The 56,701-nt window shown below is 72.9% G+C and carries 52 protein-coding genes (2 of these 52 running past the window's edge); 17 read left to right on the forward strand and 35 right to left on the reverse strand.

Going from position 1 to position 56,701, the window contains the following annotated elements:
- A protein-coding gene (gene ctlX / locus IRX98_RS16410; RefSeq protein WP_224278596.1) for a citrulline utilization hydrolase CtlX crosses the window boundary here: on the forward strand, positions 1-615 show its 3' portion. The gene continues 417 nt to the left of window position 1, outside the view; only the last 615 of its 1,032 coding nucleotides appear in the window; its start codon lies beyond the left edge, outside the window; its stop codon occupies positions 613-615.
- Between the two features lie 27 nt (positions 616-642).
- On the opposite strand, the gene IRX98_RS16415 is transcribed toward ctlX, so the two are convergent.
- The 5 genes from IRX98_RS16415 to IRX98_RS16435 form a co-directional block, all read right to left on the reverse strand.
- Positions 643-1,425, reverse strand: a complete 783-nt coding sequence (locus IRX98_RS16415; RefSeq protein WP_224278598.1) for a ceramidase domain-containing protein — start codon at positions 1,423-1,425, stop codon at positions 643-645.
- A gap of 19 nt (positions 1,426-1,444) precedes the next feature.
- Entirely contained in the window at positions 1,445-3,454 is a 2,010-nt protein-coding gene (locus IRX98_RS16420) for a PhoX family protein (protein ID WP_224278600.1), read from the reverse strand.
- 141 nt (positions 3,455-3,595) lie between these two features.
- The gene (locus IRX98_RS16425; RefSeq protein WP_224278602.1) at positions 3,596-4,882 is read right to left on the reverse strand and encodes an endonuclease/exonuclease/phosphatase family protein; all 1,287 of its coding nucleotides are present in this window, start codon (positions 4,880-4,882) and stop codon (positions 3,596-3,598) included.
- Between the two features lie 101 nt (positions 4,883-4,983).
- Positions 4,984-5,319 (reverse strand): hypothetical protein, encoded by a 336-nt coding sequence (locus tag IRX98_RS16430; RefSeq protein ID WP_224278604.1) that lies wholly within the window; start codon positions 5,317-5,319, stop codon positions 4,984-4,986.
- A gap of 166 nt (positions 5,320-5,485) precedes the next feature.
- A complete protein-coding gene (locus IRX98_RS16435) occupies positions 5,486-5,938 on the reverse strand; it encodes an adenylyltransferase/cytidyltransferase family protein (protein ID WP_224278607.1) in 453 nt (150 codons plus the stop codon).
- A gap of 205 nt (positions 5,939-6,143) precedes the next feature.
- On the opposite strand from IRX98_RS16435, the gene IRX98_RS16440 reads away from it, so the two are divergent.
- Positions 6,144-7,604 (forward strand): HNH endonuclease signature motif containing protein, encoded by a 1,461-nt coding sequence (locus IRX98_RS16440; RefSeq protein ID WP_224278609.1) that lies wholly within the window; start codon positions 6,144-6,146, stop codon positions 7,602-7,604.
- Positions 7,605-7,682: 78 nt separating this feature from the next.
- Here IRX98_RS16440 and IRX98_RS16445 read toward each other — a convergent pair whose 3' ends face one another.
- On the reverse strand, positions 7,683-8,060 hold the full coding sequence (locus tag IRX98_RS16445; RefSeq protein ID WP_224278611.1) for a nuclear transport factor 2 family protein: 378 nt from the start codon (positions 8,058-8,060) through the stop codon (positions 7,683-7,685).
- A gap of 12 nt (positions 8,061-8,072) precedes the next feature.
- A complete protein-coding gene (locus IRX98_RS16450) occupies positions 8,073-8,384 on the reverse strand; it encodes a hypothetical protein (protein ID WP_224278613.1) in 312 nt (103 codons plus the stop codon).
- Between the two features lie 179 nt (positions 8,385-8,563).
- Between IRX98_RS16450 and IRX98_RS16455 the strand changes: the two genes are divergently transcribed.
- The 3 genes from IRX98_RS16455 to IRX98_RS16465 all read left to right on the forward strand — a co-directional run bounded on the left by IRX98_RS16455 (position 8,564) and on the right by IRX98_RS16465 (position 10,626).
- Positions 8,564-9,178, forward strand: a complete 615-nt coding sequence (locus IRX98_RS16455; RefSeq protein WP_224278615.1) for a DUF6198 family protein — start codon at positions 8,564-8,566, stop codon at positions 9,176-9,178.
- 10 nt (positions 9,179-9,188) lie between these two features.
- Positions 9,189-9,848 (forward strand): GOLPH3/VPS74 family protein, encoded by a 660-nt coding sequence (locus IRX98_RS16460; RefSeq protein WP_224278617.1) that lies wholly within the window; start codon positions 9,189-9,191, stop codon positions 9,846-9,848.
- A 103-nt stretch (positions 9,849-9,951) separates the two neighbouring features.
- Positions 9,952-10,626 carry a GOLPH3/VPS74 family protein gene (locus tag IRX98_RS16465; RefSeq protein WP_224278619.1) on the forward strand — a complete coding sequence of 225 codons (675 nt, stop codon included), beginning with the start codon at positions 9,952-9,954 and terminating at the stop codon, positions 10,624-10,626.
- Between the two features lie 18 nt (positions 10,627-10,644).
- Here the strand turns inward: IRX98_RS16465 and IRX98_RS16470 are convergent, their stop codons facing one another.
- From IRX98_RS16470 to IRX98_RS16490, 5 genes are read right to left on the reverse strand one after another with little or no spacing between them, the layout of a single operon-like run.
- Complete coding sequence (locus IRX98_RS16470) at positions 10,645-11,646, reverse strand: 5'-3' exonuclease (protein ID WP_224278621.1); 1,002 nt, start codon at positions 11,644-11,646, stop codon at positions 10,645-10,647.
- Positions 11,647-11,687: 41 nt separating this feature from the next.
- Entirely contained in the window at positions 11,688-12,377 is a 690-nt protein-coding gene (locus IRX98_RS16475; RefSeq protein ID WP_224278623.1) for a glycosyltransferase family 2 protein, read from the reverse strand.
- Positions 12,374-13,687: a bifunctional PIG-L family deacetylase/class I SAM-dependent methyltransferase gene (locus IRX98_RS16480; protein ID WP_224278625.1), complete on the reverse strand. Its 1,314-nt coding sequence runs from the start codon at positions 13,685-13,687 to the stop codon at positions 12,374-12,376. Before IRX98_RS16480 ends, IRX98_RS16475 begins: the two co-directional genes overlap by 4 nt.
- Positions 13,684-14,718 (reverse strand): acyl-CoA dehydrogenase family protein, encoded by a 1,035-nt coding sequence (locus IRX98_RS16485; RefSeq protein WP_224278627.1) that lies wholly within the window; start codon positions 14,716-14,718, stop codon positions 13,684-13,686. Before IRX98_RS16485 ends, IRX98_RS16480 begins: the two co-directional genes overlap by 4 nt.
- Positions 14,711-16,786 (reverse strand): catalase, encoded by a 2,076-nt coding sequence (locus tag IRX98_RS16490; RefSeq protein ID WP_308045248.1) that lies wholly within the window; start codon positions 16,784-16,786, stop codon positions 14,711-14,713. Before IRX98_RS16490 ends, IRX98_RS16485 begins: the two co-directional genes overlap by 8 nt.
- Positions 16,787-16,923: 137 nt before the next feature.
- Here IRX98_RS16490 and IRX98_RS16495 point away from each other — a divergent pair, with 137 nt between their 5' ends.
- Entirely contained in the window at positions 16,924-17,247 is a 324-nt protein-coding gene (locus IRX98_RS16495) for a putative quinol monooxygenase (protein ID WP_224278629.1), read from the forward strand.
- An 18-nt stretch (positions 17,248-17,265) separates the two neighbouring features.
- On the opposite strand, the gene IRX98_RS16500 is transcribed toward IRX98_RS16495, so the two are convergent.
- Positions 17,266-17,760 carry an SRPBCC family protein gene (locus IRX98_RS16500; protein ID WP_224278630.1) on the reverse strand — a complete coding sequence of 165 codons (495 nt, stop codon included), beginning with the start codon at positions 17,758-17,760 and terminating at the stop codon, positions 17,266-17,268.
- 88 nt (positions 17,761-17,848) lie between these two features.
- On the opposite strand from IRX98_RS16500, the gene IRX98_RS16505 reads away from it, so the two are divergent.
- The gene (locus IRX98_RS16505) at positions 17,849-18,703 is read left to right on the forward strand and encodes a universal stress protein (RefSeq protein ID WP_224278631.1); all 855 of its coding nucleotides are present in this window, start codon (positions 17,849-17,851) and stop codon (positions 18,701-18,703) included.
- 30 nt (positions 18,704-18,733) lie between these two features.
- On the opposite strand, the gene IRX98_RS16510 is transcribed toward IRX98_RS16505, so the two are convergent.
- On the reverse strand, positions 18,734-19,717 hold the full coding sequence (locus IRX98_RS16510; protein WP_224278632.1) for a zinc-binding dehydrogenase: 984 nt from the start codon (positions 19,715-19,717) through the stop codon (positions 18,734-18,736).
- Positions 19,718-19,849: 132 nt separating this feature from the next.
- Between IRX98_RS16510 and IRX98_RS16515 the strand changes: the two genes are divergently transcribed.
- From IRX98_RS16515 to IRX98_RS16530, 4 genes are all read left to right on the forward strand, one after another.
- A complete protein-coding gene (locus IRX98_RS16515; RefSeq protein ID WP_224278633.1) occupies positions 19,850-20,218 on the forward strand; it encodes a DUF2256 and DUF3253 domain-containing protein in 369 nt (122 codons plus the stop codon).
- Positions 20,219-20,433: 215 nt separating this feature from the next.
- The gene (locus IRX98_RS16520; RefSeq protein WP_224278634.1) at positions 20,434-21,948 is read left to right on the forward strand and encodes a DUF3375 domain-containing protein; all 1,515 of its coding nucleotides are present in this window, start codon (positions 20,434-20,436) and stop codon (positions 21,946-21,948) included.
- Complete coding sequence (locus IRX98_RS16525; protein ID WP_224278635.1) at positions 21,945-22,670, forward strand: DUF4194 domain-containing protein; 726 nt, start codon at positions 21,945-21,947, stop codon at positions 22,668-22,670. The genes IRX98_RS16520 and IRX98_RS16525 overlap by 4 nt, the downstream gene beginning before the upstream one ends.
- A complete protein-coding gene (locus IRX98_RS16530) occupies positions 22,667-26,161 on the forward strand; it encodes an ATP-binding protein (RefSeq protein WP_224278637.1) in 3,495 nt (1,164 codons plus the stop codon). Before IRX98_RS16525 ends, IRX98_RS16530 begins: the two co-directional genes overlap by 4 nt.
- 18 nt (positions 26,162-26,179) lie before the next feature.
- Here IRX98_RS16530 and IRX98_RS16535 read toward each other — a convergent pair whose 3' ends face one another.
- Complete coding sequence (locus tag IRX98_RS16535) at positions 26,180-26,470, reverse strand: hypothetical protein (protein ID WP_224278639.1); 291 nt, start codon at positions 26,468-26,470, stop codon at positions 26,180-26,182.
- Between the two features lie 95 nt (positions 26,471-26,565).
- Between IRX98_RS16535 and IRX98_RS16540 the strand changes: the two genes are divergently transcribed.
- Positions 26,566-28,527, forward strand: coding sequence for a sensor histidine kinase (locus tag IRX98_RS16540; RefSeq protein WP_224278642.1), 1,962 nt, complete (start codon positions 26,566-26,568; stop codon positions 28,525-28,527).
- A gap of 29 nt (positions 28,528-28,556) precedes the next feature.
- Positions 28,557-30,167 carry an amidohydrolase gene (locus IRX98_RS16545; protein ID WP_224278644.1) on the forward strand — a complete coding sequence of 537 codons (1,611 nt, stop codon included), beginning with the start codon at positions 28,557-28,559 and terminating at the stop codon, positions 30,165-30,167.
- A gap of 12 nt (positions 30,168-30,179) precedes the next feature.
- On the opposite strand, the gene IRX98_RS16550 is transcribed toward IRX98_RS16545, so the two are convergent.
- Positions 30,180-30,914: an ANTAR domain-containing protein gene (locus IRX98_RS16550; RefSeq protein WP_224278646.1), complete on the reverse strand. Its 735-nt coding sequence runs from the start codon at positions 30,912-30,914 to the stop codon at positions 30,180-30,182.
- 112 nt (positions 30,915-31,026) lie between these two features.
- Between IRX98_RS16550 and IRX98_RS16555 the strand changes: the two genes are divergently transcribed.
- On the forward strand, positions 31,027-31,962 hold the full coding sequence (locus IRX98_RS16555) for a universal stress protein (protein ID WP_224278648.1): 936 nt from the start codon (positions 31,027-31,029) through the stop codon (positions 31,960-31,962).
- 24 nt (positions 31,963-31,986) lie between these two features.
- On the opposite strand, the gene IRX98_RS16560 is transcribed toward IRX98_RS16555, so the two are convergent.
- From IRX98_RS16560 to imuA', 8 genes are all read right to left on the reverse strand, one after another.
- Positions 31,987-33,090: a zinc-binding dehydrogenase gene (locus IRX98_RS16560; protein ID WP_224278649.1), complete on the reverse strand. Its 1,104-nt coding sequence runs from the start codon at positions 33,088-33,090 to the stop codon at positions 31,987-31,989.
- Between the two features lies 1 nt (position 33,091).
- On the reverse strand, positions 33,092-34,657 hold the full coding sequence (locus IRX98_RS16565) for a peptide chain release factor 3 (RefSeq protein WP_224278650.1): 1,566 nt from the start codon (positions 34,655-34,657) through the stop codon (positions 33,092-33,094).
- Positions 34,658-34,707: 50 nt separating this feature from the next.
- Positions 34,708-36,171 (reverse strand): protein adenylyltransferase SelO, encoded by a 1,464-nt coding sequence (locus IRX98_RS16570; RefSeq protein WP_224278651.1) that lies wholly within the window; start codon positions 36,169-36,171, stop codon positions 34,708-34,710.
- Positions 36,168-37,454, reverse strand: a complete 1,287-nt coding sequence (locus IRX98_RS23580) for an MFS transporter (protein WP_224278652.1) — start codon at positions 37,452-37,454, stop codon at positions 36,168-36,170. The genes IRX98_RS16570 and IRX98_RS23580 overlap by 4 nt, the downstream gene beginning before the upstream one ends.
- A 201-nt stretch (positions 37,455-37,655) precedes the next feature.
- Positions 37,656-39,299, reverse strand: a complete 1,644-nt coding sequence (locus IRX98_RS16580) for an ABC-F family ATP-binding cassette domain-containing protein (protein ID WP_224278653.1) — start codon at positions 39,297-39,299, stop codon at positions 37,656-37,658.
- Positions 39,300-39,475: 176 nt separating this feature from the next.
- On the reverse strand, positions 39,476-42,871 hold the full coding sequence (locus IRX98_RS16585; protein WP_224278654.1) for an error-prone DNA polymerase: 3,396 nt from the start codon (positions 42,869-42,871) through the stop codon (positions 39,476-39,478).
- Positions 42,872-42,892: 21 nt separating this feature from the next.
- The gene (locus IRX98_RS16590; protein ID WP_224278690.1) at positions 42,893-44,464 is read right to left on the reverse strand and encodes a Y-family DNA polymerase; all 1,572 of its coding nucleotides are present in this window, start codon (positions 44,462-44,464) and stop codon (positions 42,893-42,895) included.
- A gap of 16 nt (positions 44,465-44,480) precedes the next feature.
- Positions 44,481-45,146, reverse strand: a complete 666-nt coding sequence (imuA', locus tag IRX98_RS16595; protein ID WP_224278655.1) for a DnaE2-dependent mutagenesis accessory factor ImuA' — start codon at positions 45,144-45,146, stop codon at positions 44,481-44,483.
- Between the two features lie 109 nt (positions 45,147-45,255).
- Between imuA' and IRX98_RS16600 the strand changes: the two genes are divergently transcribed.
- Positions 45,256-46,725 (forward strand): phospholipase D-like domain-containing protein, encoded by a 1,470-nt coding sequence (locus IRX98_RS16600; protein WP_224278657.1) that lies wholly within the window; start codon positions 45,256-45,258, stop codon positions 46,723-46,725.
- Between the two features lie 23 nt (positions 46,726-46,748).
- Here IRX98_RS16600 and IRX98_RS16605 read toward each other — a convergent pair whose 3' ends face one another.
- The 6 genes from IRX98_RS16605 to IRX98_RS16630 form a co-directional block, all read right to left on the reverse strand.
- Positions 46,749-47,468 carry a SigB/SigF/SigG family RNA polymerase sigma factor gene (locus IRX98_RS16605; protein ID WP_224278658.1) on the reverse strand — a complete coding sequence of 240 codons (720 nt, stop codon included), beginning with the start codon at positions 47,466-47,468 and terminating at the stop codon, positions 46,749-46,751.
- Between the two features lie 300 nt (positions 47,469-47,768).
- Positions 47,769-47,915, reverse strand: a complete 147-nt coding sequence (locus tag IRX98_RS16610) for a hypothetical protein (protein ID WP_224278659.1) — start codon at positions 47,913-47,915, stop codon at positions 47,769-47,771.
- 97 nt (positions 47,916-48,012) lie between these two features.
- Positions 48,013-48,294 carry a Fe-S cluster assembly protein HesB gene (locus IRX98_RS16615; RefSeq protein WP_224278660.1) on the reverse strand — a complete coding sequence of 94 codons (282 nt, stop codon included), beginning with the start codon at positions 48,292-48,294 and terminating at the stop codon, positions 48,013-48,015.
- Between the two features lie 159 nt (positions 48,295-48,453).
- Positions 48,454-49,125 (reverse strand): GerMN domain-containing protein, encoded by a 672-nt coding sequence (locus tag IRX98_RS16620; RefSeq protein ID WP_224278661.1) that lies wholly within the window; start codon positions 49,123-49,125, stop codon positions 48,454-48,456.
- A complete protein-coding gene (locus IRX98_RS16625) occupies positions 49,122-50,495 on the reverse strand; it encodes a HAMP domain-containing sensor histidine kinase (RefSeq protein WP_224278662.1) in 1,374 nt (457 codons plus the stop codon). Before IRX98_RS16625 ends, IRX98_RS16620 begins: the two co-directional genes overlap by 4 nt.
- An 8-nt stretch (positions 50,496-50,503) precedes the next feature.
- The gene (locus IRX98_RS16630; protein ID WP_224278663.1) at positions 50,504-51,244 is read right to left on the reverse strand and encodes a response regulator transcription factor; all 741 of its coding nucleotides are present in this window, start codon (positions 51,242-51,244) and stop codon (positions 50,504-50,506) included.
- A gap of 146 nt (positions 51,245-51,390) precedes the next feature.
- Here IRX98_RS16630 and IRX98_RS16635 point away from each other — a divergent pair, with 146 nt between their 5' ends.
- Both IRX98_RS16635 and IRX98_RS16640 read left to right on the forward strand, forming a co-directional pair.
- On the forward strand, positions 51,391-51,801 hold the full coding sequence (locus IRX98_RS16635; RefSeq protein WP_224278664.1) for a PRC-barrel domain-containing protein: 411 nt from the start codon (positions 51,391-51,393) through the stop codon (positions 51,799-51,801).
- A 140-nt stretch (positions 51,802-51,941) separates the two neighbouring features.
- On the forward strand, positions 51,942-52,655 hold the full coding sequence (locus IRX98_RS16640; RefSeq protein ID WP_224278666.1) for a haloacid dehalogenase type II: 714 nt from the start codon (positions 51,942-51,944) through the stop codon (positions 52,653-52,655).
- Between the two features lie 27 nt (positions 52,656-52,682).
- On the opposite strand, the gene wrbA is transcribed toward IRX98_RS16640, so the two are convergent.
- From wrbA to IRX98_RS16665, 5 genes are all read right to left on the reverse strand, one after another.
- Positions 52,683-53,273: an NAD(P)H:quinone oxidoreductase gene (gene wrbA, locus IRX98_RS16645; RefSeq protein ID WP_224278668.1), complete on the reverse strand. Its 591-nt coding sequence runs from the start codon at positions 53,271-53,273 to the stop codon at positions 52,683-52,685.
- Between the two features lie 61 nt (positions 53,274-53,334).
- Entirely contained in the window at positions 53,335-53,862 is a 528-nt protein-coding gene (locus tag IRX98_RS16650; RefSeq protein ID WP_224278670.1) for a hypothetical protein, read from the reverse strand.
- Between the two features lie 278 nt (positions 53,863-54,140).
- On the reverse strand, positions 54,141-54,872 hold the full coding sequence (locus IRX98_RS16655) for an alpha/beta fold hydrolase (protein WP_224278671.1): 732 nt from the start codon (positions 54,870-54,872) through the stop codon (positions 54,141-54,143).
- Positions 54,873-54,894: 22 nt separating this feature from the next.
- The gene (locus tag IRX98_RS16660) at positions 54,895-55,836 is read right to left on the reverse strand and encodes a sigma-70 family RNA polymerase sigma factor (protein WP_224278672.1); all 942 of its coding nucleotides are present in this window, start codon (positions 55,834-55,836) and stop codon (positions 54,895-54,897) included.
- A 36-nt stretch (positions 55,837-55,872) separates the two neighbouring features.
- Positions 55,873-56,701: the 3' portion of a hypothetical protein gene (locus IRX98_RS16665; RefSeq protein ID WP_224278673.1), read on the reverse strand. 386 nt of this gene lie beyond the right edge of the window; 829 of the gene's 1,215 nt are visible here — the last part of the coding sequence; its start codon lies beyond the right edge, outside the window; it ends in the stop codon at positions 55,873-55,875.

Here is a 56,701-nt window from a genome sequence, read left to right on the forward strand (position 1 = left end):
GGCGCGATGGTGCTCGACCACGTCTCCCGCGTCGCCTACGCCGCCCGCAGCTACCGCGCCGACGTCGCGGTGCTGGAGCGCTTCTGCACCGACTTCAACTACGAGCCGATGGCCTTCGACGCGGTCGACTCCGACGGCGTGCCGGTCTACCACACCAACGTGATCGCCTGCGTCGGCACGCACGTCGCCCTCTTCGCGCTCGACATGATCCCCGACGAGCACCGCCGCCAGCAGGTGCGCGAGCGGCTCGCCGTCACCGGCCGCACCATCGTCGAGCTGACGGAGGAGCAGATCCGCGAGTTCGCCGGCAACGCCGTGGAGCTGTGCGGGCGTACGCCGGACGGCAAGCGCCGCTACGTGATGGCGATGTCGGCGCGGGCCAAGCGCTCGCTCCGTCCCGACCAGGTCGCCGCGATCGAAGAGTCGTGCGAGATCGTGGCGGTCGACATCCCCACCATCGAGCTCGCCGGTGGCTCCGTGCGCTGCATGATCGCCGGGGTGCACCTCGACCACCGCCGCCCGCTGGCCGAGGCCGAGCTCACCGAGGCGGTCGCCGCCATCAACGAGGACAACCCGGTCACCCCGGACGGGCGCTTCGTCGACGGCAACGCCTGAGCCGACGTCCGCGCGCCGGGTGGTGCGTCAGGTGGCGCGCAGCTCGGAGGCGTGGAGCCGGTAGAGCCAGTACGCCGCGACCGCGCAGAGCAGGTGCCACGCGGCGTGACCCTGCAGCAGCGAGTCCGGGTCGCACCAGCCGTTGTTGCTGAGCAGCCAGATCGTGAACGCGACGACCATCGAGGCCACCGCCACGACGCCGTGGCGGAAGACGCGGCTGGTCTCGCCGCGGCGCCACAGCGCGGTCTCCAGCAACACGGCGCCGAGGAGCAGCACGCCGAAGGCGAGGTTGCCGGAGTAGTTGACGACCGGGACCGGGTCGGGCCACAGCCCGATGAGCTCGCACGCGGCCACGCAGGCGACGTACGCCGCCACGAAGCCGCCGGTCCCGCGCCGGGTCCACCGGGCCCAGGCCCAGGCAGCGGCGAAGCCGGCGACGAGGTACATGCTCAGCATGTCGAGGTGGCCGCCCCACGCGCTCTGCGTGGCGTGCATCGCTGCGGAGCCCGGTCCCAGCAGCACGACGATGCACGCGAAGAGCGTCGCGACGCCCGCCGACATCACCGGCCGGGCGTGGGGCCCGTGATGTCGACGGTGCTGGGCGTGGTGGGCGACGAGGAGCCCGGCGACGACGAAGCCGATGTTGGACAGCGTGTTGGCCGGTTGGGCGATCGCACCGGGTCGTGCCCGCTCGCAGAAGTTGGCGCCCCGCCCGACGTCGGGACCGAGCCAGCCCTGCGCGACCGCCAGCGCGAGGAGCGCCGTCGACCCGGCCGCGACCGCGACGGTGGTGGGGACGGGTCGCGGCACGGGTCGATCGTAGGGCTCCTCAGGCGCGCGTCACCTGGACCACGCTCGGGCGCGGACCGGCGAACGACCCCGCACCGGCGGGCGAGCCGGCCGGCACGTAGTCGGGGAATCGCGACTGCGGGGCGGCGAAGGTGCCGTCCTCGCCGGGGTGCTGGACGGCGACGAACACCGAACCCTCGAGGTCACGGATGACCGGACCGCAGGTCTCTGCTCCCGCCGGCACGGCGAGGAACTGCTGCACCCGGCCGCGCTCCGGGCCGTCGACGGGCACCTTGAAGAGGCCGTCGTTGAGCGCGATGGCAGCGGGCTGGCCGTCGGTGGAGACCCACAGGTTGCCGACGCTGTCGAAGGCGACGTTGTCGGGGCAGGAGATCGGGGAGACGGGCCCGGTCCAGCCGCCGAAGTAGCGCCCGGCCGACGCCGCGTCCCCGCAGATCAGGATCAGGTTCCAGCTGAACGTGTCGAGCGTGTGGTCGCCGTTGGTCGGGACCATCTCGACGACGTGGCCGTCCTTGTTGGCGGGACGCGGGTTGGCCTCGTCCACCGCGGTGCGTGCCGTGTTGTTGGTGCACGCGACGTAGATCCGCCCGGTGTGCAGGCTGGGCTCGACGTCCTCGGGACGGTCCATCTTGGTGGGCTGCACGGCGTCGGCCGCGAGCCGCGTGTAGACGAGCACCTGCTCGACGGAGAACCCCGGGACCATCGACTGGCCGTCCTTGGTGAGCGGGATCCACTCGCCCGTGCCGTCGCTGACTCCGTCGCCGAGGCCGTCGCCGGTGAAGCGCGCCACCGACAGGTCGCCCTCGCTCATCAGCGACAAGTTGTGCTTGCGGGCCTTCGGGCTGTTGCCGGGGCGCATCTTGTCGCGGGAGATGAACCGGTAGACGTAGTCGAAGCGCTCGTCGTCTCCCATGTAGGCCACGACGTGCCCGTCGGCGTTGACGATGACGGTGGCGCCCTCGTGCTTGAAGCGACCCATCGCCGTGTGCTTGACCGGCGTCGAGGTGGGGTCGCTCGCGTCCACCTCGATGATCCAGCCGAACCGGTTCGGCTCGTTCTTGTAGTCGGCGGTGGTGGCGTCCCATCGCGGGTCGACCGAGCGCCAGTTGCGTGCGTCGCCGTTCGCGCCCAGGCCGTAGCGGCCCTCCGGCGTGGTCGAGGCGCCACCGGTCGCCTTGAAGTACTGGTTGAAGTTCTCCTCGCCCGACAGGACCGTGCCCCACGGCGTGGTGCCGCCGGCGCAGTTGTTGAGCGTGCCGAGGACCGTGCGGCCGGTCGGGTCGGCCTTGGTCTTCAGCAGGTCGGACCCGGCGGCGGGACCGTCGACGGCGAAGGGGGTGTCCATGGTGATGCGGCGGTTGAGCCGGGCTCCCGGGACGTAGGACCACACGTCGCCGCGCTTGCGGCGGGTCAGCTCGACGACCGACATCCCGTGTGCGGCCATCGCGGTGCGGATGACCGTCTCTGCAGGCGTGCCGAGCGGGAACATGATGTTCTCGTTGGTGTACTCGTGGTTGCACACGAGCAGTGCACTGGTGCCGGAACGACCGGTCTCGATGATGTCGAGGTAGTCGTTGTTGTAGCCGAACTGCTTGGCCTGGGCCTCGGCCGACTGGTTCGCCGGGTCGAAGGCGGGGGCGCCCGGAATGATCGGATCGCCCCAGCGGATGATCGCGTCCCAGCGGTAGCCGACGGGCACCCGCATCGCGTCAAGCGTCCTCGCGGGCGGGTCGATGGGCGTGAAGGGGAGCTTGCGGGGCCGGCCGGAAGCCGTGCTGCCGGCTCCCGGGGAGGCGGCGGTCGGCGTCACGGTCACAGCCGTGAGGGCCGCGGCCGCGACGCCGGTCGCGACGACCGAGCGACGGCTGAGCGCGGTGGCAGCGATGTCGCGGAAGTACGACGTCTCAGTGGTGTTCGGGGCAGGGACCGAGCAGGCGTCGCCGCAGCGGAGGTGGCAGGTGACGGGGCTGCGGTTGCCGTGCGTGCGGCCGACCATCGGGAGCAGGGTGCGGCTCTGGGGAGGAGTCATGGGGGGACTTCCGAGAGGAGGGGTGGGCGGACCCCCCGACTCTCACCGTCCGTGTCGCCGTACGGAGGGCCGGCGGGTGGACGACGGGTGAACGTCACCCGACCCCTCCGCGAAGTCGCCTTCTTCTCGGAGGACGTGTGCTCAGCGCCCGCGTGCTCCGTTGGGCCGCACGTCCACCCAGACCAGGCGGTGGTCGCTGGCGGGGAAGGGGAAGGTGCCGACGAGGCGGAACAGCGGGTCGTCCGACTCGGGCCAGAACACCCCTGCGTCACGCACCTTGGTGGAGCGGTCGGGCAGGACGTAGTCGGCGCGGAGGTTGCCGGGGCCGTTGGGCAGCGCGTCGGCGAAGTCCGCAGTGTCCTGTGCGGCCGGGCCGGTGTGACCGAGGTTGGCGGCGGCGTCGCGGGCGGCCGCCTCGACCGCCCCGGCCGAGGAGGGGTGCGGGTCGCGGACCCGCGGGTGGTCGAGCAGCTGGAGGATCGCGTCGTCGAAGGAGTCGCCGTCGAAGGGGTCGGCGTTCTGGTCGCCGGCGATCACGAAGCGGCTGCCGCGCGGCAGCCCGCCGTAGGTGCCCTCGTCGTCGTAGAGGTAGTCGGCGCGGTCGCTGACGTAGTCGGCCCACAGCCGGATCTCGTCGTGGTTGCGGGTGCCGTTGCGGTCCTCGGCGCCGTCGAAGGTGGGCGGCGTCGGGTGGGAGACGAGGAAGTGGACGGTGCGCCCGCCGACGCGGATCGGCACGTCCCAGTGCGACTTCGACGACAGGCGTACGGCGTCGAGCTCGGCGGGGGAGTACCAGTCCGCGGGCTCGGGCGTGGCCGGGTCGTCAGGCAGGACGGCACCCGGCATGTCCTTCCAGAGGAAGTCCTGGAAGGTGCGCACGTCGTCGGTGGCGATCGGGTGCTTGGAGTAGACGACCATGCCGTACTGGCCGGGGAAGGTGCCGAAGCCGAAGGCGTCGTTGCCGCCACCGACCGTGCCGCTGTTGTCGAGGTCGAGCCCGCTCGGGACGCCCGTGTTGACGGGAGCGACGTAGTAGTAGGGATAGTCGACCGGGGCGGCGCCGTTGTGCCCGACCTCGAGGTAGTTGTCGCGGAACAGCTCCGCGGCGCGGCCGCCCTCGACGTAGTCGAACTCGTTGATCAGCAGCACGTCGGGGTCCGTGCGCTGGATCGTCTCCGCGACGGCCGCCGCCTGGGTGTTGCCGGGCGTGGAGAGGTCGCGCACCAGATCACCCTCGGCGAGCCGGTTGAGCGAGGCGTTGAAGGTCGCGAAGCGCACGTCGGCGGGCTTCGCGTTCCGGCCTGAGTCCGTGCCTGCGCCCGCGTTGGCAGGGGCGGTCAGCAGCGGGGCCGCGAGCCCGGCGACCGCGAGGGCGGCCGCGCCGGCAAGGGCGACGTGGGTGCGGGGGGACGTGGGCCGAGGACGCATGCGAGTACCTTCCGAGGGGGTCCGGCCAACCTACGACGGACCGCCGACACCGCGGAAGGTGGCCCGGCTGCTGTTGGCGCAGGTCTCACCCGGTGTTCACCTCACTCGACCTGCAGGATCACGCAGGCCCTGTCGAGCGAGTTCGCAGTGCAGAGCAGGTGGTCGCCGGTGGGGGCGTCGTCGGGTACGACGACGTTGTCGGGCCCGGTACCGACCACCCCGACGTCGGGCCAGCCCCTCCGCTCGGTGTCGTCGGCACGCCACCACGTGGGTTCGTGGGTGCCGGGCTCGCCCCAGTCAGACGTCAGGTATTGGTTTACGACCCAGTCCTTGCCCGTCCAGCGTGACAATGTGAACGCGACCCCGCGGACACGCTCGGACCCGAAGCGGAGCGCAACGCTCTCGCCCGGTGCGGCCGTGGCTGGAGTGACGGTCATCGTGCCGTCCCAACGAGGTTCAAGGGGTGGCGCAGTTGCGACGGACTCATCGGCTGAGGGGTCGCTCGCCGTTCGGCTGGTGGTTCCGGAGTCGACACAACCGCCGAGGGCGGCAGCAGCCAGGAAGGCGTGCGGGGCGAGGCGCATGTGGGTCGGACGCCAGATCTCAGCCACGGGATCCCTCACTCGACCGCTCGAGGACGCGCTGGATCACCTGCGTGGTGGAGAGGTCGCCGGTGCGCTCGACGAGGACCAGCGTCCCGCGCTCGACAGCAGGACCGTAGATGGACGCTGCGCCGTCGAGGTCGAGGTCGTCGCCATGCACGACGGTCGTGATCGCGTGCTCGTCGAGGAAGCGCTCGTCGACCACGAAGGGTGCGTCCGCGACCACCTCGTCGACGTACCGGCACGACTCGATGACGGCCACCCGCTCGGCCAGGGTCATGACGGGCAGGCGCTTGTAGGCGGCGGTCGTCTCGTCGCCGAGGACGCCGACGACGAGGTGGTCCCCGTGGTTGCGTGCCTCCCGCAGCAGCGCGACGTGACCTGCGTGGAACAGGTCGCCGACCATGTCGACGTAGACGCGTCGTGCCGGGTGATCGGGTGTCTCGGTGCCCATGGTGCTCCTGACGTCTGCCTTGGTGCTGAGGGCTCTGTTGTACGCCTCTCGGCGGTGCATTGCACCCGCGCTGTTCGATGGGCCGAGCCTCCTTCCCCGGTGGTCGAGTAGCCGAGCGAGGGACGAGCGGAGGCGTATCGAGACCCCTCCACAGGACGCCGCCGGCTCGACGCCGTTGTCGGACCGTTCCCCTAGAGTCGAACGCATGATCGAGGCGGCGGAAGCAGGAGGAGAAGCCGGGGCAGACGCCCTCGGCCCCGCAGCCCTGCTCGCCTCGATCCGCTCGGCCCGCAGCGTTGAAGACGCTGCCGCCGCGGAGCAGCTCGACCTCGCCGCCCGCTGGGCCGACCTCCACCCGCCCGAGTCGATCCACAGCGCGGCGTCGTTCACGGTGGCGGGGTGCGAGCGCGAGGAGCCCATCGCCGGACCCGGTACGCCGCTGGTCGCGGAGTTCTGCGTCGCCGAGCTCGGCACCGTCCTCGGCATCAGCTCGGTGTCGGCGAAGAAGCTCGTCGGCCACGCCCTCGAGCTGCGCCACCGCCTGCCGCGGCTTTGGTCCCAGGTCCACGCCGGGCGGGTGCCGGCGTGGCGGGCCCGTGCGGTCGCCGAAGCCACGATCCACTCCACCCCGGCCCTCACTGTTGAGGCGGCGCGGTTCGTGGACGCGCAGGTCGCCGCCGTCGCCGGCAAGATCGGCCCCGCGCAGCTGGACCGCCTCGTGGCGGAGACGATCAAGCGGTTCGACCTCGCCGAGTTGGATCCTGCGGCTGATCCCGAGGACGGGTACCTGCACGTCGACCCGCGCCACGTGACGATCCACGACGAGGACGTGCACTTCGCTGGGACTGTGCGGCTCGAGGCCGAGGTCGACCTCGCGGACGGCCTCGACCTCCACCAGGCCCTCGCTCACGGCGCCGCCCTTCAGAAGGCCCTCGGTTCGCAGGAGTCTCTCGACGCACGGCGGGCCAAGGCGCTCGGTGACCTAGCCCGGACGCAGACCGCGCTCGACCTCGTCCACCGGGGCCAGACCGCCGGCACTGGTGTCGAGGCTCGCTCCGCTCGCACCTCAACCACCGAAGCCGGGCCGGACCTCCCCACCGCCCGCGCGGTCGTGCTCCACGCCCACTTCGACGCCAGCCTCGCCGGCGACACCACCGTCTTCGGGCCCACCGGGCGTCTCGAGGAAGGCCAGCGTCTCCTCCTGCTCGAGCAGCTCAAGTCGTGGTGCGGCGACTCGCGCACCAGGGTCACGGTCAAGCCGGTCATCGACCTCAACCAGGAGAAGGCGGCGCCGGGTTATGAGATCCCGGACCGCATCCGGGAGCACGTGGCCCTCCGCGACCGCACCTGCGTGTTCCCGTTCTGCGGTCGACCGGCGCGGGGGTGCGACGTCGACCACGTCATCGAGTACGACCACGACGCCGAGGCAGAAGGTCGACCCCAGCCCGGACCCACGGAGACCGAGAACCTGGGCGCGTTGTGCCGGTTCCACCACCGGCTCAAGACCCACTCCGCCTGGCGCTACGACATGGTCGCGCCCGGAGTGTTCGAGTGGACCTCGCCTCATGGTCACAGTTACCGCCGCGACCGTGACGGCACCACCGCGCTCGACCCACCCGACCCACTCGACCCCGGTCCACCCCGGATCCCGTCACCGCGAAGATGACCCCGCCCCACACCCCGCCACACACGAGGAGGCGGGGCCACAGGCATGCCCGCGAGCCCATCCGTCGGCGAGACGTGGTCAGCCATCGGGGCGTGGGCCGGCATGGCCGGCGAGGCACAGCCATCCGCCGGCGTTTCGCACCCAGACCTGGGTCATCGGCATCCGGAAGGTCTCGGGCTCGCCGTCAGCAGCCAGCACCACGTCGGCCACTTCCGCGTGCAGCACGGCGGTGTCGCCGACGACCACGACGTGGGGGTCCACGAGGGACTGGGACCGCCACACGGTCGTGCCTCCGGTGTTGCGCGCCACGTACTCAGCCCGGTCGAATATCTGGCCCGTGTGGGTCGTCCAGTGGAAGTCCGGGTGGAGCAGGGCGAGCAGCTCGCCGGCATCGCCGCGGGCGAGAGCAGCGGCCCGTGCCTCGGCGGCGTTGATGACGGCAGCCCGGTCGTCCATGGCGACATGGTGTCACCGGCGACGGGGAAGGGTCTCGATACGCCCGCTCGTCCCTCGCGGGCTACTCGACCAGCGAGCGGGCGCTGGGCTACTCGACCGGCGAAGACGGGTCTTGCGCAGCGGCGGCGGTTCCTCGGGCGGCGTGCAGACCAGGCGGACGTCGTCCAGGTTGCCGATGTCTCCCTCCACCCGGCACCGGCTCTCGCGGCCGTCGACGGTGACCTCGTGCTTCCGGCGGTAGCTCTCGAAGGTGATGTCGGCGGCGTACTTGTCGTTGAGCGCCTGCTCGATGTCGGATTCCGTGTTGAGCGAGGCGACGAACACAGCGAGCCCGCCGAGGCTCAGGAGGACCCAGGCGACGAGGCCTGCGACGACGTACGTGCCTCACCGGGACCTCGGTCGACCGGACGGGGCGGGGGAGGCGTTCACGCGGGCCATCCTGACGGTCGCGACGACCGGCCTCGACGACGGGTCGGTGCGGGCTGCCTGACATGCTGGCGCGCGTGATCCCCAGCCCGCGCCGTACGGCGATGCTCCTGATCGGCTGCGTCGTGCTCGGGACGGGAGTGGCGATGCTGCTGGCCGCGGACCTGGGTTCGGACGGCTACTCCACCCTCGTCAACGGCCTCACGCTCACGAGCGGCGTGGCCTTCTGGATCGTCAACCTCGTCGTGGGTGCGGTCTTCGTGACGATGGCGATGCTGCGCAAGGTCATCCCGGGCATCGGCACGGTCGTGCAGGTCGTCCTGGTCGGGGTGGTGGTCGACGTGGCCCTCGGGTTGATGACGACGCCCGACGCGCTGGTCTGGCGGATCGTGCTGCTGGCGGCCGCCTTCCCGGTGCTCGCGATCGGCATCGCGCTCTACCTCGGCAGCCACACCGGCGCCGGACCCGCCGAGGCCGCGGCCCTGGCCTGGGACCCGCCGGTGGCGTTCAGGTGGACCTACAGCATCGTCCAGGGCGGGGGAGCGATCGGCGGCTGGCTGCTGGGTGCCACCGTCGGCGCGGGCACGCTCGCGGTGATCTTCCTCCTCGGTCCTGCGGTGGACCTGACCGCCCGGATGATGAGGATCGATCTCCACCAGACGACGGATCCGGTGGGCCAGGACGCCGCCTAGCGTGGCAGGCATGTTGATCGCCGAAGAGCTCTTCCTCCTCCTGCGACGCGACGACGGCAAGCCGGAGAGCGCCATGGCCCACCGCGGCTACGGCTTCGCCGCGGCGTTGCTCACCGACCTCGTCGTCGCCGGGCGCGTCACGCTCAGCGACGACAAGGACCCGCGCATGTCGGTCCTGCGAGCAGGTCCGGTCGGGCACCCCGCGCTCGACGCCGCGATGACCCGTCTCGAGGCGCGCGACGGCAAGAAGCTGTCCTCCCTCGTGACGGACGGCAAGCTGGCCCGCGAGGCCGAGCTTGCCGAGGCGCTGCGAGCGGCGGGCGTGATCAGGATCGAGGAGAAGCGCGTCCTGGGGCTGGTGCCCGAGGCCTACCCGGTCGTCGACCCCGAGCCCGAGCGGCGCGTGCGCGAACGGCTGCGCACGGTGCTCCTCGGCGGCACCCCCTCGACGGGCGACGCCGCGCTGCTCGCCATCCTCCAGGGACTCGGCATCGCCCCGAAGGTGCTGGAGGACGAGAAGGGCGTCCTGGTCAAGAAGGAGCTCGCCCAGCGCATCGAGGAGGCGTCCGGCGACGTCGCGACCGGCGACGCGGTGGGCAAGGCGGTTGCGGCGATGAACACCGCCATGATGACCGCGGTCATCCTGCCGATCGTGGTGTCCGGCAGCTAGGCGCCCACCCGTCTCGCAGCCGACGTGGTGGTCCGGACGATGGAGGTGGAGCTCCATCCGGAGACGGATCCGGCGGGGCAGGATGCCGCCTAGCGTGGCAGGCATGTTGATCGCCGAAGAGCTCTTCCTCCTCCTGCGCCGCGACGACGGCACGCCCGAGGCCTGGTCGGCCCAGCGCGGTTACGGCATCGCGGCGGCCGCCATCACCGATCTCGCGCTCGCCGGGCACGTGACGCTCAGCGATGACAGAGACCCGCGCGTGTCGGTGCTGCGACCGGGGCCCGTGGGCCACCCGGCACTGGATGCCGCGATGGCGCGCCTCGAGGCCGGTGAGGGGAAGAAGCTCTCCTCGCTGGTCGCCGACCGTCAGGTCGCCGTCGAGCAGCAGGTGGCAGCCGCCCTGACCGCCGACGGGATCGTCCGCACGGAGGAGAAGAGGGTGCTCGGACTGGTGCCGGCGAAGTACCCGGTGCTCGACCCGGGGCCCGAGCGCCGCGTGCGCGAGCACCTGCGCGCCGCCCTGGCGGGCAGCACCCCGCGCACCGAGGACGCGACCCTGCTGGCGATCCTCCAGGCCCTGGGTGTGGCCCCCAAGGTCCTGGCGCAGGAGAAGGGCACGCTCGGTCGCCGCGACCTCGAGCAGCGCATCAAGGAGATCTCGGCCGAGGTCGAGGCCGGTGACGCCGTCTCCAGGGCGGTGCCCACGATGAACTCGGCGATCCCCGTCGTCACCTCCGACGGTGGTGGGGACGGCGGCGACGGCGGAGGCGGCGACTGACGGTCGCGGGAGTGGCGGTCAGCCCGACGCCGGCCGGCCGGTCAGGACGCGTACGGCGAAGTCGGTGGTGAAGTCGTTGTCGAGGAAGCCGACCACCCGGGTCACCCGGTCCAGGTCGAGCGGCAGCAACCCTCGGGAGCCCGGCACGTCGGGGGTCAGCCCGAGGTCGAGGTCGTCGCGGCCCGACATCATCCGCACGTTGAAGTCGTAGCGCTCCCGCGCGCCCTCGGCCCGGAGGCGGCGTACGACGGTGGCGCCGACGCGGCGACCGCCGGTCTCGGCGGCCCAGTCGTCGAGGGCCTCGAGCAGCGCCCGGCCGTCGTTGTGGTCGATGTCGGCCCACGCGGCGTCCATCGAACCGGCGACGTCCAGGAGGATCGCGGCGGTCTTCTCCCCGATGCCCTGCACGCCGGGCAGGTTGTCGCTGGAGTCGCCGCGCAGGGCGGCGAAGGCGAGGTAGTTGGCCGGGCGGACGGCGTACATGTCGAAGAGGCGCGCGGGGTTGAGCATCGGGGACCCGTGGATCCCGCCGTCGATGAGCCGGAGCACCCGCGTGTGCGCGCTGATGTGGGCGAAGGCGTCACGGTCGGAGGTGATGATCACGCAGTTCCACCCGTTGCGCTCGGCCCACGTGGCGCCGGAGGCGTTGACGTCGTCGGCCTCCAGCCCGGGCGGGGTCACGGTGGCCAGCCCGAGGGCGTCGAGCAGCGCACCGGCGCGGTCGAGCTGGTCGACGAGCTCGGGGTCCTTCTGCGCGCGCCCGGCCTTGTAGTCGGGGTAGGCGTCACGCCGCACCGACCCGGTCCGGTCGTCGAGGCCGAAGACGATCGCGTCGGGCGCCATCGTGTCGATCGACTCCAGGATCTGGCGCAGCATCCCCTGCAGCGCCCAGATCGGACGGCCCTGCCGGTCACGCAGCCCGGTGTGGGCGCGCGCGTGGTGATTGCGGTGCAGCAGCGACGGCGCGTCGACGACCAGCAGCAGGCGGCGGGCGCGGGGGTCGGGGGTGCTGGGAGCCATGGTGATCGGCGCCAGCCTAGACGGCCCGGGCGCAGCCGCGATCAGGCGCCGAGGCCCTCGAGGTAGGAGGCGAAGCCGAGCGGCGCCCGGACCGTACGCCGTCCCGACGTCGACACGTCGATGGCACCCGTGGCGACCCAGTCGAGCGAGGCGCGTCGCATCGCCTCGACGAGCTCGACGTCCTCGTGGACCGGGAGCGGGGCGAACCCGCCGACGTGGTGGTAGGCCTCGAGGGAGAAGCCGAGGTTGGCACCGTGGACGTGCTCGTGCCCGTCGGAGAGCGTGTGGCGGGCGTGCCAGGCGGCCAGCACGTCGGGGGACAGGTCGACCGGGCGTGGGCTGACCGTCCCCACCACGAGGTCGTGCCCCTCCGCGGCCAGGCGCACCTGCGTGAGCAACCAGTGCGGCGGCACCACGCTGTCGGCGTCCGTGCTGGCGATCCAGAGCCTGCTGCGGTCCCCGGCCCAGTCGGCGGCCGTCTCGACCCCGAGCGCACGCGCAGCGCCGACGTTGCCGGCGCGGCTCGTGACCGCTCGGACGCCGTGTCGGGCCACCACGCCGGCGGTGTCGTCGCGGCACACGTCGAGCACGACGAACACCTCGGTGCGCACGGTCGGGTGCTGGGCGCGCAGCACCTCGCGGGCGACGCGTACGGACTCGAGGCAGGCGGGGAGCAGCGCCTCCTCGTCGCGCGCGGGGATGACGACGGCGACCGCCGACGGCGTTCTCACGAGGGCCGCCCGAGCACCAGCAGGTCGAAGTCGCGCTCGTGGTGCTCGACCAGCACGGGCGCACCGGTGGCGAGGAAGGCGTCGTGGACCGCGGGACCGGCCAGCGGCCACCCGGCGGGCTGGTGGCGCCAGTGGCACAGCACGAGGTGCCCGTCCTCCGACATGGTCGAGAGGGCGAGCCCGACCACCTCGTCGAGCTGTCGCGGACTGAGGAAGTAGCCGACCTCGGAGATCGAGACGAGGTCGTGCCGGCCCTCGGGCCACTGCTCGGGCACCCGTGCCCGGTGGACCTCGAGGTGAGCGAACCCGGCCGTACGCCGACGTGCGAGGTCGATCGCGGCCTCGCTGTCGTCGATGGCCAGCACCCGGTCGCAGCGGTCGGCCAGGTCGACGGCCAGCGCCCCGACCGAGCAGCCGACCTCGAGGGCGCTGCGGTAGCGCTCGCGCGGCAGGCTGGCCAGCGTCAGCGCCCGCTTGCGCCGCTCGTAGGCGGACTCCACCTGCCACGGGTCCGGGCGGTCGCGGTGGACCTGGTCCAGGGCGTCGTCCTCGACCGGCTCGTCGAGCAGCAGGAACACCTCCCCGTCGCGGTCGAAGTGCGCCAGCAGGTCCGGCCCCAGCAGCACCTCGTCGCCGGGTGCCGGGGACAGCGGCCGCACCTGGCTGGCGTGCGCGGCGACGGCTGTGCGCTTGGCGGCGCGACCAGCCTCGTCGAGCTCCAGCCGGGCGGCACGGTCCCACGGCACGTCGTCGGGGGAGCCCCAGTGCCAGAGCCAGACGGGGTACTCGACCAGCAGCGCATCGGTGCGTACGGCGGCGACCGCGGCCGCACGACCGACCGCCTCGTGGTCGGGGTGGCCGTCGCCGCGCCACGGGGCGCAGAGCACCACCTCGTCGCCCCGGGTGCCGACCTCCTCCACCAGCGCTGCCACCAGCGCGTCCGTGTGTGCGGCGACGTCGCCGTCGGGGAGGTCGAGGCACGCCACTGTCGCGTCGGGGGCGAGGCCGGCGATCGCCTCGCGAAGCTCGCGGCGGCGTAGGTCGGCGAGCCGGGCGGGCGGGTGCGTGGGGGAGTCGGGGTGCGACCCCTCGCCCGCGGTGGCCGTCACGACGGTGACCTCCCACCCGGCGCGTGCGGCCGCGCGGACCAGGCCGGCCGCTCCGAGGGTCTCGTCGTCGGGGTGAGCGCCGACGACGACCAGACGGGCACGCGAGTCCGGGAGGTGCAGGGCCGGGAGGGCCTCGATCGACGGCGTCCACGCGGCGGCGGGCGTGCCGGCCCGGTCGTGGCGGAAGGCGGGCTCGCTCACCACCCGGACGGCTCCGACCGCAGGAGCGCCTCGCCGAGGGCGGCCTGGTCACGCTCGGCGTGCCACTGGCGCAGGTAGAGCTCGAGGTCGGCCACGCGCCGGGCGTGCTCGTCGTCGGTGGCGAGCGGTCCCGGCCCGAGCCCGTGGGCGGCGCGGCGGAGCACGTCCTCAGCGGCGAGCGCCACGACCTCGCGCACCCGCAGGGCGGCACGCCAACCGTCCGCGCCGCCGAGCGTCCCCGCGTCGACGGCGTGGGCCGCATTCTCGAGCACGCAGCGCGCCGCGTGCAGCTGGGCATCGACGGCACCGAGGTGCATGAGCGCCACCTGGTCGGGCGGCCGGCTCGCGGAGGCAGAGAGCATTCGACGCGCGATCCCGACGGCACCGCCGAACCACACGGCGGCCACTCCGATGCCACCCCAGGCGAAGCCCGGCCGCTCGAGGTACCACCCCGGTGCCCCGACCGCCCGGGCCGCGGCGCCGGAGAAGTCCAGGGGACCCGAGTCGACAGCGACGAGGCCACGGGCGACCCACTTGCCGGGCACGGGGGTGACCGCGTCCTGCGTGAGGTCGACGGCGAAGAGCTGGCGCTCCTCACCCACCCACGCGCTGACCAGCGCGTGGTCCAGCACGCCCCCGAGCGAGCACCAGTGCTTGCGCCCGGTGAGGACGTACGCCGTCCCGTCGGGCTCGGCGCGCAGCGGCTCGCCGGGGCCCTCGGCCGCGAAGACGCCCCAGGTGCCGGGCGGCGCGGTCTCGCACGCCTGGTCGAGGATCGCGAGTGCGTCGAGGTGCGGCTCGAGGGTGCGCGCGACGGTCAGGTCGGCCGCCGCGACGCTCGCCAGCGCCGACCACACGTGCGCGGTGCGCCCGGTGCCGGGTGTGGGCAAGCGCGCGCCCAGGTCACCGGCGAGGGCGAGGGCGGCGGTCACGTCGCCCGCCGCCCCCGCTGCCCCGGCGGCAGCCTCGGTGAGCTCGTCCCGCTCGGCCCCGGTCGGGGAGCCGAGCGGCACCGGGCCCGGCTCAGGCACGGACGTCGCGGTCCCAGTGCCTCAACGAGGCACAGCGGGTGACGAAGACGGCCGCGTCGTCGGCGGAGGCGAGGTCGAGGAAGCCCTCGTCCGGCTCCACGCCCGCTGCCGTGAGCAGCGCCGTGGCGCCGGCGCCGAGCCCGACCAGCTTGTGGTGGGCGAAGGCGTCGCTGACGAAGTCCTTCGCGCTGGCACGGCGGGCCAGTGCGTCGGCACCCTCGGACGACGGCAGCAGGGCCACCGCGTCGAAGAGCACCGACGGGCCGCCGTCGATCGCGTGGTCCGGCGTCAGCGTGCCGCCGCCCTTGAGCTTCACCGGGCCGATCGCCGGGGCGACGTACTCGACGACCGCGCCGGCGTCCTCGAACGCCGAGGCGACCGCCTTCACCACCGCCTTGTCGCTGCCGTCGGTCACCAGCACGCCGAGCTTGCGACCGGCGAAGGACTCCGGTCCGTTGAGCAGGATGCTCAGCGCGGGCGACTCCGGCAGGTCGGTGCGCGTCGGCACCGCGGCCTCTGCCGCCTCGGGGAGCGGCATCGCGAGCGTGTCGGCGACCGCCCCGGCGAGGTCCTCGTGGACGTTGCGGAGGTTGCCCAGCATCCGGGTGCGGATCTTCGGGTCCTCGACCTTGCCGAGCTCGAAGGCGAAGGCGGCCACGATGTGCTCGCGCTCCACCTCGGTCTGGCTCAGGAAGAACTGGCGCGCCTGGCTGTAGTGGTCGGCGAACGACTCCGCGCGCAGTCGGCGGGTCGGCCCGGCCTCCTGGCGCATGACGCTCTGGTAGCCCTGGACCACGTCGGCGCGCGGTCCGCGGTCGTCGCCGGCCAGCGAGTTGGGCTCGTAGTTGCCGCGCCCCTCCTGCAGGGAGGTCTGCATGTGGCCGTCGCGCTGGAAGTGCGCCACCGGGCAGCGCGGGGCGTTGACCGGCAGCTGGGTGAAGTTGGTGCTGCCCAGGCGCTTGAGCTGGGTGTCGAGGTAGGAGAAGTTGCGGCCCTGGAGCAGCGGGTCGTTGCTGAAGTCGATGCCCGGGATCACGTTGTGGGTGCCGAAGGCGACCTGCTCGTTCTCGGCGAACATGTTGACGACGTTGCGGTCGAGGGTGAGCCGCGCGATGACGCGCACCGGCAGCACCTCCTCGGGGATGATCTTGGTCGCGTCGAGGACGTCGAAGTCGAACTCCTCGGCGAAGGCCTCGTCGAAGATCTGGACACCGAGGTCCCACTGCGGCAGGTCGCCGCTCTCGATCGCAGCGTGGAGGTCACGACGGTGGAAGTCGGGGTCGGCGCCGTTGATCTTGAGTGCCTCGTTCCACACCACCGACTGCATGCCCTGGCGCGGCTTCCAGTGGAACTTCACGAAGGTCGAGTCGCCCTCGGCGTTGACGAAGCGGTAGGTGTGGACGCCGAAGCCCTCCATGAAGCGGAACGAGCGCGGGATCGCGCGGTCGCTCATCGCCCACAGCAGCATGTGCGTCGACTCCGGCATCAGCGACACGAAGTCCCAGAAGGTGTCGTGGGCCGAGGCGGCCTGGGGCCAGCCGCGGTCCTGCTCCTCCTTGACCGCGTGGACGAGGTCGGGGAACTTCATCGCGTCCTGGATGAAGAAGACCGGGACGTTGTTGCCGACGATGTCCCAGTTGCCGTCCTCGGTGTACATCTTCACCGCGAAGCCCCGCACGTCGCGCGCCAGGTCGGGGGAGCCGAGGTTGCCGGCGACGGTGGAGAACCGGACGAACGCTTCGGTCTTCTTGCCCTTCTTCGCGAACGGCGCCGCCCGGGTGAGGTCGGGGATCGCGTCGAGGCACTCGAGCGTCGCGTGGGCGCTGTAGCCGCGGGCGTGCACGACCCGCTCCGGGATGCGCTCGTGGTCGAAGTGGAACATCTTGTCGCGGAAGGCGAAGTCCTCGAGCAGAGTCGGCCCGCGGTCGCCGACCTTGAGCGAGTTCTGCCCGTCGCCCAGGGGCGTGCCGGTCGCGGTCGTCATGCGCTCTCCGCGCTTCACGCCCTGGTGGAGCTCGTCGCCGCTGCCCCTCTGGTCCGTCGTCGTGCTGGGGCGCTTGTTCGGCATGTGTCTCCCGGGGTCTGTTCGGGCGCAGGGGTGCGCCCGTCCCTCGACGCTAGGTGCGGCACGCCGGACCGGTCACCTCCGTTGGGGCGTGAGTACGTTGGGAACCGTCCGAGTCGTGCCGTACGCCAGGAGTCGTCTTGATCTTCATCACCGCCAAGTTCGCCGTCCGTCCCGAGCACGCCGAGGCGTGGCCCGAGATCTCCCGGCCCTTCACCGAGGCCACCCGTGCGGAGCAGGGGTGCCTGTGGTTCGACTGGTCGCGCAGCCTCGACGACCCGAACGAGTACGTCCTCGTGGAGGCCTTCCGCGACGGCGACGCCGGCGCCGCGCACGTCGGGTCCGCACACTTCAGGGCCGCGCAGGACGAGCTGCCGCCGTACCTCGCCGCGACCCCGCGGATCGTCAGCCAGAGCGTGGACCAGGACGACTGGTCCGAGCTGGGCGAGATGCAGGTCGACTGAGCCGGGCGCGACCGGGGCTCAGGCCTCGAAGTCGGCCTTCAGCCTCTTCAGCGTGGTGGCGATGTTGCGCCGCTGGAACTGGTGGAAGTGGTGGCCCCGGGTCGCGACCTTGTCGAAGGCGGCCGCCACCGCGTCGGGCCACCGCCGGTCGTCGGTCCAGGTCTCGGTGACCCGTGTTCCGTCGGCGACGGGCTCGAAGGTGTAGCTCCACGTGGCGATCCGGCTCCGCACCCGCGGGTTCCGCAGGCCGATCCCGCGGACCTTGAACGCGAACTCGCGACCCGGCTCGGCCGCCGTCACGACGCAACGGGTCGACCAGCGCGCCGGGCCGCGCCGGTTGGTGCCGACGAAGGTGTCGCCGACGGTGAGGGGCGTGCCGGGCGCGGGCACCTCGCCGGCGATGTTCTCCGGGCTCCACCGCGGCATCTGCGACGGGTCCGCCACCCGGGCGTAGATCGCCTCCGCGCTCGCCGGGACGACCGTGCTGTCGCTGACTGTCAGGGGGCGCGCCATGGCGCCACCCTACGGAGGGACCCTTGGTCCCGCCGGTCAGGGACCTAGGCCCCTGACGGTCGTCGCCGGCCGCCGCGAGGCTGGAGCCATGAGGACGACATTGCCCCTGGTGGTGGCCTACGACGGTTCGCACGACGCCAAGCTCGCGCTGAGGTGGGTGGCGGAGGAGTCGCTGCGCACCGGCGCCCCGGTCCGCGTGCTCGCGGTCAACGAGCTCCTCTCGCCCACGTGGGGCGGTGTCGGCGGGTCGATCGTGGTGACCGAGACCTACGTCCGCGACTGCTCCGAGCTGCTGGGCGAGGCGGAGAAGGAGCTCGCCGACCTCGGCGTCACCGACGTCACGACCCAGGAGCGCTCGGGCAACGTGGTCGACGTGATGCTCCACGCCGCGGACCACGCGTCCGTGCTCGTGGTGGGCAGCCGCGGCCACAGTGCCGCCGGCGAGGCCCTGATGGGCTCGGTGAGCCAGCACCTCGCTCGCCACGCGGCCTGCCCGGTCGTCGTGGTGCGCGAGCCCCACGACGCCACGTCGCGGCGGATCGTCGTCGGCATCGACGGCTCGGTGACGAGCATGGCAGCGCTCGACTTCGCCGTACGCCGTGCCGAGGAGACGGGCGAGACCGTCGTGGCCGTCCACGGGTGGCGGGACCACGTCGCTCCTGCCGACGTCTACAGCTCCGAGCCGCGGATGATCGAGATCCGGGAGCACGAGCTGCTCCTCGCCGAGAGCCTGGCCGGCATGCGCACCGAGCACCCCGACGTACGCATCGAGCACGAGGCGATCGCGGTGACCCCGGAGAAGTGCCTGGTGGACGCCTCGGCCCACGCCTCGCTCGTCGTGGTCGGCTCGCGCGGCCGGGGCTACTTCCGCGGCCTGCTGCTCGGGTCGGTCAGCCAGGCGGTGCTGCACCGCGCCCAGTGCCCGGTCGCGGTCGTCCGCTGATCGTGCGGCGTCCCGCGACCGGGAGCCGGCTCAGGGGCGCAGCAGGACCTTGCCGCGGCGACCGGGCGCACCGTTCGCGCGGGCGGCGTCGGCGATGTCCTCCAGCGCGTAGACCTTCTCCACCGGGAGGGTCAGCGTCCCGGAGGCGATGCCGCGGACCAGCTCGCCCATGAGGGCGGCCCGCTTGTCCGCCGACATCGCGCCGAAGACCTTGCTGCCCCAGAATCCCTTGATCACGGCCTGCTTGAAGATCACGTCACCCGAGCCGATCTCCAGCGTGGGGGAGGCCATCGCGCCGAAGACCACGAGCACGCCGTCGTCGGCCAGGAGGGACACGACGTCGCCCGCCGCGGACCCGCCGACCGAGTCGACGCCCGCCACGAGGGGTGCGTCGCCGACGATCTCGCGGACCCGGTCGCGCCAGCCGTCGTCGTCGGTGGCCACGACGTGGCCGATGCCCTGCTCGCGCAGCTCCTCGACGCCGTCGGCACGGCGTACGAGTCCGAGCACGTGCACGCCGCGGGCCTCCGCCAGCTGGGCGAGCAGGCGACCGACCGCGCCGTTGGCGGCGTTCTGGACGAACCAGTCGCCCTCGGAGAGCTCGAGGAAGTCGAGCAGCGCGATGGCGCTGAACGGCATCGAGACCAGCTGGGACGCGGCCTCGTCCGAGACGCCCTCGGGCACGGGGACCAGGCCCGCGGCCGGAGCCACGATGAGCTCGGCCCAGGCGCCGAAGGTGCCGCCGGTGGCGACGCGCTGGCCGACCTCGAGGCCCTCGACGCCCTCACCGAGCGCCTCGACGACCCCGACGGCCTCGGTCCCGGCGCGCGCCGGCATCTCGGGCTTGAAGCCGTAGCTGCCGCGCACGGTCCACAGGTCGTGGTTGTGGATGGGGGAGAGGAGCACGCGCACGAGCACCTGTCCGGGACCGGGCCGGGGGTCGGGGACCTCGGTCACCGAGAGGACCTCGGACGGGTCTCCGAAACGGGGCTGGACGAGTGCGCGCATGCTCATGCCTTTCGTTGCTTCTCGTGGTCTGTCTCCTTCCCAACCGACCACGGCCGCCCGCTATGCCGCGGACCGGTGAGGTGAGGGTGAGGTCACACGCGTCGTACGCCCCTCGGTGCCGGGCGGCACACTGGACGCATGACGCCCGAGCCCAAGACCTGCCAGTCCTGCGGGCGCACCATCGAGTGGCGCAAGAAGTGGGAGCGCGACTGGGACCAGGTGCGCTACTGCTCAACCTCCTGCCGCAAGCGCGGGGTGAGCGAGGTCGACCGCCGGCTCGAGGCCGCGATCACCGACCTGCTCGCCCAGCGCGCCCGCTCGGCCACGATCTGCCCCTCCGACGCCGCCCGGCTGGTCGGTGACGAGGACACCTGGCGCGACCTCATGGAGCCGGCCCGGCGCGCGGCACGTCGGCTCGTCGAGCGCGGCGAGGTGGAGATCACCCAGGCCGGGCACGTGGTGGACCCCTCGACGGCGAAGGGGCCGATCCGGATCCGGCGGCGTTGAGGGGTCGCTGTCCGTCGGCGCTGTCGGTCGCGTTCCCCGGGTACCCGGGGAAACTGGAGCCTCCACCCCGAAGCTTCGGGGGCAAGGCTCCAGCTTCGAGGGTGAACCCCACCGTGCACGACGCGTGCGGCCCCCGCTTCCCGTCGGCGTACGGCGGCTCTGGGATGCTGTCGCGTCGCAGGACAGGTCCGTACGAGCGCAGTGGAGGTGAGCAGGTGAGCGAGATCGCGGTCGAGCTCGCGCGGGTCAAGGGCGCCTTCGCCCAGCCGACGCTGACCCTGCTCCACCAGCGGCAGGCCCCCGTGGTCATCACGATCTTCCGGGCCGCCTTCGGTCGCAACAACCGACCCATCCCCACGGCGCGGCTGCACACCCAGGTCGAGGAGCACCTCGCCGGGATCCGCGAGTCCGGCGAGACCGACCTGCCCAGCGGCAGCGGCCGTGAGATCTGCCAGCGATGGATGCGCGGCCAGTGGCTGGTGCGCTCGCTCGACGAGCAGGGCCACGAGGTCTACACCCTCACCTCGCACGCGCAGCAGGCCCTCGAGCTGGTGAAGAACCTCAGCCGCGACCGCGCCACCCTCAGCGAGCACCGCATCACCACGATCCTGGGCACGGTGCGCCGCTTCAACTCCGAGGCCAACCCCGACCGCACGACCCGGGTGACGATCCTCAACGAGGAGATCGCGCGGCTGCGGGCCGAGCGCGACCGGCTCGTCGACGGCGACGAGATGCTCGGGGCCACCGAGGACTACATGCACGAGGGCTTCACCGAGCTGCTCTCGCTCATCTCCGCCCTCCCCAGCGACTTCGCCCGCGTCGAGGAGCGGTTCGGGGCCATCCGCGGCGAGATCCTGGCCGCCTTCCGGGCCGAGGACCGCCCGGCCGGCGAGGTCATCGACGCCTACCTCGCCCGCGCCGACGCGCTGATGACCGCCACCCACGAGGGCCGCGCCTTCGAGGGCGCGTTCGCGCTGCTGCGCGACGACGCGATGGTGACCCAGCTGCGCGAGGACCTCACCGCCCTGCTCGAGCACCCGCTCGCCGACCGGCTCCTCAGCGACGCCGACCGCGCCGAGCTGCGCGGCACGGTGAGCCTGGTCCGCGAGGGCCTCGACCGGGTGCTGTCGCAGCGCTCGCGGGTGACCGCGACGCTGAAGGAGTACATCGTCTCCCACGACGCCGTGCGCGACCGCGAGCTCGAGCAGACGCTGCGCCAGGTCGAGTCGGAGCTGATGACCTGGATGGCGACCACCGGCCCCCGTGCCGTGCACGCGGTGCCGCTGCTCCCCGCGCGAGCGTCCGTGGACCACCTGCGCGAGCGCTTCCACGACCCCGCCGACGACGTGCTGCCCGACCCGATCCGGACCGCCGACCCCGCCGACGCGCCGCCGGTGTCGCTCGACGAGCTGATCGCCCACGGCGGCCCGCAGCTGGACTCGCTGCGCGACCGGCTCGAGGCCGCCCGGTCGGACCTCTCGCCGGCGCGCTCGCTCGGCGAGCTCTTCGACCGGCTCGAGCCGTCGCTCCAGCGGCCGGTCGAGATCTTCGGCCTGCTCCACCTCGCCGCCGACCTGGCGCGCGGGCCCGACAGCCACGACACGACGGACACCCCGGCCGAGACCTATGTCGCGGTACGCCACGACGGCACCCGCCGTACGTTCGCGGTCCCGCGGGTGCCGCTGCCGGACCCCGACCTCGACACCCACGACCAGGAGGCCCGCGCATGAGCGTGGACACCGATCTCGAGACCGACATCCACCTCGAGAGCGAGGACGCCGACCTCGACCTCGCCTCCGTCTCCCTGTGGGAGGGCGACGAGGGCGGGCTCGAGCACGGCCAGCGGCACGCGCTCGTCACGCTGCTCAAGCAGCGCTTCATCAGCGCCCGGACCCACCCGCGCGACTGGCGCGTGCTCGTCGAGCACGAGCGGGTCATCCGCGGGCGCCTCAACGACCTGTTCCTCGACCTCCTCGTCGACCGGTCCCGCGAGGTCGCGTGGAAGCGCCAGGCGACCTCCGAGACCGGTGGCCGCTTCCCGACCCTGCTCCACGACGTGGCGTGGTCGCGCGAGGAGACACTGGTGCTCGTGCACCTGCGCGACCGGCTCCGTGCCGGGCTCGCCGGCGGCGACGCCCGGGTGTACGTCGACCGCGACGACGTGGTCGACTACATCGAGAGCTTCCGTCCGGCCCACGCCACCGACGAGGCGGGCGACGAGAAGCGTGCCCGCAACGCGGTGACCAGCATCGTGAAGGCCGGTCTGCTCATTGGCGCCCCCGGCGACGACCGCTTCGAGATCAGCGAGGCCGTCGAGCCGCTGCTGCCGCTCGAGCTGCTCCACGAGCTGCTCGAGGCGCTGCGTCGCGCCAACGGCGGCGAGGCACCGGACGAGCCGGAGGGCGACCTCTTCGACCCGGCTGCCGACGAGCAGGGACAGGAGCAGGCATGAGCATCGACGAGGTGCGCCCCGACGCCACCCCCGACTCCGGCCCCGACTCCGGCCCCGGCTCCACCCCTGACGGCAGCGGCCCCGACGGGCTCTTCGCCGAGCACAGCGTCGTCACGCCGGCCGACGACACCATGCAGTGGCGCGCGGCGCTGCTGCAGCTGGTCAACTGGGGCGGCTTCGGCGGGCTCACCACGGTGCCGATGCGCGGTGACGCCACGATGATCTCCGGCGCCTCGGGCGTCGGCAAGAGCACCATCCTCGACGCCTACACCGCGCTGATGATGCCGTCGGACACCAAGTTCAACGGCGCCTCCAACGACGCCGTCGCGGGCCGTGCGCGCAGCATCGGCCAGCGCAACCTGCTGTCCTACCTGCGCGGTGCCGTCGACGTCATCGACGACCCGCGCACGGGTCGCCCGGTGGAGCAGCTGCTGCGCGGGCGCGGCTGCGACACCTGGGGCGCGGTCGCGATGACGTTCGTCAACGACCGCGGCGGGCAGTTCACAGTGCTCCGCACCTACTACGTCCCGCGTCGCGCGACCCGCTCCGGCGAGGTCCAGATGCAGCTGGTCACCCACGACGGCCCGCTGCCGCTCGACACCCTCGAGGTCGCGGTCGCCGAGCGCTTCCACGCCAACACCCTCAAGAAGCTGTTCCCCGGCGTGCGGGTCCACCGGACGTACGCCGAGTTCGCCGCCGTGCTGCACGCCCGCCTCGGCATCGGTGCCAACGGCGACGGCGCGAAGGCGCTGCGGCTGCTGGCCCGCATCCAGTCGGGCAACCAGGTCCGCAGCGTCGACGAGCTCTACAAGGAGATGGTGCTCGAGCGCCCGGCGACCTATGCCGCCGCCGACCGGGCCATCGAGCACTTCGACGACCTCGACGCCGCGCACGCCGCGATGCGCACCGAGCAGCACAAGCTCGCGCTCCTCGAGCCCATCACCGGCATCCACGAGCGCAAGGTCAGGGCCGCGCGGCGGCTCGCCGAGCTCGACTCCTTCGGCGTCACCCGGTCGGGCGACACCCCGCTGCGCACGTGGCTGCTCCAGGAACACCTGCGCCTGATCTCCCACGCGGTAACGACCAACCGGGCCGACCGCGCCGCGACCACCGACGCGCTCGCGGCGACCACCGCCGCCGAGCGGGCGCTCGTGGCGGACGCCGAGGCCGCGCAGGAGGCCCACCGCGCCGCGGGCGGGTCGACCCTGCAGTCGCTGGCCCTGTCCGTGGAGCAGGAGAAGGTGGTCCGCGAGGACCGGGCGAGCCGGCGTACGGTCCTCTCCGACCGGCTGCTTCCGCTGATCGACGTCGCCGACGCCAGCGCCCCCGACATCGAGTCGGCGCTGATGTCGGCCGAGGCGTTCGCGGTGCTGCAGCTGCACGCGCGACAGTGGCTCGCAGGTTGGGAGCGCGAGCAGGAGCGGCTCAAGCGCGAGCGTGACGGCGCCCGTGACCGGCGCTACCCGCTCAGCCACCGCCAGGCCGAGCTGCGCCGCGAGCGCGGATCGCTGGAGAGCCAGAAGGGGCGCGTCGGCTCCCGCATGCACGAGCTGCGCGCCGAGGTGGCGCGCGCGTCGGGGCTCTCCGAGGACGAGCTGCCCTACGTCGCCGAGCTGCTCGACCTCGCCCCCGAGGAGGGCCGCTGGCGCACCGCGGTCGAGACCGTCCTCGGTGCCAGCGCCCGCACCCTGCTGGTGCCGGTGGACCGCCTCTCGCACTTCTCCCGCGCCATCGACGGGCTGCACCTGCGCGGACGCCTCGTCTTCGAGGGCGTCCCGCTCGACCTGCCCGACCTGGGCCCGGCCGACCCCGAGCGGATCGCCGGCAAGCTGCTCTTCAAGGACTCGCCGTTCTCGGGCTGGGTGCAGGCGCACGTCGCCGAGCAGGCCCGCAACGCGCTGTGCGTCGAGGACGCCTCCGACCTCGACGGTGGCGGCTTCCGTGTCACCCTCGCGGGCCAGACCCGCAGTGGCCGTCGCGGCACCCACGGTCGCACCGAGGGCCGCAGCATCATCGGGTTCTCCAACGCCGACGCCATCGAGGAGCTCGACGCCGAGCTGGCCTCGATCGGCGCCGACCTCGACGCCATCGACGCCGAGGTGGCAGAGCTCGACCGACGTGCCGCGGTGCTGGAGCACCAGCGCTCGGCGTACGACGCCGTGGCGGTCGCGCGCTTCGACGACCTCGACGTCGAGGCGAGCGAGCGGCGCCTGGCGGAGCTGGAGTCCCGGCGCACCGAGATCCTCGGCGCCGACGACGAGCTCCAGGTGCTGGAGCAGCAGATCGAGCGGCTCGCCGAGCAGCTGGAGTCCACGCGCCGGGTCCGTTTCGGGCTCGAGGAGCGCCAGCGCGAGCTCAACGAGCAGCACGGACGCCTGGTCGACGACGAGGACCTGGTCAACGACCGCCTCGAGACGGCCGCGCCCCTGGCGTTGGACGAGGAGCAGCGCGACGCGCTCGCCGCGGACTTCCGCGCCGCGGCGGCACCGGGCGACCCCGACGACCTCGACCGCTTCGCCGAGACCTCCCAGCGCCTGGCCGAGCGGCTGCGTGAGGCGGTCGGTGACGCCGAGGCGGAGCTGCGCCGCGCCGACGACGAGCTCGCCGCGACCTTCCGCGCCTACAAGCTCCAGTGGGAGTCGCCCAACCTCGGTGCCACGGCGGAGTCGTACGGTGACTACGCGCGCATCCTCGAGGAGATCCGCGGCACCGGCCTGGCCGGACGTCGCTCGGAGTGGCGGCGCCGCCTCACCGAGTGGAGCGGCCAGGACCTCGTGCCGCTGCTGGGCGCGATGGCCGCGTCGGTCGAGGACATCGAGGACCGGCTCGAGCCGATCAACGCGATCCTGCGCCGCCTGGAGTTCGGCGGCGCCGGTGACCGGCTCCGGATCCGGCTGCGACGCCTCGCCCCGGCGCACGTGCAGGTCTTCCTGCGCGACCTGCGCGCGCTCACCGCGCGGCCGGCGCCGGACACCGACGAGGCCGACCTCGAGCAGCGTTTCGCCGAGCTCAGCCGCTTCATGGAGCAGCTGCGCCGCCCGGCCCAGGGCGGGGACGGCACCGCGAGCGAGCGCGACCGCCTGCTCGACGTACGCCGTCACGTGGAGGTCAGCGCCGAACGCTACGACTCGCTGACCGGCGAGCTGCGGGCGACCTACCGCACGCTGGGGGAGAAGAGCGGCGGCGAGAGCCAGGAGCTGGTGGCCTTCATCGTCGGGTCGGCGCTGCGCTTCCGCCTCGGTGACGAGATGCGCTCGCGCCCGCGCTTCGCGCCGGTCTTCCTCGACGAGGGCTTCGTGAAGGCCGACTCCGAGTTCGCCGGTCGTGCGGTGCGTGCCTGGAAGGGGCTGGGCTTCCAGCTGGTGATCGGCGTGCCGCTCGACAAGGTCACCGGCCTCGAGCCGCACATGGACGAGCTGCTCGCGATCACCAAGAACAGCACCACGCACCAGTCGTGGATCACCTCGATCACCGACGCACGGAGCTCCTAGCGGCGAGGCGGACCCGGCTCACTCGAAGAGCCGGTCCTCCGCCTCGACCGAGGTGACCTCCATCCTCAGGGCCAGCACCTTCTCCGGCGACAGCCCCAGCCGAGCGAGGATCACCTGCACCTGCGGCAGCACCCAGGGGTAGGACTCGACCGCGACGCGACCGGCCTCGGTCGCGACGCGGATCCAGACGACGGGCGAGCCGCCGCGGTCCGGCAACCAGTGCGCCTCCAGCACTCCTGCCGGGGCGAGGGAGGCCACGATCGGCAGCATCGCCGCGTCGACCGCCTGGCGCAGCTGCTCCTCACCCATGGCGTCAGCCTAGGTCGGGCACCCGTCCGGGGCGGCGCCGGATAGTTTTGCCTTCAATCGTGCCGGCCGGGCTGCGGCAGCCCTACCGTGGAGCCATGACGTCGGTCCGGGTGCTCGGCCTGCCGGCCACGCTCGGGTTCGCCGTGGCGTACGTCGCCCTCGTCCTCGTGGGCCGGGCCACCGTCCTGCCCGGCTCGTCGGTCAGCCTCGTGTGGCCCGCCGCCGGGGTGGCAGTCCTCTGGCTCCTGGCGGAGCGGCCGGACCGGCAGGTCGGGGTCCTGCTGCCGGTCGCCGTGCTGCTGGGCGTCGTGCTGGCGGTCACAGGGGCGGACGTGCCCCTCGTCATCCTGGGCAGCGCCGGGGTGGCGGTGCAGACCTGGCTGGTGGTGGCACTGCTGCGCCGCTGGTGCCCGACGCTCATCGGCGCCGGCGACCGGGACAGCGTCCACACCCTCCGCACGCTCGCCGTCGGCATCGGGGCCGTGCTGGTCGGCTGCGCCGTCGGGGCCCTGCTGCTCACCCTCGCACTGTGGGTCGCGGGCGACGACCCGGACCTCGTCGACGCCGTGCTGGTCTGGGGCCGACAGGTCGCCGGGACGATCGTGATCGGGAGCGTCGGTCACCTGGCCTGGGAGTGGCGGCGCGGGCACGCCGACCAGCGGGTCGGCGGCGGTGGTCGCACCGAGCTGGCCGTGCTGTGGGGCACGTCGGCCGCCGCCGTCGTTGCGATGTTCCTCCAGCCGCTTCCCCTGGTGTTCCTGCTCGTCCCCCTGACCGGGTGGTGCGCCTCGCGCTTCACCACCTTCACCGCCGCCCTGCACGCGTGCGCGCTCGGGACGGTCGCCCTGGTGCTGACCGCAGACGGGCACGGACCCATCGCCCGCCTCGACGACCCCTACATCGAGGCGATGGGCACCCAGTCCTTCCTGCTGGCCCTCCTCCTGACGGCCCTCGCCGTGGGCACGCTCCGCGACCGCGTGGACGACCTCGTCCGGCAGCTCGTCGCGGCGCAGGCAGTGTCGGACGCCCAGGCCGAGCTGCTCTCCAGGATGACCGGGAGCATGGGGGAGGGCCTGCTGGTCCTCGACGACCAGCGCCGGGTCACCACGCACAACGCCGCGAGCGCGCGGCTCGCCCGCCGGCACGTGCCCGGGGACGAGCAGCGCGCCCTGGCGTCGCTGGTGGACCTGCTCGACCACCCGGTCCGATCGTCGGCGTGGCGCCGGCCCGAGCTCGGCCCCGGCGACGTCGTCGTACCCCTCGCGGACGGGGGCGAGATGGTCCTCGCGGTCACGTCCCAGCCGCTCGCCGCCGGTCGGCTCGGGACCCTGCTGGTCGTGCGGGAGGTCACCGCGCACCGCTCGGGGTTCCGACCGCTGGTGGAGTTCGCGGCGACCGCTGCCCACGACCTCCGCGGCCCGCTCACCACCATGCGGTCCTGGCTCTCGCTCGTCGAGCACGACCTCGACGGGACCGCCCGGGACGAGGCACGTGACGCCGTTCGCCGCGTCGACCGCTCGGTCGTCCACATGAGCGACCTCATCGACGACCTGCTCGCGCAGGCGGCCGCGGAGGGTGTCCAGCTCCGGCCCGAGGCGGTCGTCCTCGGCGGGAGCCGCGGGCTGCTGGCCGAGGTGAGTGAGCTGGTCGGGCTCGCCGAGCCGGTCGTCGTGCAGCCCGACATCCCCGCGGTGCACGCCGACCGCAGCGCCGTGCGTCAGCTCTTCGCCAACCTCCTCGGCAACTGCGCCAAGTACTCCCGCCCCGGGGTGCCGCCCCGGGTCGAGGTGGACGCGCACGTCCGGGGCGACCGGGTCGTCATCGAGGTGCGCGACCACGGCATCGGGGTCCCGGCGGCGGACCGCGAGCGCGTCTTCGACCGGTTCCACCGCAGCGAGGAGGTCCAGGCGTCCTACACCGGCACCGGCCTGGGGCTCTCGCTGTGCCGCACCATCGTCGAGCGCCACGGTGGTCGCATCGTGCGCGTGGCACCGGACGACGGGCCGGGGGCGGTGTTCCGCCTCGACCTCCCGGCCGCGCCCGGTGCGCGACACTGAGTGCCATTCCGACCTACCCAGGAGGCGACGTGGTCGTCACGGTCTTCCGCAACGCTGCCGTGTTCGACGGCCACGCCCACCTCGGGCGGGTCGGTGACGTCCTGGTCCGCGAGGGTCGCGTCGCGGCCGTGGGCGCGGACACGGTGCCTGCCGGGGCGCGGGTCGTCGACGTCGACGGGGGGCTGCTGCTGCCCGGCTTCACCGATGCCCACGTGCACCCGGTGCAGGGTGGGCTGGAGCGGCTCGGGTGCGACCTGAGCGGGCTCCCGGCCGACGCGACGGCGTACGTGCGCCACGTCGGCGAGCATGCCCGCTCCCGTCCCGGCGACGGCTGGGTGCAGGGCGGTGGCTGGGCGATGGCGGCGTTCCCCGGCGGCCTGCCGACCGCGCAGCAACTCGACGAGGTGGTGGCCGACCGTCCGGTCGCGCTGGCCAACCGAGACCACCACGGGATGTGGGTCAACACCTGCGCGCTGGAGGTCGCCGGCATCACCGCCCGCACCCCCGATCCCGCCGACGGTCGCATCGAGCGCGACGCCGGGGGACACCCGACCGGTGTGCTGCACGAGGGGGCGATGGCCCTGCTCGACCACGTGCTGCCGCCCGTCGACGACGCCCAGCTCCGGGCCGCGCTCCTCGAGGGCCAGCGCCACCTCCACTCCCTGGGGATCACCGCCTGGCAGGACGCCATCGTCGGCGCCTACTCCGGCATGCGCGACGTGGGCCCGACCTACGCCCGCGCGGCCGCGGACGGCGACCTCACCGGCACGGTCGTGGGTGCGCTGTGGTGGGACCGGAGCCGCGGGCGCGAGCAGGTGACCGACCTCATCGCGAAGCGCGAGGACTACTCGGTCGGCAGGTTCGCGGCCACGTCGGTCAAGGTCATGCAGGACGGCGTCGCCGAGAACGGGACAGCGGCGCTGGTCGAGCCCTACCTCGACCGTTGCGGGCACGCCACCGGCAACACCGGGATCTCCTTCGTCGACCCGGTGGGCCTGCGGTCCTATGTCGGCGAGCTCGACCACCACGGCTTCCAGGTGCACGTCCACGGACTCGGTGACCGCGGCGTTCGCGAGGCGCTCGACGCCTTCGAGGGCACGCACCCCGACCGGCGCCACCACATCGCACACCTCCAGCTCGTCCACCCCGACGACGTACGCCGCTTCGCCGCGCTCGGCGTCGCGGCCAACATCCAGGCGCTGTGGGCCTGCTACGACGACCAGATGACCGAGCTCACCATCCCGTTCCTGGGACCCGAGCGCGCCGGTCGGCAGTACCCGTTCGGCGACCTGCACGCCGCCGGGGCACGGCTCGTGGCCGGCAGCGACTGGCCGGTGAGCACCCCCGACCCGCTCGCGGCGATCCACACCGCGGTTCACCGCACGGCGTACGGCGAGCCGGCGCCGGCGGGCACCGAGCCGTTCCTGCCGGAGCAGGCGATCCCCGTCGAGGTCGCGTTCGCCGCCTACACGAGCGGCTCGGCGTGGGTGAACCACCGCGACGACGCAGGCACGGTCCGGCCCGGCGCGGTGGCGGACCTGGTCGTGCTGGACTCCGACCCCTTCCTCGACCCCCACGAGATCGGTCGGGCGCGGGTGCGCTCGACGTGGATCGATGGGGAGTGCGTCCACGAGGCGTGACGCCGCGGCCTCTCAGCGCTCGTGGTGCAGCTGCACGAGCACCCGCGCGAGCAGCACGACCGGCACCCCCGCGCGGCGCGCGGCGTCGTCGAGCTCGCCCCGCGCGTCGGTGACCGGCAGGTCGCGGTGGGCGGCGAGGATGCCCGTGGCGGTGTCGATCGTCGCCGTGTCCCGCAGCTGCGCCGGGGCCCGCTCGGCCAGGGTGCGGCTGGAGAAGTCGAGGTCGGCGTTGCTGATCGCCCCCGGGGCCCAGGCGCCGAAGACCTCGGCCAGCGCCGCGTGGCGACCGACGAACGTGTCGGGTGCGTGGCCGTAGAGGTTGACCGTCGCGACGACGGACCCCTCGCTCAGCACCGGCAGGGTCAGCGTGCTGTGCACGCCCATCGCGGCGCTGGCCCGGGCGAACTGGCCCCACCGTGACTCGCTCAGCAGGCCCTCCGGCGAGGTGGCGATGCCGTGGCCCAGGTCGATGGCGTCGACGCAGGGCCCGGAGTCGAGGTACTGCACCGCATCGAGGGCGGCGATCTCCTGGTCGGTGGCCACCACGGTGAAGGTCAGGTCGTGGGCGCGTGAGGCCATGCTCACGCCGACGAGGCCGGGGGCGACCGCGAGCGCGCGGTCGGAGGTGGCCCTCAGCTGGTCGACCAGGGGGGTGTCGTCCAGGTAGGGGTCCAGCTCGTCCAGGGCCTCGAGCGTCTCGGGGATGGGCTCCATGCCGTCGTCGTACCCACGCTCCGCGTCGGCCATTCATGGCAGGACGGTCGCTGCCGTCGGCGGGACCTGTGGCCCTGTCGTGCGCCGGCGCCGAGGACGACGCTGGACGCAGGGGCAGGAGCGCCGCCCGAGGAGGAGGACGACCATGGACACCACCACGAAGGACGCCGTCGTCGTCGGCGTCAGCGGTCCCGGCCGGGAGACCGCCGCCCTGCGGTGGGCCATCGACCGCGCGCGACGTGACAGGTCGGAGGTGGTGGCCGTCCACGCCTTCCGCACGGCCCTCACCGGACCGCCCCCGCGCGCCCTGCTGACCTTCGCCGAGACCGCCGACATGGCGCACTGGGTGATCAAGCAGGTCGGCGACGAGCTCGCCGGGCTCACGGACGGGACGGTGCCCTTCCGCACCCTCGCCGTCGCCGGCACCCCCGCGCACGTCCTCGTGGACCTGGGCCGCGACGCTCGGGCGGTGGTGGTGCAGCACCACCTGCCGCACGGCCTCCGGCGGCTCTTCGCCGGCTCGACGGCGTACGCCGTGGCGGCGCACGCCGACTGCCCGGTGGTCTCCGTGCCCGCGGACTGGCAGCCCACGACGGACGGCCCCGCAGAGGTGGTCGTCGGCGTCCACGAGGGAGGGGTGCCGCTCGCGGTGCTCGAGGCGGCCTTCACCGAGGCCGAGGCAACGGGTGCGCCCCTGAGGGTCGTCCACGCGTGGCGCCTCGACGCGGTCTACGACGACATCATCACCGACCGCGTCGCCGCCGAGTGGCGCACCGAGCAGCAGCGGGCCGTGACGGGTGTCGTGGACGGGCTGCGAGTCCGGCACCCCGCGGTCGAGGTCACGGTGGAGGTGCGGCACCAGTGGCCGACCGACGTGCTCGTCGACGACTCGCAGGTGGCCTCGCTCGTGGTCGTCGGTCGGCACGGGCCGCACGCCTTCGAGCCGGCGCACCTCGGCTCGCTGGCACGCACGGTCGTGCGCGAGGCGAGGAGCCCCGTGATGGTCGTGCCCGTACGCCCCCACCGCGACGCCCCGCAGGACTGGGAGCTCGTCGCCGACGAGATCTCGCCGCAGGCCTGACCCCCCGCGGTTCGGGGCTGGGGCTCAGAGCTCGATGACCTGCCGCAGCGCCGTCCCGGCCGCCAGCTCGTCCATCGCGAGGTTGATGTCGTCGAGGGAGATCCGTGACGAGACGAGCGCCTCGACGGGGAGGCGTCCCTCGCGCCACCACTGCGCAAAGACCGGGATGTCGCGCGAGGGCACGGCGGAGCCGAGGTAGCTGCCCATCACCGTGCGGGCCTCTGCGACGAGCTGGAGGGGCGAGATGCTCGCCAGCGCGTCGGGCGGGGGCAGGCCGACGGTGACCGTCCGGCCGCCGGGGGCGGTCGCGGAGAGGGCGGCCTCGAAGGCGCGCGCGTTGCCGGCGGCCTCGACGACCACGTCGCACCGCGTGCCGGCCGACGCCAGCTCCGCCGGGTCGAGCGCGGAGGTCGCGCCGAGCTCGAGGGCCCGCGCGCGCTTGGCCGCGACACCGTCGACGGCGACCACGTCGCCCGCACCGAGGGCCACGGCGGTGAGCAGCGCGGCCATCCCGACGCCGCCCAGGCCCACGACCATCACGCTCTGGCCGGGCTCGGGTGGAGCGGCGTTGACCAGGGCGCCGCCGCCGGTCAGGACCGCGCAGCCGAGCACGGCGGCCACGTCGGCGGGTACGTCGTCGTCGACGGCCACGACCGAGCGGGCGTCGACCACCGCGTGGGTGGCGAAGGCCGAGACCCCGAGGTGGTGGTGGACCGGTACGCCGTCGCGGCTGAGGCGGCGACCGCCGCCGAGCAGCTCGCCCGCGGCGTTGCTGGCCGACCCGGGGCCGCACGGCATCCGGCCACCGGTGGCGCAGCCGGCGCACTCCCCGCAACGCGGCAGGAACGTCATCACCACCTGCTGGCCGACGGCGAGGTCGCTGACCCCCGTACCGAGCATCGTCACGCGCCCGCTCGCCTCGTGGCCCAGCAGCATCGGGACCGGCCGTGCGCGGTTGCCGTCGACGACCGACAGGTCGGAGTGGCACACGCCGGCCGCGGCGATCTCGACGAGGACCTCGCCCGGGCCGGGCGGGTCCAGCTCGAGGGTGCCGACCGTCAGCGGTCGCGTCCGCGACCACGGGCCGGGACGTCCCAGCTCCTCGAGCACAGCTCCGGTGATCTGCACGTCAGCTCCCGCCTGCAGGAAGGGCCTCGAGCACCAGCTCGGGGTTGTCGCGCGCGGTGACCATCGCACGCCACTGGTCCACGAAGAGTGCGAGGTGGGTGCCGTCACTGCGCTGCAGCACCTCGACACCGCGCACCCCGGCGAGAGCCGTCGCTCCGGCGGCGTCGGTGCGCCGGGCGACCTGGTAGTCGAGGCGGGACAGGCGGATGGGGGAGTTGAACTCGTTGGTCATCCGGTCCTCGACGACCTCGAACTGCATCGGGCCGACCGCGGCCAGGACCGGGTTCTGGTCGCCACGCAGGTCCGAGCGCAGCACCTGCACCACGCCCTCCTGGTCCAGCTGCTCGATGCCGCGGCGGAACTGCTTGTAGCGGCCGATGTCGCCCGCGCTGGCGGTCACGAAGTGCTCCGGGGCGAAGCTCGGCACGGGCGGGTACTCGATCGGGTCGCCGACGTAGACGGTGTCACCGACGCGCAGCGACTGGGCGTTGACGAAGCCGATGATGTCGCCGGGCTCCGCTGTCTCGACCGACTGGGTGTCGCGGCCGAAGACCGACTGGGCGAACTTCGTGGCGAAGGGACGACCGGTGGACGCGTGCGTGACGACCATGCCGCGCTCGAACTCGCCGGACACCACGCGGGCGTAGGCGAGGCGGTCGCGGTGGGCGTTGTTCATGCCCGACTGCACCTTGAAGACGAAGGCACTGAAGTCGTCCTCGACCTTGCGCACCGAGCCGTCGACGCCCTCGGTGGGGCTGGGGTCGGGCGCGATGTCGAGCAGCAGGTCGAGCAGCTGCGCGACACCGAAGTTCTGCAGTGCCGAGGCGAACATGACGGGCGTGGTCTCGCCGGCGAGGAAGCGGTCCTGGTCGTGGTCGGCCTCGTCGAGGGTGAGCAGCTCGTGCTCCTCGACGGCGTCGGCCCACAGGGGGGCGTCGACCTCCTCGACCTCGGCCGGGCCCATCCGCCGCTCGGGGGCGCGGGTCGCGCCGCCGGCCGTGCGGGTGTACTTCACGAACTCGCCCGTACGCCGGTCCAGCACGCCGCGGAAGTCGCCGGCCTCGCCGACCGGCCAGGTCAGCGGCGTGGGCCGCAGGCCGATCTTCTGCTGGATGAGGTCCATCAGCTCCAGGGCGGACAGGCCGGGACGGTCCCACTTGTTGATGACCGTCATGACCGGGATGCCGCGCAGCGCGCAGACCTTGAAGAGCTTGAGCGTCTGCGGCTCGAGCCCCTTTCCGGCGTCGACCAGCATCACGGCGGAGTCGACCGCGGAGAGCACCCGGTAGGTGTCCTCGGAGAAGTCGCTGTGGCCCGGGGTGTCGACCAGGTTGATGACGTGGTCGCGGTAGACGAACTGCAGCGCCGCGGAGGTGATCGAGATGCCGCGCGCCTTCTCCATCGCCATCCAGTCCGACACCGTCGCGCGGCGGTCCCCCTTGCCGTGCACGGCGCCCGCCTCGGTGATCACCCGGGCGTGCAGGGCGAGCGCCTCGGTGAGGGTCGACTTGCCGGCGTCGGGGTGGCTGATGACGGCGAACGTACGGCGGGGGCGGGTGTCGGGCACCGGCAGAATCTACCGCCGCGAGCCCCGAGCGTCGCTTTCGCCGGTCACGCTCAGGTCCCGCAGAAGGTGCGGTAGGCGCCGAACGACTCGGGTGCCGGCTCGGTGTAGCGCTCCAGCCCGGGGCGCTCGTCGTACGGCGTCGAGACGACCTCGACCAGCCGCTCGAACGGCGCCAGGTCGCCGCCCGTCGCGGCGACGAGGGCCTCCTCGACCAGGTGGTTGCGCGGGACGTGGACCGGGTTGGTGCGGTCCATCACGGTGGCGTCCGGGCCGAGCGCGCGCCAGCGCTCCATCCAGGCGTCGATGCCGGCGAGGTCGAGGAACAGGCTGCGGGCGGGCTCCGCGTCACCACGTGCGGCGGCGCCGAGGCGGCGGAAGAGCATGGTGTGGTCGACGTGGTCGGTCCGCATGAGGTCGAGCAGGTCGTTGGCCAGGCTCGCGACCGTCTCGTCGGGGACGGACGCCGCGAGGCCGAGCTTGTCGCGCATGCCCCGCGTCCAGGCGGCGGAGTAGAGGGACCGGAAGCGGCCGAGTGAAGCGGTCGCGATGGCGACGGCCTCGTCCTGCTCGTCGGCCAGGAGCGGCAGGAGGGACTCGGCGAAGCGGGCGAGGTTCCACTCCGCGACGACCGGCTGCTGGCCGAAGGCGTAGCGCCCGGCGGTGTCGATCGAGCTGAACACCGTCGCGGGGTCGAAGGCGTCGACGAAGGCGCAGGGGCCGTAGTCGATGGTCTCGCCGGAGATGGTCACGTTGTCGGTGTTCATCACGCCGTGCACGAACCCGACCAGCATCCACCGCGCCACGAGCTCGGCCTGGGCGGCCATGACGGCCTCGAAGAGGGCGAGGTGGGGCTGCTCGGCGTCCGCGGCGTCGGGGTGGTGGCGGGCGATGGCGTGGTCGGCCAGGCGGCGCAGGAGGTCGACGTCGCCGGACGCGGCGGCGTACTGGAAGCTGCCGACGCGCAGGTGGCTGCTTGCGACCCGGGCCAGCACCGCACCGGGCAGCAGGACCTCGCGCTCGACCTGCGCGCCGGTGGCAACGACGCCGAGGGAGCGCGTGGTCGGGATGCCGAGGGCGTGCATCGCGACGCTCATCACGTGCTCGCGCAGCATCGGCCCGACCGCGGCGAGCCCGTCGCCGCCACGGGAGAACGGCGTTCGGCCCGAGCCCTTGAGGTGCAGGTCGCGCACCCGGCCGGAGGTGTCGGTGAGCTCGCCCAGCAGCAGCGCCCGTCCGTCGCCGAGGCGCGGCGACCAGCCACCGAACTGGTGGCCGGCGTAGCCCTGGGCCACGGGAGTGGCGCCGTCCGGCAGCCGGTTGCCGGTGAGCAGCCCGAGCCCGTCGGGCCCGCGGAGCCAGGCGGGGTCGAGCCCCAGCTCTGCGGCCAGGGACTCGTCGAGGGCGAGCAGCCGTGGCTCGGCCACCTCGCGGGCCTGCCACGCGAGCGCCAGCTCGGGCAGCTCGTCGGCGAAGCGGTGGTCGAGGGCGAGGGTCGCCGACTCTGTCGTGGTCACTTCCTCGACGATACGCCCGGGCCCGAGGCGCCCTGCAGGGCCGGCTCGTCCGACGGCACGGGACGCTGGTCCGCGTCGGCCCGGGCCGTGGCGGTCCGCAGCCGCCGCTGCTGGCTCGTCATCAGGACCACCGCGAGCACGGTGGCGCCGACGGTCACGCCGAAGGCGGCCGTCGCGCCGGAGGCGTCGGCGAACCGGCCGGCGAGGCTCGAACCGAGGGCGTAGCCCAGGCCGGTGGCGCTAGCCAGCATCGTCATCGCCGCCCCGACCCGGGCCGGCGGGACGACCCGCTCGGCGAGGGAGAAGACCGCGATCATGTAGGGCGCCACGGCGACGCCGAGGAAGAGGACGGTCACGGTGGCGGTGACCAGCGACCCGACGACGAGCAGCGGCAGGGACAGCACGAGCAGCGCCCAGGCAGCCACGAGGGCCCGGCGCTCGTGCCCGATCCGCTCGGGGACGTACGCCGTCGCGAGCCCGGCGACCGCGCTGCCGACGCCGAGCGTGGCGTGCACCAGGCCGGCAACACCCGGCGTGCCGGCGTCGGTGGCGAGCACCGTCGCGCCGGTCTGCGTCGCGCCGAAGAGCATGCCGATCGAGAGCTGCGCGCCGACGAGGACGGCGTACGCCGGGGTGACGAGGCGTCCCGTCCCGGCGGGGCGCTCCTCGGCGTGGGTGAGCCGCGCGGACGGGTCGAGCGCGAAGGCGGAGCCGAAGACCGCGAGCAGCGCCGCGGCGAGGAGCAGGGCGCCGGAGGGGGAGACGGCGGCGACGGAGAGGCCGACGAGGGCGGGGCCGATCGCGAAGGACGCCTCGTCGGCGGCCCCCTCGTAGGAGAACGCGGCGTCGACGAGGCGGCGCTGGTGCCCGCCGGTGGCGCGGGTCAGCGGGCGCCACCGCACGCGGGCCAGCGGGCCCACCTGGGGGAGCAGGAGGCCGGTGGCCGCGGCGGCCAGGACGACGGTCCCGTTGCCGGAGTCGTTGCCGACCGCCGTCACGAGCAGCACCAGTCCGGTGGCGCCGAGCAGGGACTGCGCCAGGACGACGGGTCGCTGGCCGAAGCGGTCGGCGAGCGTCCCGGCGACCGGGGCACCGACGGCGTTGGCGACCGCGAGCGCGCCGGCGCTGAGGCCCCCGAGGCCGTAGCTGCCGGACGCGGTGGAGACGAGGAGGAGGGTGCCGAGCTGGCTCATGGCCAGCGGGAGGCGGCCGACGAAGGCGACGAGCACGTAGGTCGGGCCGGCGATCTGGAGGAGTCGTCGGTAGGAGGCGAGAGGTGTCACGGGGGTCCTTGAGGGTGCGTCGGAACGACGCGCCGAACCCACCTCCAAGACGCGTGTAACCCTCTGCTGGGACCAGTCTAGGGATGGGACGGGCAGCGCACGGAATCCGGCTGCGCCGCTCCACGGCTGGACGTCATGGCGAGTGGTCCTCCGGACAACCAGGCGCCATGACGTCGTCGTCCCCGACCCGTGGTCGTGCGCTCAGACGTGGCGCACCTCGACGCGACCGCCCTCGACGTCCCACCGCTGGTCGAGCCGCACGTTCTCGAGCAGGCGGCGGTCGTGCGAGACGAGCAGCAGCGCGCCGTCGTACGACGCCAGGGCCTGCTCGAGCTGCTCGATGGCCGGCAGGTCGAGGTGGTTGGTCGGCTCGTCGAGGACGAGCAGGTTGACTCCGCGCGCCTGGAGGAGCGCCATCGCGGCCCGGGTGCGCTCGCCGGGGGAGAGGCGGCCGACCTGGCTGGTCACCTGGTCGGCCTTCAGGCCGAACTTCGCCAGCAGGGTGCGGACCTCCGCCTGTGTCAGCTCGGGCACCTGCGCCTCGACGGCCTCGCCGAGCGAGAGCGCCTCGTCGAGCCCGGTGCGGGCCTGGTCGATCACGCCGATCGCGACCGACGCGCCCAGCGACGCGGAGCCGGTGTCGGGGTCGGCATCGCCCAGCAGCAGGCGCAGCAGCGTGGTCTTGCCGGCGCCGTTGGGCCCGGTGATGCCGATCCGGTCGCCGGCCTCGACCTGCGCGGAAACCGGGCCGAGCGCGAAGCCGCCGAGTCGCAGCGTGGCCTCGTTGAGGGTGGCGACCACCGTGCTCGAGCGCGGCGCCGCGGCGATGTCGAACTGGAGGACCCATTCCTTGCGCGGCTCCTCCACCTCGTCGAGCCGCGCGATCCGCGACTCCATCTGCCGCACCTTCTGGGCCTGCTTCTCCGACGACTCGGTCGCGGCCTTGCGGCGGATCTTGTCGTTGTCGGGGTTCTTCTTCATCGCGTTGCGCACGCCCTGCGAGCTCCACTCGCGCTGGGTGCGGGCCCGCTTGACCAGGTCGGCGCGGGTGTCGGCGTACTGCTCGTAGGCCTCGCGCGCGTGGCGCCGCGCGACGGCGCGCTCCTCGAGGAACGCGTCGTAGCCACCGTCGTAGACGCTCACCTGGTGCTGGGCAAGGTCGAGCTCGACGATGCGCGTCACGCAGCGCGCGAGGAACTCGCGGTCGTGCGAGACGAGGACCACCCCGCCGCGCAGGCCCTGTACGAAGGCCTCCAGCCGGGCCAGCCCGTCGAGGTCGAGGTCGTTGGTCGGCTCGTCCAGCAGGACGACGTCGAAGCGACTCAGCAGGAGCGCCGCCAGCGCCACGCGGGCGGCCTGGCCGCCCGACAGCGACGTCATGAGGGCGTCCGGTCCGACGTCGAGGCCGAGGTCGTCGAGCACGGGCGCGATCCGGTCCTCGAGGTCGGCGGCCCCGCTCGCCATCCAGCGGTCGAAGGCGACGGCGTACGCGTCGTCCGCTCCGGCGTCGCCGGACCCCAGCGCAGCCGCGGCCGTCTCCATCGCCTCGGTCGCCTCCGCAGCGCCGGTGCGGCGCGCGACGTAGTGGGCGACGGTCTCGCCCGGCACCCGCTCGTGCTCCTGGGGGAGCAGGCCGACGAAGGCGTCGCGGGGTGCGCACGACACCGAGCCGGCCATCGGCGTGGTCGCGCCGCCGAGCAGCGACAGCAGCGTCGACTTCCCGGCACCGTTGGCGCCGACGACGCCGATCACGTCGCCGGGGGAGACGGTGAGGTCGAGACCCTCGAACAGGACACGGTGACCGTGCCCGCCGGCGAGGTCCTTCGCGACGAGGGTGGCGCTCACGCCACGTGCTCGTTCAGGAGGACGGAGCGACCGAGGGGCGTGCGGATCGTGGCGTGCAGGAGGACCTGCGGGGTGCTGCTCATCAGGGGTCGTCCTTCGTGACGTGGCTGCCGGGCGTCGAGGCGTCCCGATTGTGCCGCAGCCGTCGCTCGTCAGGACGACCGCGTGAGCCCGCCTCACCGGAAGTCGCGCGACGACGCCCGCGCCTGCAGCACCGCGCCTGCCCCGGGCACGACGACATCGATGCCCTCGACCTTGTCGGCGACGAGGTTGGTGACGCCCTCGTTGCGCTCGAGCCGCCCGCGGATGACCACGGCGACGCGGTTGCGGGCGGCCTGCCGGTGCGCCTTCATGACCCCGATCGAGCACACGACGTTGAGCATGCCGGTCTCGTCCTCGAGGTTGAGGAAGGTGACGCCCATCGCCGTCCCCGGTCGCTGCCGGTGGGTGACGAGCCCGGCGACGTGGACGCGACGCCCGGCCTCGTCGGTCGCGAGGTCGGCCACGGACCGGATGCCGGCGCGGCGCAGCTCGTCGCGCAGGTGCTCGACGGGGTGCCGCTCGGGCGAGATCCCGGTGGCCCAGAGGTCCGCGAGGGTGAGCTCGGGCTCGCTCATCCCGGGCAGCGTGGGCGCGGCCGGCGCCGGGGTGGTGCCCGGGAGGTGGTCGGCGCCCTCGGCGAAGCCTGCGGCCCACAACGCCTCGCGGCGGTCGAGCCCCCAGGCGTCGAACGCGCCGGCGGTGGCCAGCGCCTCGAGCTGGGTCGTGGTGAGGTCCGCCCGCCGGGACAGGTCGGTGACACCGGCGAAGGGTGACTCCTCGCGGGCCACGACGATCCGGCGCGCCACATCGAGACCGATGCCGCGCACCGAGTCGAGGCCGAGGCGTACGGCGAGCGCCGCGTCGCGACGGTGCCCGGGCACCGGGTCGGGGGTCCCTGGCACCCACTCGGTCCGCTCGAAGCGCGGCCGGCAGCACGCGTCGGGGCCGGTGGGCGCGACCGGGCCGACGACGACCCCCTCGAGGTCGGCCTGCGCCGAGGAGCGGGTCACGTCCGGACGGCGTACGTCGACCCCGTGGCGCCGCGCGTCGGCGACCAGCGACTGCGGGGAGTAGAAGCCCATCGGCTGGTTGCGCAGCAGCCCGGCGAGGAACGCGGCCGGGTAGTGGAGCTTGAACCACGACGAGGCGTAGACCAGCAGCGCGAAGGACAGCGCGTGCGACTCCGCGAAGCCGAAGTTGGCGAAGGAGAGGATCTTGACGTAGATCGAGTCGGCCAGCTCGCCGGTGATGCCGCGTCGCCGCATGCCGGAGTAGAGCTTGGCCTTGACCGACTCGATCCGCTCCACCCCGCGCTTGGACCCCATCGCGCGGCGCAGCAGGTCGGCGTCGTCGCGGCTGCAGTCGCCGAGGGTGACCGCCATCGCCATCAGCTGCTCCTGGAAGAGCGGCACGCCCTTGGTGTGCTCGAGCACGGGGACGAGCTCGGGGTGGTCGTAGGTGATCGGCTCCTTGCCGGTCGCGCGGCGGACGTAGGGGTGCACGGCGCCGCCCTGGATCGGACCGGGGCGGATCAGGGCGATCTCGATGGCGAGGTCGTAGAACTCCCGGGGACGCAGCCGCGGCAGCGTCCCGATCTGCGCACGGCTCTCGACCTGGAAGACGCCGATCGAGTCCGCCCGGCAGAGCATGTCGTAGACCGCCGGCTCCTCCTTGGGCATCGTCGCGAGGTCCCACTCCTCACCGAGGTGCTCGGCGACCAGCCGCATCATGTGGTCGAGCGCGCCGAGCATCCCGAGACCGAGCAGGTCGAACTTCACCAGCCCCATCGACTCGCACGCGTCCTTGTCCCACTGCAGCACCGTGCGGCGGTCCATCCGCCCGCGCTCGATCGGGCAGACCTCGCCGATGGGTCGCTCGGTGAGCACCATGCCGCCGGAGTGGATGCCCAGGTGGCGTGGCGCACCCATCAGCTCCTCGGCGAGGGCCACGACCTGAGGGGGTACGTCGTGGGCGTCGGGGTCGCCCTGGTCTCCTGCCACGACAGACTTCCAACCGTCGATCTGCTTGGACCAGGCGTCCTGCTGGCCCTGGGAGAAGCCGAGGGCCTTGGCCGCGTCGCGCACGGCCATCCGCGGGCGGTAGCTGATGATGTTGGCGACCTGGGCTGCGTTGCGGCGGCCGTAGGTGTCGTAGACCCACTGGATCACCTCCTCGCGCCGGTCGGAGTCGAAGTCGACGTCGATGTCGGGCTCCTCGTCGCGGTGCGCGGAGATGAAGCGCTCGAAGGGGAGCTTGTAGAACACCGCGTCGACCGCGGTGATGCCCAGGGCGAAGCAGACGGCGGAGCTCGCCGCGGACCCTCGGCCCTGGCACAGGATGCGCCGGGAGCGGGCGAAGGCCACGATGTCGTGGACGATGACGAAGTAGCCCGCGAAGTCCTTCTCGGAGATGACCCGCAGCTCGTGCTCGAGCCGCTCGCGGGCCGCGGCCTCGTGGGGGACTCCGGCGTACCTCTCGGCGAAGCCGCGCTCGGCCAGCACCCGCAGCCAGGAGTCGGCGGTGTGGCCCTCGGGGATCTGCCGTTTCGGCAGGGCGGGCGAGGCCTTGCGCAGGTCGAAGGCCAGCTCGTCGGCGAGGCTCACGCTGCGCTCGATGGCTCCGGGGTGGGCTGCCAGCGCGGTCGCCATCTCCTCGCCGCTGCGCAGGTGGGCGGCGCCGGACAGGTCGAGCCAGCCGTCGAGGTCGGCCAGGCTGCGGCGGGCGCGGACGGCGGCCATGGCCGAGGCGAGGCGCGCCTGCCGCGGAGTCGCGTGGTGCACGTTGCCGGCCGCCACGACGTCGAGGCCGTGGACGGCCGCGAGCCGGGCGAGCGAGGTGTTGGCCGCGTCGGCCCCCGGCTGCGGCGACAGCTCGACGAGGACGTGCTCGATGCCGAAGAGCGACGTCAGCCGGTCCAGCGCCTCGGCCGCAGCCGCCTCGCCGCCGGTGGCCAGCGCCTGGCGGACGCTGCCCTTGCGGCACCCGGTGAGCACCGCCCAGTGGCCGCGCCCCCGCTCGCCGAGCTCGCCGAGGTCGTAGACCGGTCGGCCCTTCTCGTCACCGCGGAGGTGGGCGTCGGTCATCGCGGCAGCCAGGCGGTGGTAGCCCTCGACACCCCGCGCCAGCACCAGCAGGTGGCTGCCCTCGGGATCGGGTACGCCGTTCTGTGGCCCGCCCAGCCCGAGCGAGAGCTCGGCGCCGAAGACCGTCGGCAGGTCGTAGGCCTCGGCGGCCTCGGCCAGCATGGGCGCGGCGTAGAAGCCGTCGTGGTCGGTGACGGCCAGCGCGTGGAGGCCCAGACGCACCGCCTCCTCGACGAGCTCGGCGGGTGAGCTGGCACCGTCGAGGAAGCTGAAGTGGCTGTGGCAGTGCAGCTCGGCGTAGGGCGTCGTCGCGACCGGGCGCTCGATCACCCGCGCCTCGGTGGAGGCGCGCTTGCGCCGTGACACCGGTGCGTCGTCGGCGCCGGGGAGCCCGCTGAGCCGGCGCTCGAGCTCCTTCCAGTGCATGGCCGGGTTGTTCCAGCCCATCAGTGCACCCCCACGCGGTGGTCAGTCATAGCCGGCCTCCAGCGACCACCCCTCGGGCCCGCGCAGCAGCAGCCACGCCCGCCCGTCGGCGCCGACGACCTGGAAGCGCGCGCTCGGACCGGCGCCTCCCGACCACCAGCCCTCGTCGGTCGGCCAAGGGCCGGCCCAGGCGGTCACGGGCTGCCAGGGCAGGACGCCGTCGCCGAGCCGGAAGCGTCGCGGCTCGCCGGTCACCACGCCGCGGTCGGTGACGCGCACCTCGCGCCCCGCGTCGTCGACGACCTCGGCGAGCGGGGGAGTGGCGAAGACCCGCACGGGCGCCGGCCCCGGTACCCGGCCAGGCCACGGTCGGTCCACGGGGCGCAGGTCCACCGCGCGCTCGCCCCAGGGCACGAGCGACTGCCGGGCGGCCGGGCTGCGGCCGCCCTGCAGCACCGGACGGCGTACGGCGTCGAAGCCGACCATGCCCTGCACCCGGGCCACGCCACGCTCGACGAGGTCGTCGGAGGCCGACCCCCACAGCGCCTCGCCGTGGGCGGCGGCGGACTCGACCACCTCCGGGACGAACCGGACCAGCTCGATCGGCGCCCGCACCTCGCCGGACTGCTTGCGCGCGCGCAGCGAGCCGCCGGGCCCGCTCGTGGAGCCGGCCGACTGGAGCTGCCAGTGCACCCGGTCGACCAGGTCGCGCGCGGAGAAGTGGCGCGGGTGCAGCCAGGTGCGTGCCGAGCAGACCACGCCGTCGGACTCAGCCTCGACCCGGACGCCGGTGGCGACGAGCTGGCGCTGCGCCAGCTGGGAGAGGAACCGCTCGGCGGTGGTGCGGACGCTGAAGGTGATCGCCTCGACCGACTCCAGCGGAGGCTCGAAGACCACGTCGGCGTCCAGCTCGGGCGGGGGAGTGCGGGCGGCGAAGAGCGTGCGGTCCTCGCCGCGGGCACGTCGGCGTACGGCCGCCCCGTGGCTGCCGAGGCGGTGCTCGACGGCGTCGCCCGGCAGGTCGGCCAGGTCGCCGAGCGTGCGCAGGCCCAGGCGCTGCAGCAGGCCGACGAGCTCGCGCCCGCGCGGCCCGTCGTCCTGGAGCACGTGCACGGGCAGGCCGCGGAGAAAAGCGGCGGACCCGTCCGGAGGCACGACGGTCCACGACTGCACGTCGGCAGTGCGCGCCGCCTGCTCGGCGGTGAAGAGGTCGTCGGCGATGCCGAACCGGACGTCCCACACGCCGCTCTCGACCAGCGCCTGGCACACGGTCGCTGCGGCCGCGGTCTCGGTGCCGTACCAGCTGCCGGGAGCGCGCACCGCCAGCAGTCCCGGTCGCAGGGCCGACACCCCAGGGCGCAGGTCCTCCACGACCGACAGGACCGGCCCGAAGGCGCGGGCGTCGCGGTCGGGGTTGGCGGGGAGCAGCACCAGCTCGGGGCAGCGGGCCTGCGCGTCACGCCGTCGCTGCCCGCGGCGTACGCCCTCGGCACGGGCGGGACCGTTGCACACCTCGACGACGTTGGCGTGGAGCACGGCGGCGGGGGAGCGCAGCGACCGGTCGGCCTCGTCGAGCGCGGCGACCACCGACCAGTCGGGGCACCACACGACCATCACCCTCACGGGGTGCTCACCCCGAGACCCGGCGCAGGTCCTGCGTCGACGCGTCGGCCCGGCGCACCCCCGGCCAGGCCAGGTCGGCGCGCTGCGGCGGCCGGGCGCCACGGCGTACGACGACGCGGGCGCGGCGCTCCTGCAGCTGTCCGGTGCCCGAGGAGGGACCGGTCCAGACGGACTCCTCCAGGCTCAGCCGGGCCTCCGCCCGCGGCCAGTCGCCGTGGACGACCAGCACCGAGGACCGGGTGCGCAGGCGCGAGTCGAGGATCCCGGCGGTGCGCTCGTCGACGGCCGCGGGGGCGCGCAGGACCACCACGCGCAGGACGTCGACGAGCGCTGCTGTCACCTCCAGCCAGTGCGGGCCGGGGTCGGGCACGAGCACCGTGCGGGCGAGCTCGATGCCGAGCTCCGCGGCCGCCTCGGCGCCGAAGTCCGCGCAGCCGGCGAAGCCGACCCACTCCCCGGCACGCGACGCCCCGGCCGCCATCGCGAGGGCCAGCGAGGCGGAGTCGACGGCGTACGTCGCACCGGCGTGCATCGGCACCAGGTCCGCCAGTCCGGGCAGGGTCGGGACCGGCTCGCCGGCCGGCTTGCGCTCCATGGCGGCCACCCGCTCGCGCAGCTGCTCGACGACCGAGCGCCCCGGGTCCAGGGCGGCGATCGAGCGGGCGGAGGACATGGCCCCATCATCGAACACGTGTTCGAACGAGTCAAGCGGCGAGGCAACGCCCGAAGCCGGGTGAGGGTACCTATGCTGGCACGGCACCATCCGCAGAAGGGGTCCGGTCGTGTCGAAGCTGTCGATGCTCGTGGGGAGCATCTGTCTGGCGCTGACGGCGTCGCTGGGAGCAGTCGCTCCCGGGGTCGCTGCGTCGAGCGCGTCGCAGGGGGTCGGGGCCGTCCAGGCGGACCTGGCCGCGCAGGCGAAGCCGCAGAAGTCGCGTCGCTGGAAGGCCCCGAGCGGGCCCTTCTTCAACGACCCGCACCTGGCCAAGGGGCACTTCACCATCGAGCGCAAGGTGATCGACACGATCAACCGCACGCCCAAGGGCTCCACGATCCGGATCGCGATCTACTCGCTGGACCGTGTCAACGTCGCGCAGGCGCTGGCCGCCGCGCACCGACGCGGCGTGCAGGTGCAGATGCTGCTCAACGACCACTGGGAGACGGCGGCGATGAAGGTGCTGCGCGCCGAGATCGGCAAGGACCGGCGCCGCAACAGCTGGATCTACAAGTGCCGCAAGAGCTGCCGCGGCGCGGCCAGCGACTTCAACAACCTGCACTCGAAGTTCTACCTCTTCAGCCAGGCCGGCCGGTCCGAGGACGTCATCGCGGTGGGCTCGGCCAACATGACGCGCAACGCCGCGGTCCACCAGTGGAACGACCTCTACTTCACCGAGGGCGACCAGGAGCTGTTCCGCCAGTTCGTCGGGCTCTTCAAGGACATGAGCAAGGACCACGACACCCGCCAGGAGCCGCTCGCCTTCTGCGGCACTCCGCTCCTCGGCGTCTGCGACGACTCGGTCGACAAGCACACGGTCGTCGCCTTCCCGCGGGCGTCGGGTCCGCGCAACGACCTCGTCCTCACCCTGCTCGACCGGGTGCAGTGCCGCAACGTCGACCCCGTCACCGGCGCGGTCACGCGCACCCGCCTCGCCCTGTCGATGCACACCATGCGCGGCGAGCGCGGCGACTACCTCGCCGCCGCGATCCGCAAGAAGTACGTCCAGGGCTGCGACGTCCGGGTCAGCTACGGCCTCATCGGCTACCACACCAAGGGCGTCCTCGGGGCGCCCACGGCGCGGGGCCGGATCCCGCTGCGCTCGACGGGCCTCGACTTCGACACCGAGGACAACTTCGACCTCAACAACGACGGCATCGACGACCTGATCCTCGACTACTACAGCCACCAGAAGTACCTCGTCGTCCAGGGCGCCTACAACGGCGTCCCGAACACCTCGATGGTCCTGACGGGTTCGGTCAACTGGTCGAGCCTCAGCAGCGCCAACGACGAGGTCTGGTTCACCGTGCGGGGCGCGGTCGTGGCGAAGAAGTACCTCCGCAACTTCGACTACCAGTGGAACAACGCCCGCAACTCCCGCAACGCCTACACGACCTCGTACGCCAACTTCCGCGTACGCCGCACGGTGGTGGACGCGGACGGGACCGAGCGCCGGGTCTGGGTCACCGAGCGTCGCCCGGTCACCACGATCGAGCGCGACCCCTACCGCAAGGGTCCCTACTGGGAGGACGACTGAGGCCAGACCTCAGACCTCAGGCCTCAGGCGGCCGGCGCCTGCTCGGACAGGTCGGCGCGCAACTGACGCAGCAGGCGCGCCAGGATCCGTGAGACCTGCGCCTGCGTGAGCCCGAGCAGGTCGGCGATCTCGGCCTGGGTGCGCTCGTCGACGAAGCGCCAGTGCAGGATGCGGCGCTCGCGCTCCGGAAGGTCGGCGATGGCCGTGTCGAGCAGCAGCCGGGCCTCCACCGACGCGAGACCGGGGTCGTGCCAGCCGATGAGGCTGGCGATCGTGTCGCTGCCCTCGCCGGTGCGGGTCTCGAGGGAGGTCGGGCGGAAGCACCCGTCCGCCGAGAGCGCCTCGACCACGTCGTCGAGCTCGGCCCCGAGGTGGGCGGCGATCTCGGAGGGCTGCGGCGAGCGGCCCAGCGCCGCCAGCAGGTCCTGCTCGGCGGTGGCGATGCGCGCCTGCAGCTCCTGCAGCCGCCTCGGCACCCGGATCATCCAGCCCGAGTCGCGGAAGTGGCGACGCAGCTCGCCTCGGATCGTCGGGGCGGCGTACGCCATGAAGTCGTTCCCGGCGGTCGGGTCGAAGCGCTGGGCGGCCTTGGTGAGGCCGACGAGGGCGACCTGCTCGAGGTCGTCGAGGTCGATGCCGCGGTTGCGGTAGCGCGCCGCCATGGCCCTGGCCACGGTGACGTTGGCCTCGATCAGCTCGTGGACCAGGCGACGACGCTCGATGGCGGTGGTGGCCGATCGCATGAGGTCGATTGCAGCTGCCGTGCGGCGGGCGGGCGAGACATCCGCGTCGGGCCCCGCAAGGGAGTGGGGCTCGACGTGCTGGGGGACGATCGCAAAGGTGGCCACGAGATCTCCTTGACGGTCATGGGTGTCACTGGTGGTTGCCCGGGTGGGGCGTGACCCGAGTTTCTCGATGGCGAAGGGCGTCCGACAGCCGAAAAGCGAAACGTCGTACAAAGGGTCGACAGGACCGGTTTCCGGGCCGGCTCGAGGCGTCCGTCTGGCGGCGCATACTCGTGCCATGCAGAGGAGCGCGGACTTCTACTTCGAGGTGGAGGCCGTGCTGCCGTTCCCGCGCGAGCAGGTGGCGGCGTACGCCGGTGACCCCGCCCGCGCGCCGGAGTGGTACGCCACCATCGACTCGGTGCGCTGGCAGACCCCGCCGCCGGTCGCGGTGGGGTCACGCATGGACTTCGTCGCGGCGGGACGCTCATGCGGCTGCGCAACAGGGGGAACCTGGCACGGCTGGGGAGCGCTTGTCAGGGCCCTGACGGCTGGGCGCCGCTCAGTGACGGTTCCGCACGACGAAGTGCACCCGTCCGTTCCTGGTGACCGCGTCGAGCAGGCGACCACGCACCCGCGGCACGGCGGGCTCGTCGAGGAAGACGCGGGCACCATCGCGCTCGACCACCTGGTCACCGCGCTCCGGTCCGGCAGCCGTCGCGACGCCGAGGGCGCTCTCGTCCGCCCCCTGCGACGAGATCCGGAGCCCCGACGTCGCGCTGACACGAGGGTGGGACGTCACCCGTCGGACGACCTCACGTGCCTTCGTGGTCATGGTGAACACGGTTCGCTCCTCTCGTGGTGCGTTGCCGGGTCGAGGCCCGGCCCTGCTCCTCCATCAAGGCACCACCCGGTTCGCCGGGCAAGGAGACCGAACGAGGTGGAGCCGGATCGACGGGCGCTGGTCACCGAGCCGTCACACGACTGTCACAGCTCGTCGGGATCAGCGGTCCTCGCCCGGGCAGCCGAGGTCGGGCGGCACCTCGGGGGACTGCCCACCCCCGCGGAGCAGCTCGGCGTAGTCGTCCGCCGTCACCGGCCCCTCCGCGAGCGCGCCCCCGGGGAGGGGCGCCTCGACGGGACGACCGGAGGCGACCAGCTCGAGCGCGTCGACGTCGGGCGCGGAGGTCACCGACAGCACCAGCTGCCCGACCGCGAACGGCAGTCGCTCGGGATCCCCGAGGTCGATGAGGTCGACGTCCACGCGCGCGAGGCCATTGGTGATCGACACCAGCCGGAGGCCGGCCGACGGGGGCAGTGCCGAGGCCAACCCCGCCTCGCGCTCCTCCGTCGTGGGGGCCGCTGCCAGCGTGCGGAGTGTCGTCTCGACCACGTCGGTGGCGGCATCCTGGCACGACGCCGCGACCGCCGCCGGAACCAGAGCGTCGTCCCCGCGCAGCCACAGGACGACGGGGACGCCGCGCAGTGGAGAGCCGGGCGTGGTCGCGTCCTCGGCACCCGGGGCGCTGTCCAGCAGCTCGTAGGGCACGGGCGTGTCGACGGTGCGGGTCCGGTCCTCGTCCGGGAGACCGCAGCCCACGAGCGCCAGCGCGAGCGCTAGGGGCACCAGCACGTGCCGCGCCATCCCGCGACGACCAGCGGGGGACCAGCTCACGTCTGCTCACCCCGCGAGTCGACGAGCGGCAGGTCGACGACGAAGGCCGTCTCGTCGCCGGTCGAGCTGCACCTGACGTGCCCGCCGTGCCGGTGGACCGTCTCGGCGACGAGGCTCAGCCCCAGCCCGCTGCCGGTCCCGGGCCTGGACGACCCGGCTCGCGCGAAGCGCTCGAAGATCCGGGTCCGGTCCTCGTCCGGCACGCCGGGACCGCGATCGACGACCCGGATCTCCGCACGGCCGTCGCGTGTGCGGACCTCCACGCCCACGAGTCCCTCGCCGTGGAGGTCGGCGTTGTCGTAGAGGTTGACCAGGGCGCGGACCATCTGCGCGCGGTCGACGTCCACGAGCGGGTCGTCCCCTTGGCCCGTGCTCGGCGCGACCACGAGGTCGACGGGTCGACCGCTGGCTGCGAGGGCCTGCCGGACGAGCTCGCGGGCGCCGGTCACCGCGACGCGCGAGTCGTCCAGCCCGGCCTCGAGTCGTCCGAGGGCGAGGAGGTCCTCGAGCGCGCGGCGGAACCGGGACAGCTCGTCGGACATCAGGCCCACCGCCTGGCGCGAGCGCGGGTCCAGTTCCTCCGAGCGCTGGAGCAGCGCCAGGCTGGTGGTGAGGGTGGTGACCGGCGTGCGGAGCTCGTGACTGACGTCGGCGGCGAACCGGGCGTCGCGCTGGATGCGTTCGTGCACGGCGTCCACCATGTGGTTGAACGAGCTCACCAGGGAACCCAGGTCCGGGTCGCGGGTGTCCTGCAGCCGGGTGCCGAGGTTCCCGGCGGAGATCTCCCCGGCCGCACGGGTGACCTCGGCGAGCGGCTCCAGGAGGCGCGTGCTCGCCAGTCGCCCGAGCCCGGCTCCTGCGACGGTCGTGAGCGCGGCGCCGAGGAGGAGCGCCAGGGCGAGGGTGTGGAGCGTGGCGTCGAGCTCGTCCGCGACGGCCACCTCGTAGTACTCGGCATCGACGGCGGGCAGGGGGATACCGACCACGACCGAGTGGGGATCGGTGCGCGCCGTCCACCCGAGCCCGACGCGGCCGTCCGCGACGGCTGGGCGCACCACGGCGGTCAGGTCGTCGCCCGGCTGGTCGAGGCTGGAGGAGTACCACGTCCCCTGGCGCCGCACGAGCATCGTCGCGCCGGCCGGCGGCGCGACGGCGCCGAGGGCCTCGGCCACGCCGGTGCCCGAGGTCCGCAAACCGTCCCGGACGAGGGCGGCGTCGGCGTACGCCTGGCGCAGGGCAGTGCGCTCGCGCTGCTCCACCAGCAGGTGACGGGCTGACACGTACGTCCCCAGGGAGAGGGCGACCGACAGGAGAAGTGCTCCGATGGCGAAGGCAGCCGTCACCGACGAGCGCAGGCCCGGTCGCCGCACCCGGGAGGTCATCGTGCGTCGAGCCGGTAGCCGAGTCCTCGCACGGTCACGATGCTCTGCGGCTCGGTGGGCTCGAGCTCGAGCTTCTTGCGCAGTCGCCGCACGTGGACGTCGACGATGCGCTCGTCCCCGAAGAAGCCCCGGTCCCAGACGTGCTCCAGCAGGGCCGTACGGCTCAGCACTCGGCCGAGGTGGTCGACGAGGACGGAGAGCAACCGGAACTCGGTCATCGTCAGGTGGATCTCGCGGTCGCCCCGCAGCAGCTGTGCCGCGGCGCGCCGGAAGACCAGCGGGCCCTCGACGGAGTCCAGCACGACCTCGTCCTGCGGCTGGCCTCCGTCCACCCGCGGCGGCTGCTCGCCGCCGGTCGTCGTCGGCGGGACGGCGAGGGCCGGACGACGGAGCAGTGCGCGGATGCGTGCCTGCACCTCCTCCACGTCGAAGGGCTTCGTGACGTAGTCGTCGGCACCGGCCTCGAGCGCCGACACGATGTCCTCGACGCCGTCGCGCGCGCTGATGACCACGATCGGGGCCTCGGTCACCGGACGGGCGCGCCGGATGAAGGTGAACCCGTCGACCCCACCGAGCATCAGGTCGACGAGCATCAGGTCGACGCCCCCCTCGACCAGCGCCAGGGCCCGATCGGCGGCGCTCGCCTCGACGACCTCGTAGCCGTCGTCCTCGAGCACCATCCGGAGCGACGTGCGCAGTCCGGCGTCGTCCTCGAGGACCAGAACTCGCGTGGGCATGTCGTCCATCGTCGCATCGTCGCCCCTTCCGGACGTCACGCCCGGAGCGCCGACCGGCAATGTCACGCAACTGCAATGTGGGTCCACGCCTCCTTGTCACACTCCGCTGCCATCGTGGACGCCCCGCCCACCGCAAGGAGTCACCGATGACGACCACCCTCGAGCTGCTCCCGCTCACCGGGACCGACCTCGGCCTCGCGGACGACCGGGACGACGTGCGCGGCATGACGGTCCTGGACGTGCGCGACCACCGGGTCGGTGAGGTGGAGGAGATCCTGGTCGATGCGGACGAGCGGCGTGCGCGGATGCTCGTGGTCGCGTCGGGCGGTGTCCTGGGTCTGGGGGACCACCACCGGCTGGTGCCCGTGGACGCCGTGTCGGGCGTGCGCGCCCACGTGCGCCTCGAGCGCAGCGACCTGCACGTGGAGTCGGGGTTCGACTACGACCCCGACCTCACCGGACCGGTGGACTACCGCCCGGTCTACAGCTACTTCGGCTACACGCCGTTCTGGGAGGACGGCTACCGCACGCCGTACTTCCTCGACCGGCGCTGGTGAGGGCCCGACGACGTACGGGCTAGTGGGGAAGCACGTCCCCGGGGACCAGGGGCCCCGGGGACGTCCTCCTGACAGCCGGGTCCGCGAGACTGGTGGTCTCGCACGCCTGACACCGATTGCGTGCCGGACGAGGAGGTCCCATGACCGACGCAAGCAGCGCTGACCGGCCCGCGACTCCGGAGGGGCCGCAGCGACCTCGGGTCCTGGTCTTCGACGTCAACGAGACGCTGTCCGACATGGCGCCGCTGTCGGCGCGCTTCGAGGACGTCGGCGCACCGGCGCACCTCGCGAAGCTCTGGTTCGCCGAGCTGCTGCGCGACGGCTTCGCGGTGACGGTCGCCGGTGACCTCCGGCCCTTCGCCACGCTGGGCGCCGAGGCGTTGCGGGTGCGCCTGCACGGACAGCAGCTCGACCGACCGCTCGAGGACGCCGTCGACCACGTCATGCAGGGCTTCTCCGAGCTCGCGGTCCACCCGGACGTCGTCGAAGGTGTCCGTGTCCTGGGCGACGTCGGGATCCGGCTCGTGACCCTGAGCAACGGGTCCGCCAGCGTCGCCGACACCCTCCTGCAGAGCGCCGGTGTGCGTGACCGCTTCGAGCGGCTGCTCACCGTCGAGGACGCGGGCGTGTGGAAGCCGGCGCCCGGGGCGTACGCCCACGCGCTGGCCGAGTGCGGCGTCGAGCCTGCGGACGCGATGCTCGTCGCGGTGCACCCGTGGGACATCGACGGCGCGAGTCGTGCCGGACTGGCCACCGCCTGGATCAACAGGACAGGCGGTCGCTACCCGTCATACTTCGCGGTGCCGGACGTCGAGGCAGCGTCGCTCGTCGAGCTCGCCGACGCGCTGACGTGACGGCAGGGAAGGTTGGTCGGCCCTCGGTCAGTCCTCGAGTCGCTTCGCGATCGACAGCACCCGCGTGACCAGGTGGTCCAGGGCCGTGTTCGCGGTCTCGTCGACCCCGCCCGCTCCGGTGACCACGCCGACGCCGTAGGGGTTGCCGTCGTTGAACTTGGTCTGGTCGGTGTAGCCCGGCGGCACGATGATGCCGCCGAAGTGGGCGAACGTGGTGTGCATCGCCAGGATCGTGGACTCCTGACCGCCGTGCAGCGTCTGGCTCGAGGTGAAGGCCGCGTAGACCTTGTCGGCCAGCTTGCCCTCCTGCCACAGCGGCCCGAGCGTGTCGATGAAGGCCTGCAGCTGGCTGGTGATGTGTCCGTAGCGCGTGCCGGATCCCATGATCACCGCGTCGGCCCAGTCGAGGTCGTCGGGCTCGGCGACGGGCTGGTCTGCGACGGAGGCGGCGTGCGCGGCCCAGCCCTCGACGCTCTGGACCACCTCGTCAGGAGCGGTCTCACGCACCCGGCGCAACCGGACGTCGGCGCCCTGCGCCTCGGCGGTCTCGGCCAGGCGGGAGGCCATCTCGTGAGCGGTGCCGTAGCTCGAGTAGTAGATGATCGAGAGGTTGGTCATTCACCGACGCTAACCACCCGGCGACAAGGACGAACCCCCCGGACGGGTGGTCGGGATCGAGCTACACATAGGCCAGCATCGACATCCCGTCGGAGGAGTAGCACTGGTAGGGCCCCGACGGCGTGGCCAGCAGCGCCGGGGGTACGTCGAAGCGGCGCAGCACGTCGCAGAACCGGGGCTCCTGCGCTATGAGCGCGCGCGGCGACCGCCAGCCGCGCGGCGTCCGCACGTAGATGAACTGCGCGCCACCGCACGAGTTCTCGTCGGCGGTCGCCCAGCCGTCGCTGCGCCAGCGGTGCACCATGACCTGCCCGGACTCGTAGCAGTCGTGGCTCGTCAGGTAGCGCACCCGCTTGGCGACGTAGGTCCTGAAGGAAGGCGACGTCCGGCGCAGCTTGCGCTCGACCTGCCCCGGCCGCGAGATGCGTACGCCGTCGCCGAAGCTGACTGTGCGCACGCCGGCGCCGGCCGCGCGGTCGGTGCTCGCCGAGGACGAGGCCGTGCCCGGCGACAGGACGAGGAGTCCCGCGGCCAGGATCGCCGTCACGGAGGTGCGTACGAGGCTGCTCCGGACCCGCGTGGTGTTCATGCCCGTGACGCTAGTGCCGAAGGGGGCCGGGACGGTCCGCTTTCGGTTCCGGAAGGAGGTGAAAGCGGCGGGCGCGCCCGTCACGCACGACGTCCCCCGGCAACCTCGGTTGCCGGGGGACGCGTTCGACGATCACTGGCCCCTCAGGGCCGCCTGTCAGATGTCGTAGTAGTGAATACATCGGCGCGCTGACCTGCGAGGACGTCTTCTTGAAGACCTCGTGGGGTGCAATCGGTACGCAGGTGCATCGCGAAGAACGGCACCCTGACTGGTCACGTTCAGACGGTATCTGTGCGCCGGATCGGCATCAGTGTCGCCGACGGATCTGTGCTCAAGAACGTGGCAACGACGTCCTTGACGAGGTCGGGGTGCTCCATCAGAAGCAGGTGACTCGCATGGGGTACGACCGCCAGCTGAGCTCGCGGAAGGGCGCGATACATCGCGATGGTGTGCTCGAGGGTGACGAGGTCGTCGTCCCCGGCGAGGACGAGTGTCGGGCAGGTGACGGCGAGCAGCTCGCTTGGTTTCGGGCTCGCCTCGGTCGCAACTGCATCGACGATCTTGCGCACCACCACGTGGAGGTGGTCTCGACCATCGGGAGAGACCTCGTCGTACGCGTCGAGAATCTGCTCCGGCAGCGCGCCACCGGCTGATGGCTTGAAGACCAGCCCGCCGGGATCGAAGGCGGCGCTGACCAGCACGAGCTTCTCCACGAGGTCAGGACGGAGGAGAGCAAGTCGCAGCGCGACGGTGCCGCCGGCGCTGTAGCCGACCAGCTTGGCTGGGCCGCCGACGACGTCCTCCAGGAAGGCGATCGTGTCTCGCGCCATGAGCTCGACGGTGATCGGGCCAGGCATGTCGGGCGTGCGCCCGTGACCTCGTCGGTCTGGAAGGTAGAGCCGGAAGTTTGACGCGAGCTGGTCGAGATTGCCGTCGAAGCAGCGGCTGTCGGTGAGTCCGCCGTGCAACAGCACGACGGGTTCGCCCGATCCACGCTCGTCGTGCCACATGGATGCAATGTTCGTCATGCCTCTACATACGCACCGGTTGTTCGAGAGTCATCGGTAGGCCGAACGTGGGCATGAGGGACGGTTCTAGGAACGTGGTGACGCGTTCGATGCCGGTGCCGCGCAGGTCGATGACAGCCACCCCCAAAGCTTCGCCGTCCCGGTAGAGACCGAAGGCCGGCGACCCATTGGCAGAGGTGCGCACCAACTGGTCGTTGGCGCACACGGTGGCGCCGCCGAGGAGGGCCTCATGGATCGCCGCCCGTCCCTGCAGCCACCACAGGTAGGGGGGCATCGACATCGTGGCGTCTTCATGCAGGAGCGCGACCAGAGCCGCCATGTCATGCGTGGTGAACGCCTCTACGTAGCGGGACAGCAACGACTCGTCATGTGGGCTGAGGTCTACATCGTGGGGGCGGGGGAGAGCCATCGTGGTCCGCGCGCGCTGGAGGAGGCTGTTGACGGCGGTCGGGCTCGTGTTGAGCAGGTCGGCGACCTCCGCGGCGGACCAGCCCAAGACCTGCCTGAGGATCAGCACAGCGCGCTGTCGGGGCGGGAGCTGCTGGAGCGCGGCCACGAAGGCGAGCCGAATTGTCTCTCGCTGGACGGCAAGTTCCGCGGGGTCGCCATCATCGGATAGAACGCGATGGTCCGGCACCGGTTGAACGAAGCGCGAGAGGTTGACGGCCGGGCCGGGGTCCGGACCTGGTGTAGAGGCCGACGTCAGGTCCATGGCCAAGCCACGGCGCTGGCTGCTGCGCAGCATGTCGATGCAGACGTTGCTCGCTATCCGGTACAACCAGGTACGCAGCCCGGCCTTGCGCTCGTCGAAGCTGTCGGCTTTCCGCCAGGCGCGGATCATCGTCTCCTGGACGGCGTCCTCGGCCTCGCCGAGATCGGCGAGCATGCGGTAGCAGTATCCGGTCAGGTCGACACGGTGGCCTTCCAGGCGCTCCTCGAACCCCACCAGCCTGAGTCTAGGAGCTGCTGTCGCTCGGGACCGTCAGTTGCGCGATTCGCTCGTCCATACGCCGCTCTCGTTGCCGTCATCGCCGACGAGCGGGACTCGGTCGCCGTTCGTTGCCGCCATCAGGGTGTGATCGCTCGCGGTGGCTGGGCGCATCGGGGCAGGGAGCCTGCGCCAGGCCGAGTTGCCGAGAGGTGTGCCCCACAGTTCGTAGGTGTCGCCGGTGCTGACGGTGGCGAGCAGTTCGTCCTGCGTAGTGGCCGCCGAAGCGACGTACGGCGTTCCTCGCCAAGAACCGGCGACGCGACCGAACTCGACCGCAGGCTGCCAACCCCGGTCTGTGCGTGTCCACGACGCAAAGCGATCTCCAGAAAGGCCGACGGCCTGGAGGTGGCCGTTTGGGAGGAGCACTGCTCGGTGCATGTCCTCGGGCGTTGAGCTCGACGGCACGTCCTCGGGCGCCCACCTCAGCCCGTCGGAGGAGGTCCAGACGGCCGGGTCCCGGTCTGCCATCGACCCGCGCTGTGCCCCGCCGCCGACCAGGGTCCACCCGCTCGCGTCCCAGATGCCCGACTGGGCGATTGCCTCGTAACCGGTGGGACCCGTCAGCGCGGGCTCGCCCTCGACTTTGGTGAAGGCGCTGGGATCGTCGGTGACCCAGACGCCAGGTCCGGAGAGCCGGTTCCCGGCGATCAGCCAGCCTTCCGAGCTGCCCGCGATCGGTCCGACGCCTGTCGCGGTGGCGCCGCCGTACTGGGTGAACACCGCAGGGACGTCCACCAGCGACCGGTCGCTGTTCTGCTTGAAGGTGGTCACACTTGGGTTGCCGTGGGCGCCTCCAGATCGTGCTCCCACGACCGCAATC

Source organism: Nocardioides lacusdianchii (assembly GCF_020102855.1).
Lineage (GTDB): Bacteria > Actinomycetota > Actinomycetes > Propionibacteriales > Nocardioidaceae > Nocardioides > Nocardioides lacusdianchii.

Bases quoted from the DNA above. Each gene is read 5' to 3' on its own strand.
- IRX98_RS16470 (WP_224278621.1), bottom strand. From the start codon at position 11,646: ATGGCTCCCAGCACCCCCGACCCCCGCGCCCGCCGCCTGCTGCTGGTC.
- IRX98_RS16490 (WP_308045248.1), bottom strand. From the start codon at position 16,786: ATGCCGAACAAGCGCCCCAGCACGACGACGGACCAGAGGGGCAGCGGC.
- IRX98_RS16435 (WP_224278607.1), bottom strand. From the start codon at position 5,938: ATGGGCACCGAGACACCCGATCACCCGGCACGACGCGTCTACGTCGAC.
- IRX98_RS16445 (WP_224278611.1), bottom strand. From the start codon at position 8,060: ATGGACGACCGGGCTGCCGTCATCAACGCCGCCGAGGCACGGGCCGCT.
- IRX98_RS16420 (WP_224278600.1), bottom strand. From the start codon at position 3,454: ATGACTCCTCCCCAGAGCCGCACCCTGCTCCCGATGGTCGGCCGCACG.
- IRX98_RS16530 (WP_224278637.1), top strand. From the start codon at position 22,667: ATGAGCATCGACGAGGTGCGCCCCGACGCCACCCCCGACTCCGGCCCC.
- imuA' (WP_224278655.1), bottom strand. From the start codon at position 45,146: ATGTCCTCCGCCCGCTCGATCGCCGCCCTGGACCCGGGGCGCTCGGTC.
- IRX98_RS16430 (WP_224278604.1), bottom strand. From the start codon at position 5,319: ATGACCGTCACTCCAGCCACGGCCGCACCGGGCGAGAGCGTTGCGCTC.
- IRX98_RS16465 (WP_224278619.1), top strand. From the start codon at position 9,952: ATGTTGATCGCCGAAGAGCTCTTCCTCCTCCTGCGCCGCGACGACGGC.
- wrbA (WP_224278668.1), bottom strand. From the start codon at position 53,273: ATGACCAACCTCTCGATCATCTACTACTCGAGCTACGGCACCGCTCAC.
- IRX98_RS16460 (WP_224278617.1), top strand. From the start codon at position 9,189: ATGTTGATCGCCGAAGAGCTCTTCCTCCTCCTGCGACGCGACGACGGC.
- IRX98_RS16440 (WP_224278609.1), top strand. From the start codon at position 6,144: ATGATCGAGGCGGCGGAAGCAGGAGGAGAAGCCGGGGCAGACGCCCTC.
- IRX98_RS16515 (WP_224278633.1), top strand. From the start codon at position 19,850: ATGACGCCCGAGCCCAAGACCTGCCAGTCCTGCGGGCGCACCATCGAG.
- IRX98_RS16535 (WP_224278639.1), bottom strand. From the start codon at position 26,470: ATGGGTGAGGAGCAGCTGCGCCAGGCGGTCGACGCGGCGATGCTGCCG.
- IRX98_RS16555 (WP_224278648.1), top strand. From the start codon at position 31,027: ATGGACACCACCACGAAGGACGCCGTCGTCGTCGGCGTCAGCGGTCCC.
- IRX98_RS16650 (WP_224278670.1), bottom strand. From the start codon at position 53,862: ATGAACACCACGCGGGTCCGGAGCAGCCTCGTACGCACCTCCGTGACG.
- IRX98_RS16505 (WP_224278631.1), top strand. From the start codon at position 17,849: ATGAGGACGACATTGCCCCTGGTGGTGGCCTACGACGGTTCGCACGAC.
- IRX98_RS16610 (WP_224278659.1), bottom strand. From the start codon at position 47,915: ATGCGTGACCCCACCGCGACCGGCGGCGGGGTCTGCCAGCGCACCGAG.
- IRX98_RS16640 (WP_224278666.1), top strand. From the start codon at position 51,942: ATGACCGACGCAAGCAGCGCTGACCGGCCCGCGACTCCGGAGGGGCCG.
- IRX98_RS16585 (WP_224278654.1), bottom strand. From the start codon at position 42,871: ATGGGCTGGAACAACCCGGCCATGCACTGGAAGGAGCTCGAGCGCCGG.
- IRX98_RS16510 (WP_224278632.1), bottom strand. From the start codon at position 19,717: ATGAGCATGCGCGCACTCGTCCAGCCCCGTTTCGGAGACCCGTCCGAG.
- IRX98_RS16590 (WP_224278690.1), bottom strand. From the start codon at position 44,464: ATGGTCGTGTGGTGCCCCGACTGGTCGGTGGTCGCCGCGCTCGACGAG.
- IRX98_RS16540 (WP_224278642.1), top strand. From the start codon at position 26,566: ATGACGTCGGTCCGGGTGCTCGGCCTGCCGGCCACGCTCGGGTTCGCC.
- IRX98_RS16635 (WP_224278664.1), top strand. From the start codon at position 51,391: ATGACGACCACCCTCGAGCTGCTCCCGCTCACCGGGACCGACCTCGGC.
- IRX98_RS16500 (WP_224278630.1), bottom strand. From the start codon at position 17,760: ATGGCGCGCCCCCTGACAGTCAGCGACAGCACGGTCGTCCCGGCGAGC.
- IRX98_RS16550 (WP_224278646.1), bottom strand. From the start codon at position 30,914: ATGGCCGACGCGGAGCGTGGGTACGACGACGGCATGGAGCCCATCCCC.
- IRX98_RS16605 (WP_224278658.1), bottom strand. From the start codon at position 47,468: ATGCGATCGGCCACCACCGCCATCGAGCGTCGTCGCCTGGTCCACGAG.
- IRX98_RS16655 (WP_224278671.1), bottom strand. From the start codon at position 54,872: ATGTGGCACGACGAGCGTGGATCGGGCGAACCCGTCGTGCTGTTGCAC.
- IRX98_RS16525 (WP_224278635.1), top strand. From the start codon at position 21,945: ATGAGCGTGGACACCGATCTCGAGACCGACATCCACCTCGAGAGCGAG.
- IRX98_RS16630 (WP_224278663.1), bottom strand. From the start codon at position 51,244: ATGCCCACGCGAGTTCTGGTCCTCGAGGACGACGCCGGACTGCGCACG.
- IRX98_RS16425 (WP_224278602.1), bottom strand. From the start codon at position 4,882: ATGCGTCCTCGGCCCACGTCCCCCCGCACCCACGTCGCCCTTGCCGGC.